General features: G+C 61.9%; 52 protein-coding genes (2 of these 52 running past the window's edge). 33 read left to right on the top strand and 19 right to left on the bottom strand.

What is annotated here, in order from left to right; all coding sequences use genetic code 11:
- Window positions 1-1,323, bottom strand: the 5' portion of a protein-coding gene (locus tag ACYVIA_RS01145) for a methyl-accepting chemotaxis protein (RefSeq protein ID WP_460837068.1). Its footprint begins 393 nt before the window's first position; 1,323 of the gene's 1,716 nt are visible here — the first part of the coding sequence; it begins with the start codon at window positions 1,321-1,323; the stop codon falls past the left edge of the window.
- 410 nt (window positions 1,324-1,733) lie between these two features.
- The gene (locus ACYVIA_RS01140; RefSeq protein WP_460837066.1) at window positions 1,734-2,966 is read right to left on the bottom strand and encodes a TetR/AcrR family transcriptional regulator; all 1,233 of its coding nucleotides are present in this window, start codon (window positions 2,964-2,966) and stop codon (window positions 1,734-1,736) included.
- Between the two features lie 217 nt (window positions 2,967-3,183).
- Between ACYVIA_RS01140 and ACYVIA_RS01135 the strand changes: the two genes are divergently transcribed.
- The 3 genes from ACYVIA_RS01135 (at window position 3,184) to ACYVIA_RS01125 (ending at window position 6,567) form a co-directional block, all read left to right on the top strand.
- Window positions 3,184-3,606 (top strand): universal stress protein, encoded by a 423-nt coding sequence (locus ACYVIA_RS01135; RefSeq protein ID WP_460837063.1) that lies wholly within the window; start codon window positions 3,184-3,186, stop codon window positions 3,604-3,606.
- A gap of 257 nt (window positions 3,607-3,863) precedes the next feature.
- The gene (locus ACYVIA_RS01130) at window positions 3,864-5,327 is read left to right on the top strand and encodes a GntP family permease (RefSeq protein ID WP_460837061.1); all 1,464 of its coding nucleotides are present in this window, start codon (window positions 3,864-3,866) and stop codon (window positions 5,325-5,327) included.
- Between the two features lie 148 nt (window positions 5,328-5,475).
- The gene (locus ACYVIA_RS01125; RefSeq protein WP_460837059.1) at window positions 5,476-6,567 is read left to right on the top strand and encodes a patatin-like phospholipase family protein; all 1,092 of its coding nucleotides are present in this window, start codon (window positions 5,476-5,478) and stop codon (window positions 6,565-6,567) included.
- Window positions 6,568-6,586: 19 nt separating this feature from the next.
- Here ACYVIA_RS01125 and ACYVIA_RS01120 read toward each other — a convergent pair whose 3' ends face one another.
- The gene (locus ACYVIA_RS01120; RefSeq protein WP_460837058.1) at window positions 6,587-7,411 is read right to left on the bottom strand and encodes a GGDEF domain-containing protein; all 825 of its coding nucleotides are present in this window, start codon (window positions 7,409-7,411) and stop codon (window positions 6,587-6,589) included.
- Between the two features lie 67 nt (window positions 7,412-7,478).
- Window positions 7,479-8,063 carry a DUF2062 domain-containing protein gene (locus ACYVIA_RS01115; protein WP_460837056.1) on the bottom strand — a complete coding sequence of 195 codons (585 nt, stop codon included), beginning with the start codon at window positions 8,061-8,063 and terminating at the stop codon, window positions 7,479-7,481.
- 375 nt (window positions 8,064-8,438) lie between these two features.
- Here ACYVIA_RS01115 and ACYVIA_RS01110 point away from each other — a divergent pair, with 375 nt between their 5' ends.
- Window positions 8,439-9,128 carry a haloacid dehalogenase type II gene (locus tag ACYVIA_RS01110; RefSeq protein ID WP_460837623.1) on the top strand — a complete coding sequence of 230 codons (690 nt, stop codon included), beginning with the start codon at window positions 8,439-8,441 and terminating at the stop codon, window positions 9,126-9,128.
- A gap of 119 nt (window positions 9,129-9,247) precedes the next feature.
- Window positions 9,248-11,470, top strand: a complete 2,223-nt coding sequence (locus ACYVIA_RS01105) for a malate synthase G (RefSeq protein ID WP_460837053.1) — start codon at window positions 9,248-9,250, stop codon at window positions 11,468-11,470.
- 295 nt (window positions 11,471-11,765) lie between these two features.
- Here the strand turns inward: ACYVIA_RS01105 and ACYVIA_RS01100 are convergent, their stop codons facing one another.
- Window positions 11,766-12,626 carry a mechanosensitive ion channel domain-containing protein gene (locus ACYVIA_RS01100; RefSeq protein WP_460837052.1) on the bottom strand — a complete coding sequence of 287 codons (861 nt, stop codon included), beginning with the start codon at window positions 12,624-12,626 and terminating at the stop codon, window positions 11,766-11,768.
- A gap of 349 nt (window positions 12,627-12,975) precedes the next feature.
- Between ACYVIA_RS01100 and ACYVIA_RS01095 the strand changes: the two genes are divergently transcribed.
- Window positions 12,976-13,140, top strand: coding sequence for a hypothetical protein (locus ACYVIA_RS01095; protein WP_460837050.1), 165 nt, complete (start codon window positions 12,976-12,978; stop codon window positions 13,138-13,140).
- Between the two features lie 35 nt (window positions 13,141-13,175).
- Here the strand turns inward: ACYVIA_RS01095 and ACYVIA_RS01090 are convergent, their stop codons facing one another.
- Window positions 13,176-14,870 carry a SulP family inorganic anion transporter gene (locus tag ACYVIA_RS01090; RefSeq protein ID WP_460837049.1) on the bottom strand — a complete coding sequence of 565 codons (1,695 nt, stop codon included), beginning with the start codon at window positions 14,868-14,870 and terminating at the stop codon, window positions 13,176-13,178.
- Between the two features lie 248 nt (window positions 14,871-15,118).
- Between ACYVIA_RS01090 and ACYVIA_RS01085 the strand changes: the two genes are divergently transcribed.
- The 3 genes from ACYVIA_RS01085 (at window position 15,119) to pbpG (ending at window position 18,786) form a co-directional block, all read left to right on the top strand.
- Entirely contained in the window at window positions 15,119-15,778 is a 660-nt protein-coding gene (locus tag ACYVIA_RS01085) for a response regulator (protein ID WP_460837047.1), read from the top strand.
- Window positions 15,778-17,100, top strand: a complete 1,323-nt coding sequence (locus ACYVIA_RS01080; protein WP_460837044.1) for an ATP-binding protein — start codon at window positions 15,778-15,780, stop codon at window positions 17,098-17,100. Before ACYVIA_RS01085 ends, ACYVIA_RS01080 begins: the two co-directional genes overlap by 1 nt.
- A gap of 573 nt (window positions 17,101-17,673) precedes the next feature.
- Window positions 17,674-18,786 carry a D-alanyl-D-alanine endopeptidase gene (gene pbpG, locus ACYVIA_RS01075; RefSeq protein ID WP_460837041.1) on the top strand — a complete coding sequence of 371 codons (1,113 nt, stop codon included), beginning with the start codon at window positions 17,674-17,676 and terminating at the stop codon, window positions 18,784-18,786.
- Between the two features lie 92 nt (window positions 18,787-18,878).
- On the opposite strand, the gene ACYVIA_RS01070 is transcribed toward pbpG, so the two are convergent.
- The gene (locus ACYVIA_RS01070) at window positions 18,879-20,216 is read right to left on the bottom strand and encodes a sensor domain-containing protein (RefSeq protein WP_460837040.1); all 1,338 of its coding nucleotides are present in this window, start codon (window positions 20,214-20,216) and stop codon (window positions 18,879-18,881) included.
- 510 nt (window positions 20,217-20,726) lie between these two features.
- Between ACYVIA_RS01070 and dsrO the strand changes: the two genes are divergently transcribed.
- Genes dsrO through ACYVIA_RS01055 form a run of 3 tightly spaced genes read left to right on the top strand, consistent with a single transcriptional unit; the run spans window position 20,727 to window position 25,635 of the window.
- Window positions 20,727-21,455: a sulfate reduction electron transfer complex DsrMKJOP subunit DsrO gene (gene dsrO / locus ACYVIA_RS01065; RefSeq protein ID WP_460837038.1), complete on the top strand. Its 729-nt coding sequence runs from the start codon at window positions 20,727-20,729 to the stop codon at window positions 21,453-21,455.
- Window positions 21,456-21,457: 2 nt separating this feature from the next.
- Window positions 21,458-22,537 carry an NrfD/PsrC family molybdoenzyme membrane anchor subunit gene (gene nrfD / locus ACYVIA_RS01060; protein WP_460837036.1) on the top strand — a complete coding sequence of 360 codons (1,080 nt, stop codon included), beginning with the start codon at window positions 21,458-21,460 and terminating at the stop codon, window positions 22,535-22,537.
- Window positions 22,538-22,548: 11 nt separating this feature from the next.
- Window positions 22,549-25,635 (top strand): molybdopterin dinucleotide binding domain-containing protein, encoded by a 3,087-nt coding sequence (locus ACYVIA_RS01055; RefSeq protein WP_460837034.1) that lies wholly within the window; start codon window positions 22,549-22,551, stop codon window positions 25,633-25,635.
- Between the two features lie 132 nt (window positions 25,636-25,767).
- Here ACYVIA_RS01055 and ACYVIA_RS01050 read toward each other — a convergent pair whose 3' ends face one another.
- The 5 genes from ACYVIA_RS01050 to ACYVIA_RS01030 all read right to left on the bottom strand — a co-directional run bounded on the left by ACYVIA_RS01050 (window position 25,768) and on the right by ACYVIA_RS01030 (window position 29,886).
- The gene (locus ACYVIA_RS01050; RefSeq protein WP_460837032.1) at window positions 25,768-26,082 is read right to left on the bottom strand and encodes a hypothetical protein; all 315 of its coding nucleotides are present in this window, start codon (window positions 26,080-26,082) and stop codon (window positions 25,768-25,770) included.
- Window positions 26,079-26,453 carry a hypothetical protein gene (locus ACYVIA_RS01045; protein WP_460837030.1) on the bottom strand — a complete coding sequence of 125 codons (375 nt, stop codon included), beginning with the start codon at window positions 26,451-26,453 and terminating at the stop codon, window positions 26,079-26,081. Before ACYVIA_RS01045 ends, ACYVIA_RS01050 begins: the two co-directional genes overlap by 4 nt.
- Window positions 26,454-26,592: 139 nt before the next feature.
- Window positions 26,593-27,225, bottom strand: coding sequence for a response regulator transcription factor (locus tag ACYVIA_RS01040; protein WP_460837028.1), 633 nt, complete (start codon window positions 27,223-27,225; stop codon window positions 26,593-26,595).
- Entirely contained in the window at window positions 27,209-29,011 is a 1,803-nt protein-coding gene (locus ACYVIA_RS01035; RefSeq protein WP_460837026.1) for a sensor histidine kinase, read from the bottom strand. The genes ACYVIA_RS01040 and ACYVIA_RS01035 overlap by 17 nt, the downstream gene beginning before the upstream one ends.
- A 65-nt stretch (window positions 29,012-29,076) precedes the next feature.
- A complete protein-coding gene (locus tag ACYVIA_RS01030) occupies window positions 29,077-29,886 on the bottom strand; it encodes a prolipoprotein diacylglyceryl transferase family protein (protein WP_460837024.1) in 810 nt (269 codons plus the stop codon).
- A 143-nt stretch (window positions 29,887-30,029) separates the two neighbouring features.
- Here ACYVIA_RS01030 and ACYVIA_RS01025 point away from each other — a divergent pair, with 143 nt between their 5' ends.
- From ACYVIA_RS01025 to ACYVIA_RS00985, 9 genes are all read left to right on the top strand, one after another.
- Window positions 30,030-30,641, top strand: a complete 612-nt coding sequence (locus ACYVIA_RS01025) for a TetR/AcrR family transcriptional regulator (protein ID WP_460837022.1) — start codon at window positions 30,030-30,032, stop codon at window positions 30,639-30,641.
- Window positions 30,642-30,646: 5 nt separating this feature from the next.
- Window positions 30,647-31,831 carry an efflux RND transporter periplasmic adaptor subunit gene (locus tag ACYVIA_RS01020; RefSeq protein WP_460837621.1) on the top strand — a complete coding sequence of 395 codons (1,185 nt, stop codon included), beginning with the start codon at window positions 30,647-30,649 and terminating at the stop codon, window positions 31,829-31,831.
- Window positions 31,828-33,048, top strand: coding sequence for an ABC transporter permease (locus tag ACYVIA_RS01015; protein WP_460837020.1), 1,221 nt, complete (start codon window positions 31,828-31,830; stop codon window positions 33,046-33,048). The genes ACYVIA_RS01020 and ACYVIA_RS01015 overlap by 4 nt, the downstream gene beginning before the upstream one ends.
- Window positions 33,041-33,784, top strand: coding sequence for an ABC transporter ATP-binding protein (locus ACYVIA_RS01010; RefSeq protein ID WP_460837018.1), 744 nt, complete (start codon window positions 33,041-33,043; stop codon window positions 33,782-33,784). Before ACYVIA_RS01015 ends, ACYVIA_RS01010 begins: the two co-directional genes overlap by 8 nt.
- 110 nt (window positions 33,785-33,894) lie before the next feature.
- Window positions 33,895-34,356 carry a PaaI family thioesterase gene (locus tag ACYVIA_RS01005; RefSeq protein ID WP_460837016.1) on the top strand — a complete coding sequence of 154 codons (462 nt, stop codon included), beginning with the start codon at window positions 33,895-33,897 and terminating at the stop codon, window positions 34,354-34,356.
- A gap of 25 nt (window positions 34,357-34,381) precedes the next feature.
- Window positions 34,382-35,305 carry an alpha/beta hydrolase gene (locus ACYVIA_RS01000; protein WP_460837014.1) on the top strand — a complete coding sequence of 308 codons (924 nt, stop codon included), beginning with the start codon at window positions 34,382-34,384 and terminating at the stop codon, window positions 35,303-35,305.
- Between the two features lie 280 nt (window positions 35,306-35,585).
- Window positions 35,586-37,241 (top strand): tetrathionate reductase family octaheme c-type cytochrome, encoded by a 1,656-nt coding sequence (locus tag ACYVIA_RS00995; protein WP_460837012.1) that lies wholly within the window; start codon window positions 35,586-35,588, stop codon window positions 37,239-37,241.
- Window positions 37,238-37,849, top strand: coding sequence for a cytochrome b/b6 domain-containing protein (locus tag ACYVIA_RS00990; RefSeq protein ID WP_460837009.1), 612 nt, complete (start codon window positions 37,238-37,240; stop codon window positions 37,847-37,849). The genes ACYVIA_RS00995 and ACYVIA_RS00990 overlap by 4 nt, the downstream gene beginning before the upstream one ends.
- A gap of 602 nt (window positions 37,850-38,451) precedes the next feature.
- On the top strand, window positions 38,452-39,033 hold the full coding sequence (locus ACYVIA_RS00985) for a YqaA family protein (RefSeq protein ID WP_460837007.1): 582 nt from the start codon (window positions 38,452-38,454) through the stop codon (window positions 39,031-39,033).
- Window positions 39,034-39,389: 356 nt separating this feature from the next.
- Here ACYVIA_RS00985 and ACYVIA_RS00980 read toward each other — a convergent pair whose 3' ends face one another.
- On the bottom strand, window positions 39,390-41,318 hold the full coding sequence (locus ACYVIA_RS00980) for a diguanylate cyclase (RefSeq protein WP_460837006.1): 1,929 nt from the start codon (window positions 41,316-41,318) through the stop codon (window positions 39,390-39,392).
- A gap of 35 nt (window positions 41,319-41,353) precedes the next feature.
- Here ACYVIA_RS00980 and ACYVIA_RS00975 point away from each other — a divergent pair, with 35 nt between their 5' ends.
- Window positions 41,354-41,590 carry a hypothetical protein gene (locus ACYVIA_RS00975; protein WP_460837004.1) on the top strand — a complete coding sequence of 79 codons (237 nt, stop codon included), beginning with the start codon at window positions 41,354-41,356 and terminating at the stop codon, window positions 41,588-41,590.
- 101 nt (window positions 41,591-41,691) lie between these two features.
- Here ACYVIA_RS00975 and ACYVIA_RS00970 read toward each other — a convergent pair whose 3' ends face one another.
- The 5 genes from ACYVIA_RS00970 to ACYVIA_RS00950 all read right to left on the bottom strand — a co-directional run bounded on the left by ACYVIA_RS00970 (window position 41,692) and on the right by ACYVIA_RS00950 (window position 44,791).
- Window positions 41,692-42,681 carry an SLAC1 anion channel family protein gene (locus ACYVIA_RS00970; RefSeq protein WP_460837002.1) on the bottom strand — a complete coding sequence of 330 codons (990 nt, stop codon included), beginning with the start codon at window positions 42,679-42,681 and terminating at the stop codon, window positions 41,692-41,694.
- A 454-nt stretch (window positions 42,682-43,135) separates the two neighbouring features.
- Window positions 43,136-43,498 carry a carboxymuconolactone decarboxylase family protein gene (locus ACYVIA_RS00965; protein ID WP_460836998.1) on the bottom strand — a complete coding sequence of 121 codons (363 nt, stop codon included), beginning with the start codon at window positions 43,496-43,498 and terminating at the stop codon, window positions 43,136-43,138.
- Between the two features lie 29 nt (window positions 43,499-43,527).
- Complete coding sequence (locus ACYVIA_RS00960) at window positions 43,528-43,719, bottom strand: YgaP family membrane protein (protein WP_460836997.1); 192 nt, start codon at window positions 43,717-43,719, stop codon at window positions 43,528-43,530.
- Window positions 43,720-43,775: 56 nt separating this feature from the next.
- Window positions 43,776-44,432, bottom strand: coding sequence for a class I SAM-dependent methyltransferase (locus ACYVIA_RS00955; protein ID WP_460836996.1), 657 nt, complete (start codon window positions 44,430-44,432; stop codon window positions 43,776-43,778).
- Window positions 44,429-44,791, bottom strand: coding sequence for an ArsR/SmtB family transcription factor (locus ACYVIA_RS00950; RefSeq protein WP_460836994.1), 363 nt, complete (start codon window positions 44,789-44,791; stop codon window positions 44,429-44,431). Before ACYVIA_RS00950 ends, ACYVIA_RS00955 begins: the two co-directional genes overlap by 4 nt.
- A gap of 172 nt (window positions 44,792-44,963) precedes the next feature.
- Between ACYVIA_RS00950 and ACYVIA_RS00945 the strand changes: the two genes are divergently transcribed.
- From ACYVIA_RS00945 to ACYVIA_RS00905, 9 genes are all read left to right on the top strand, one after another.
- Complete coding sequence (locus ACYVIA_RS00945; RefSeq protein WP_460836992.1) at window positions 44,964-46,022, top strand: efflux RND transporter periplasmic adaptor subunit; 1,059 nt, start codon at window positions 44,964-44,966, stop codon at window positions 46,020-46,022.
- A gap of 16 nt (window positions 46,023-46,038) precedes the next feature.
- Window positions 46,039-49,260, top strand: a complete 3,222-nt coding sequence (locus ACYVIA_RS00940) for an efflux RND transporter permease subunit (RefSeq protein ID WP_460836991.1) — start codon at window positions 46,039-46,041, stop codon at window positions 49,258-49,260.
- Window positions 49,261-49,262: 2 nt separating this feature from the next.
- Entirely contained in the window at window positions 49,263-49,472 is a 210-nt protein-coding gene (locus ACYVIA_RS00935; protein ID WP_460836990.1) for a YgaP family membrane protein, read from the top strand.
- 9 nt (window positions 49,473-49,481) lie between these two features.
- Window positions 49,482-49,901: a thioredoxin TrxC gene (gene trxC / locus ACYVIA_RS00930; RefSeq protein ID WP_460836989.1), complete on the top strand. Its 420-nt coding sequence runs from the start codon at window positions 49,482-49,484 to the stop codon at window positions 49,899-49,901.
- 23 nt (window positions 49,902-49,924) lie between these two features.
- Complete coding sequence (locus ACYVIA_RS00925) at window positions 49,925-51,304, top strand: TolC family outer membrane protein (protein WP_460836987.1); 1,380 nt, start codon at window positions 49,925-49,927, stop codon at window positions 51,302-51,304.
- Window positions 51,305-51,382: 78 nt separating this feature from the next.
- Window positions 51,383-51,709 carry a rhodanese-like domain-containing protein gene (locus tag ACYVIA_RS00920; protein WP_460836986.1) on the top strand — a complete coding sequence of 109 codons (327 nt, stop codon included), beginning with the start codon at window positions 51,383-51,385 and terminating at the stop codon, window positions 51,707-51,709.
- Between the two features lie 354 nt (window positions 51,710-52,063).
- A complete protein-coding gene (locus tag ACYVIA_RS00915) occupies window positions 52,064-52,540 on the top strand; it encodes a hypothetical protein (protein WP_460836984.1) in 477 nt (158 codons plus the stop codon).
- Window positions 52,541-52,550: 10 nt separating this feature from the next.
- Window positions 52,551-53,027 carry a hypothetical protein gene (locus tag ACYVIA_RS00910; protein ID WP_460836983.1) on the top strand — a complete coding sequence of 159 codons (477 nt, stop codon included), beginning with the start codon at window positions 52,551-52,553 and terminating at the stop codon, window positions 53,025-53,027.
- 335 nt (window positions 53,028-53,362) lie between these two features.
- A complete protein-coding gene (locus ACYVIA_RS00905; protein WP_460836981.1) occupies window positions 53,363-53,755 on the top strand; it encodes a DUF302 domain-containing protein in 393 nt (130 codons plus the stop codon).
- 45 nt (window positions 53,756-53,800) lie between these two features.
- Here ACYVIA_RS00905 and ACYVIA_RS00900 read toward each other — a convergent pair whose 3' ends face one another.
- Window positions 53,801-54,871 carry a hypothetical protein gene (locus tag ACYVIA_RS00900; RefSeq protein ID WP_460836980.1) on the bottom strand — a complete coding sequence of 357 codons (1,071 nt, stop codon included), beginning with the start codon at window positions 54,869-54,871 and terminating at the stop codon, window positions 53,801-53,803.
- On the opposite strand from ACYVIA_RS00900, the gene ACYVIA_RS00895 reads away from it, so the two are divergent.
- Both ACYVIA_RS00895 and ACYVIA_RS00890 read left to right on the top strand, forming a co-directional pair.
- Complete coding sequence (locus ACYVIA_RS00895; protein WP_460836979.1) at window positions 54,858-55,355, top strand: hypothetical protein; 498 nt, start codon at window positions 54,858-54,860, stop codon at window positions 55,353-55,355. The genes ACYVIA_RS00900 and ACYVIA_RS00895 overlap by 14 nt on opposite strands.
- 126 nt (window positions 55,356-55,481) lie before the next feature.
- Window positions 55,482-57,190: the 5' portion of a bifunctional diguanylate cyclase/phosphodiesterase gene (locus tag ACYVIA_RS00890; protein ID WP_460836978.1), read on the top strand. 1,063 nt of this gene lie beyond the right edge of the window; 1,709 of the gene's 2,772 nt are visible here — the first part of the coding sequence; its start codon is at window positions 55,482-55,484; the stop codon falls past the right edge of the window.

The raw sequence follows: 57,190 nt of genomic DNA, 5'->3' as shown, positions 1-57,190 counted from the left end.
GATCTCGCGCATCGTCGCGCCGGCTTCGGCCACGAGCTTGCCGCCGGCATCGACCTTGACGGTGGAGTCCTCGATCAGCGCCTTGATTTCCTTTGCTGCGGCTGCCGAACGCTGGGCAAGATTGCGCACCTCGGATGCCACTACGGCAAAGCCGCGCCCCTGCTCGCCGGCACGGGCTGCTTCGACCGCGGCGTTCAGCGCCAGGATGTTGGTCTGGAAGGCAATGCCGTCGATCACGCCGATGATGTCGGTGATCTTGCTGGATGACTGGTTGATCTCCGCCATCGTGCCGACCACCCTTTCAATGACTTCCCCGCCCTTGGCCGCAACGCTCGAGGCGGTTTCCGCCATCGTGTTGGCTTGCCGCGCATTGTCCGCATTCTGCTTGACTGTCGATGTCAGCTCCTCCATCGAGGATGCAGTCTGCTGCAGGGAACTGGCCTGCTCTTCGGTGCGCGACGACAGGTCGAGGCTGCCGGCGGCCACCTGCGACGAGGCGGACGCAATCGTCTCCGTGCCGGAGCGCACCATGGCAACCGTACGGACCAGGCTTTCATTCATTGCCTTCAGGGCCTGCAGCAGTTGCCCCATTTCGTCGCGGCTGCGGATGTCGATGCGGCTGGTCAGGTCGCCGGAGGCCACGGTATTGGCGACACTCAGTGCCTGCGCGATCGGCCGCGTGATCGACACGGTAATGCGATAGCCGATGACGGCGGCAATGGACAGGATGGCCATGCCCAGCCCGATCATCATGTTGCGCGTATCGACATAGGTTTCAGCGGCAGACGCCGCAAATTCCTGCGCAAACTGTTTTTGCGTTTCGATCTGCTCATCGATCTGACTTTTGTATTCCGCCAGCACCGGGCGAAGCTGGTTAGTGAGGTATTCCCGCGCTTCTTCCGGTGTGCCGCTCTGGATCCGCTGCAGCAGCTCTTCTTGCCCCTTCAGGTACTTGGCGTCCGATTCGATCATCTTCTGCACCAGTGCCTGGGCCTTCGGAAAGCGAAGCGTGCGTTGAAGCAGGTCGAGATGTTCCTTGACCATGCGGCGGGACGAGATGATGTTGGCCATCTGCTTCTCGCGGTCAGCGCTGCTGTCATTGAGCATCATGTTGCGCAGTGCGATTGCGATGTCATTGATGCCGGTCTGTACGCCATGGACCGCTTCGATCTTCGGCATCCGGTCATTGACGATGAGCTCGGTCCCCTCATTGACGCGACTGAGGGTGCCGATACTGAAACCCAGCATCAGCACCAGAAACACGCAAATCACGCCAAACCCAAGCGCAAGCCGCGTACTGATTTTCAAGTTTGCGATAGTCATTCCTGCCTCCGTGGAATCTGTTCTTCATGAACACGATGGGCTCTTTTCTTTGGCCCTCTTTGCTTCGCCAGCAATGACATTACGATCCGACATTGCCTGATAGCAATTAGACGCAAGTTAGCATGTTTTGCCACCTTTAGAAGACGACCGGAGGAAGATGTCGGCAAGTTGTTGGGACTTGGAGACAGGAAGATGACACTTAGGCGAAATTGGTGTTGCACCGATTGCAACAAAACGGCCGCAGAGAAGCGAAATCGAAAGACATACTCCCAGCAGCCGACGACAAGTCCAGTTCGTGACGTGCTTCACTTCCGCATGAATGGTGAGCCAATGGAAATGCGTGAACCTGAAGACTGATTCGGGCTTTCAATCACTCAGGCTTGGAATGATGCGCATGCGATCTGCGACTGTCAGGCAGACAGGATGCCGCGGAACAGCGGACGGACAAACAGCTCGACGGCGTTATCGGCCGTGATATCGGGTACCCAGCGATCGAGAATGACCGACGCGTTGATCATGCTGCTGACCAGGAATGCCGCCACTGCCTGGTCCAGCGGACGAATGGACCCGTCCTGCATGCCGTCGACGAGAAAGCTGACGAAGCGCAGGCCGAGCTGGTTGATTGTCCTGAGCTTGTCCTCGCGGATATCGTCCGGCAGTTCGCTCCACGCCGACATGCGCAGCAAGGGGCCGCGCTCGGAGAACTGGTAGCGCACCAGTGCACGCGACACGGCGCACAGCTTGTCCCAGCCAGAGCCTTCACCGCTGCGCGCGATCATCTGCATGTGGCGCGTGACAGCGAAGGTGCGCTCGAAGCATTCCGAGATCAGGTCTTCCTTGTTCGGGTTATGGTGATAGAAGGAGCCCTTCGTCACATTCAGCCGCGCGGAGATGCGGTCGACCGACGCACCGCGATAGCCCTGCTCGTTGATGAGTGCCGTGGCCGCGCGCAGGAAGGCAGCCTGCGTACTGTCGCCAATCTCCGGCGCCTGCGCCAGCGCGTCGTCGAGCGGCGTGGACTGCCATAGTGAATCGCGCGCCGCAAATCCGCCGATGAGGATATCGCTCATGCGCGCCGCGACCAGTTCGCAATCGGCAGGATCGTAGCGGGAGCTCCATGTCATGGCGCTTACCGTCAGGGTCAGCAGCAGGTGACTGCGGGCATTCAGCGGCACGCGGTTTTCCGGCGTCACGTTCTCCCTCACCAGCAGGCGGCGTACGCGTCGGAACATATCCGTGTAAGCGGCGTAAATCACTTCCGCATGCGGACTGCCCAGAACCTGCACGTCGCGGAAAGTCATCATTGCCTGCGCCTCGTTCATCTGCGTCTTCGCCATGCGGACGAAGAACAGGCGGATGAACTCGCGGATGCGCTCTTCCGCAGACGGCGACTGCCCGGCGACAGAAATGATGTCGTTGATGATGTCGATGGAGCGAAGAAGGCAGGCGACCACCAGGTCTTCCTTCTTCTTGTAGTAGTAGGTGATGCTGTTGGTGCTCAGGCCGACACGCCCGGCCACGTCCGACAGTGTTGCGCCCTTGATGCCGTGCCGGTTGAACAGCTGCGCCGCCGCGTGAAGGATGGATTCGCGCTTCTTCACGTATCGCTGCGTCATGCGGCTGGACTGAACTGGCTGCTCCATGATGGCACTGGTGTGGGCGGTTGGAAGATGGGCGGGATTATACCGCCGCCGGAAAGTGCTTCTGTAGCGTGCCGCGTACCCGGCACGCCGCGGCGTTGCCCGGGAAGTTTGACGAGGGTTAAACAAGCACCGGGCCGGGATAGGTAGGCTCTGCATATTGGCCATTCAGGCAGCGCAAGCCACCCCGGCATGTCCGCCTGCATACTCACAGAACATCATGCAAAAAGTACTGATTCCTTATGACGGCTCCGACAGCGCACGGCGCGCCGTCCGCTATGCCGCCTCGCTCGCGAAGGACATTCCTTCGATGCAACTGGAACTGCTTTGCGTGCTCGATCCGGTCATGCACAAGACGCATCCGGATGTATCAATTGCCGATATCGAGCGCATTTATGCGGACGAGTCGGCGCGCATGCTGAAGCCTGCGAGGGACGTGCTGGAACAGGCGGGCCTGAACGGTGAGTATCATTGGCGCAGAGGGTCACCCGCCAATGAGATCGCGAAATATGTCCATGAAGCAGGCTGCAACGCGATCATCATGGGCACGCGCGGCCTCGGGCCTGTCGCTTCACTGATGATTGGCTCCGTCGCGCTCAAGGTGATCCACCTCGTCGATGTGCCGGTAACGCTCATCAAGTAATCCCCAGTCGTCCGCGGACCTTGCAGCCGGCAACTGCGATGCCCATCCACATGATGTTGTATCCTGCCGCGCAGCGTGACTGCCGATGCCGCACGTGCGTGCCGCAGATGAGACGGAAGCATCGGGGACTTGCGGGTGCATGAGGTACATGACGGGCGCGTGGCGGGCGTATCCCTGCCCCATTTCCGTTTTGCCACGTGGCGCGCGCCCGCGCCAATTTTTCCGTTTCACCTTCGTTCTACCCAAAGAGGAATTCCATGTCTGGCATTGTCGGCATCCTGCTCGCCTTGCTGCTGTTGATGTACCTCGCCTACCGCGGCTTCAGCGTGTTGTTGCTCGCACCGCTGCTGGCGATGCTTGCCGTACTGTTCGCCGGTGATGCGCCCCTTCTCGCGAGCTACACACAGGTCTTCATGAAGGCACTCGGCAGTTTTGTCGTGCTGTACTTTCCGCTGTTCCTGCTCGGCGCAATCTTTGGCAAGCTGGTGGAAGCGTCAGGCGGCGCCAATACGATTGCGCACTGGATCGTCGGGCGCCTCGGCAGCCAGCGGGCCATTCTGGCGATCGTGCTGGCCTGCGCGGTGCTCACCTATGGTGGCGTTTCCCTGTTTGTCGTGGCGTTCGCGGTCTATCCGGTCGCCGCGGCGCTGTTTCGCCAGGCCGCCATTCCGAAGCGGCTCATCCCGGCGACGATTGCGCTCGGTGCGTTCACCTTCACGATGACCGCATTGCCCGGCACGCCTGCGATCCAGAACGCAATTCCCATGCCGTACTTCAAGACGACGCCGTTTGCCGCCCCCGGGCTGGGCATCCTTGCCGGCCTCATCATGCTCGGATTTGGCATGGCGTGGCTTGCGCGTCGCGCGCGGCTGGCCGCGCATGCGGGAGAAGGCTACGGCCTCACAGAGGTCGCTCCGGAAAGCGATCCCGACATCCAGTTGCAGAAGTCGCTGCGCCCGCTGGCACAGGGAGAAGGCTATGACCTGATGGAAGTCGGTACTGACCACAGCAAGACGAAACCCGGCGCCATCGTTGCGCTGCTGCCGATTATCCTGGTTGTGGCGCTCAACTATGTATTTTCCGCGATCGTTTTCCCGTCCCTCAACACCAGCTATCTCGCGCTCCCACAATACGGCCCCACGTCGATCGACCAGGTGCTGGGCGTGTGGTCGATCATCGCAGCGCTGTTCCTGTCCATCCTCGTGCTGCTCGCACTGAACCTGCGCCGCCTTGCGGATGCGCGACGCACGCTGGACGACGGGGCAAGCGCGGCAGTCCTGCCGATCTTCAATACCGCATCTCTGGTCGGCTTCGGGGCGGTGATTTCCTCACTGACGGCATTCGGACTGATCCGCGACAGCGTGCTCGGTATTGCACCGGGCAATCCGCTCGTGTCCCTGGCGATTGCCGTCAATATACTGGCGGGCATCACCGGCTCGGCGTCCGGCGGCATGAGCATCGCCTTGCAGACCCTGGGCGCCACCTACGTCGATCTGGCGCGCAACGCCGGCATGTCCGCCGACCTGCTGCACCGGGTGACGACCATTGCCACCGGCGGCCTTGATTCACTCCCGCATAATGGCGCGGTTATTACCCTTCTCTCGATCTGCAAGCTTGATCACCGCCGGTCCTACCTCGACATTTTCATGGTGGCGGTGGCGGGCCCGATCGCCGCACTCGTGGCCGTGGTCATGCTGGGCACGATGTGGGGATCATTTTGAGTTGAAGCAATGGAACCAAAGGCTGCAAACGGCATTCCCACGGAATGACGTGCTCAGGCGGCGGCAGGCTCCGTTTTCTCTGTTTGCTTTGTTTGACACGAGGTCGCAACCAACGCAAACAATCGCAAAAGCATCCGGGGAGATTGCCGTGCCGAAGAGCGACATCATCAAGATCGACATCGCCCTGCAGGGAGGCGGCGCGCATGGCGCATTCACCTGGGGCGTGCTCGATCGCATCCTCGAAGACCCGCGCCTGCGCATCGACGGCATCAGCGGCACCAGCGCAGGGGCGATGAATGCGGTAGTACTGGCCGACGGCTTCTCGTGCGGCGGCGGCCCAGCAGGTGCGCAAAGGGCGCTGCACGACTTCTGGAAGGCGGTAAGCGATTCCACCCGCTTCAGCCCCCTGCAGCGCACCCTGCTCGACCGCCTGATGGGCCGCTGGTCGATGGACAACTCTCCCGGCTATCAGCTGTTCCAGGTCGCCGGCAACCTCATCTCCCCCTACGAATTCAATCCGCTCAACATCAACCCGCTGCGCGTACTGCTGGCGCGGCTGGTGGATTTCGACCGCGTCCGTGCGTGCAGCGAACTGAGCGTCTTCATCTCCGCCACGAACGTGCGCACCGGCAAGGCGCGCATCTTCCGCCGCCATGAACTGGATATAGACAAGGTGATGGCGTCCGCATGCCTGCCGCAACTGTTCCAGGCGGTGGAGATAGACGGCGAGGCCTACTGGGACGGCGGCTACATGGGCAATCCAGCCCTCTTTCCGCTGATCGACGAAACGGCCACGCACGACCTGATCATCATCCAGATCAATCCGATCGTGCGTGAAGAGTTGCCGCGCACTGCCGCGGAGATCATCAACCGGCTCAACGAAATCACGTTCAATGCCAGCCTGATGCGCGAGATCAGCTCCATTCTGCTTCTGAAGAAGCTCATCGACGAAGAAAACTTGGACCGCGTGTGCTACACCGACATGCGCCTGCACCATATCAGCGGGGACGAGGAGTTGCTGCGCCTGAGCGTATCGAGCAAGTTCAATGCGGAGTGGGCTTTTCTGAAGCACTTGCACGACATCGGCTACCGTGCCGCAGACAATTGGCTGGAAAAGAACTTCAGGTATCTCGGGCGCAAGTCCACGCTCGATATTTCGTCGATTTATTTCTCCGAGTCCGGCGAACACCTGCAGACGGAAGTGGCATCCGCGCTGGACAAGAAGTCGCAAGACAGGTAGCTCCCGGCCGGCTTGCGATTCAGTATTGCTGCATGCGGATGGCGTCCTTGCCGCACCTCTTCACTTCGTACATCAGGGCGTCGGCCAGCTCGAGTGCCTTCGCCGCGTTCTCCGGCGGCATACGGAAACTTGCGATTCCGATGCTGAAACCCACCGGCCAGGCGTGTCGGCACATTTCGGCATCCAGCGCGTCTTTCATGTATTCCGCGGCACGCAGCGCCGCATCGTCATCGGTCTCCCGCAGCAACACAGCAAATTCGTCACCACCGAGGCGGCCTACGGCGTCCACCGCCCGCAACTGTGCCCCGGCCACACGCCCTATCGCTGCCAGCAATTGATCGCCCACGTGGTGTCCCAACGTATCGTTGACCGTCTTGAAGTTGTCGCAGTCGAGGTAAACGATGGCAAACGCATGCTGGTAGCGTCGGCTGCGTTCGATTTCGGCATCGAGCTGTTCGACGAATCCGCGCTTGTTCAGGCATCCCGTCAGTGCATCGGAGCGGGCCTGATGCGTAATGAACTCATAGGAACTGCGCAGCTGCGACTGCATGTATATCAGCAGCAGCGTCGCGGTGAAATCACTGCCGAGGTCGAGATAGCGATACAGCGGATTGGCAACCGGCGGTGCAAGATAAGTCATTGCCAGTCCGGTAAACGCTGTTATCAGTACGGCGAAGAACACGCCCCAGCGGTAGCTGGCAAACCAGGTAACAAAGAGCACCGGGATGATGTGCAGGACGAAAAGGCTGACCTCGAAGCCGACCAGCGAATCCATTGCGCCAACGAGTGCGACCCCGAGGAAGCCAAGGAAGATTGCGCGTTGTTTAGTGATCGAAATGAACATGTCACCGTTGCTGTCTTGGTATGAGTGCGGCGCTGTCGAGCGTTCTCGCGAGAGTGGCTCTGCCGGCTCAAGCATCTCCGTCCGTATTGCGGCGCGTATGCTGACGGCGGCGCCAGCGGCTTCGGCTGTGCATCTTCCACAATGTATCAACGGTGAAGTATCCGACGACCGCGGCGGTCACGGCCAGCAATATCAGCCCGGTCGCCAGCGGGAAACCAACGGTCTGCACCCAGTCCACCAGCTTCGGAAACCAGCCGGTGATCTCGCCCTGCTGCACCAATACCGCCTGCTGGATATCGGCGTCGACCTCCGCCTCCGGCAGGACCGGCTCCCTGCCGGTGACGATATCCCCCAAACGGTAGGCCAGATAGTAGAGCGGTGGAAAGGTCAGCGGATTGGACACCAAGGTGGAAAATGCAGCGACCGGCAGGTTCACCCGCAATATGATCGCCGCAAAGGCGGCAAGCAGGATCTGCGCGAACGGCACGAGGATGCCGAAAAACAAGCCAATAGCAACGCCGCCCGCCACGCCACGCCGGTTGAACTGCCAGAGGAAGTGATGGTGCAGGTAGTGCGCAAATGGCCTGAGGAAACGCTGATCCTTCAGCGCCTGCGGCGTCGGAAAGCGTTGTAAAAACCGTCTGCCTCGCATGGAAGAGCCCTTGAAGCGCTGAACTTGACGTTCCTGCCGGACGTGAAGCTGCCAAGCATTTCTTTTTTGCAACATATCGGTGCAGTAAACGGCCCACCATGCCGGTTGCCTCCTGCATCCCGCTTATCAAATGACAGATATCTCAGCCCTAAGGTTCTCGCGACCGGTTCAAGCCATGGCGTTTCCTGCCTCACCGCTGAGTGGCGATCGTGTTTCCTGCGATTTTGGCGCGACGGGGCCTCTCGAAAACACCGGTATCGTTGCTCGCCCAAAGGGGATTTGTGACAAAAACGCACAAATAAAGTGACTATATGCGCGACTCAGCGACTTTTTGATCGCATATACTTCAGTCAATTTTTCATCTTTGATGGGGTCATTGTGGCAGTCCAGGCAATCGTGTTCGACGCATACGGGACACTGTTCGACGTGTACTCCATTGCCCGCCTGGCAGAAAAGCTTTTCCCCGGCAAAGGTGAGGCGCTGGCGGCGCTGTGGCGGGACAAGCAGATCGAATACACGCATCTGCGCACGCTGTGCTCGATGTACAAGCCGTTCTGGGAAGTGACGCAGGATGCACTGGTCTTCAGTTGCCGCAAGCTCGGCCTGGACCTCGACCTCGACGCGCAGCAGGCGCTGATGTCGCAGTATGCAAAACTCCAGCCGTTCCCGGAATCGCTGGAAGTGCTGCAACAGCTGCAGGAAAAAGGATTCCGCCTGGCGCTTCTGTCGAACGGCAATCCGCAGATGCTGGAAGCTGTCGTGAAGGCTGCCGGCATGCAGCCGCTGCTGAGCCACCTGCTGTCCGTGGACAGCGTGAAGAAATTCAAGACCGCGCCGGAGGCCTACCAGATGGCCACCGACCTGTTCGGCGTCGCGGCGAAGAACATCCTGTTCGTGTCCAGCAATTGCTGGGACGTGTGCGGTGCAAGCTGGTTCGGCTACCGGACCTTCTGGGTCAACCGTAACGACGCGCCGCTGGAGGAGCTCGGCGTGACGCCGAACGGGCAAGGCAGTTCGCTCGCCGACCTGCTCGCGTTTGCGGAGAAGGAACGCGACGCTGCATGAGCATCAACAATGAGCGCCACGCAACACGGGATTCAGGCGCACCGGATCTGAAGTTTGTTTTACCTGTTTTTGGTTGATTTTCATTTTTTGTCTTAACTTTCCAAGGGGGGATCCATTCCATGACTGAACGCACTGCCTGCCATCGACTTCAAGTCGCCACCAACCTTTACCGCTTCATCGAAGACAAGGTACTGCCCGGCACCGGCATCGACAGCGCCAGCTTCTGGAAAGGCTTCGACGCCGTCGCTCACGACCTCGCTCCCAAGAACGCCGCCCTGCTGGCCGAGCGCGACCGCCTGCAGGCGGAGCTGGACAAATGGCATCGCACCCATCCGGGCCCGATCCGCGACATGGCGGCCTACAAGCAGTTCCTGCAATCGATCGGCTACCTGCTGCCGGCTCCGGGCGACGTCAAGGCGACCACTGCCAACGTCGACGCAGAACTCGCACTGCAGGCCGGCCCGCAGCTCGTGGTGCCGATCCTCAACGCACGCTATGCACTGAACGCCGCCAATGCACGCTGGGGCTCGCTGTATGACGCGCTGTACGGCACCGACGTGCTGCCGGAAACCAACGGCGCGACCAAGGTCGGCCCGAACGGCGAAAGCTACAACCCGAAGCGCGGCGCCAAGGTCATTGAATACGCACGCTACGTGCTCGACCGCACCGCACCGCTGGCCAAGGGCTCGCATATCGACTCCACCGCCTACCAGGTCGTTGACGGCAAACTGGTCGTCACCCTGAAGGACGGCACCAAGAGCGGCCTCGAAGATGAAAAGAAATTCATCGGTTACCAGGGCCAGGCCGACGCTCCGTCGTCCGTGCTGCTGAAGAATCACGGCCTTCACCTCGACATCCAGATCGACCGCAGCACCAAGATCGGCAGCGCCGATCCGGCCGGCGTGTCCGACCTCGTCGTCGAAGCCGCCCTGTCGACGATTCTCGACCTCGAAGATTCCGTCGCCGCAGTGGACGCGGAAGACAAGGTCCTCGCCTACAGCAACTGGCTGGGCATCCTGCAAGGCACGCTGGTGGAAACAGTGTCCAAGGGCGGCAAGACCTTCGACCGCACGCTGAATGCGGACCGCAAATACAACGCCGGTGTCGGCGCGACCGATGCCAAGGATGGCACTGTCACGATGCACGGCCGCTCGCTGCTGTTCGTGCGTAACGTCGGCCACCTGATGACCAACCCAGCCATCCTGCTCGAAGGCGGCAAGGAAATCCCGGAAGGCATCATGGATGCGATGATCACCGTCGCGATCTCGATGCATGACATCAAGCGCAAGCCGGGCCAAACCATTGGCAACTCGCGTACCGGTTCCGTCTACATCGTGAAGCCGAAGATGCACGGTCCGACGGAAGTTGCGTTCGCCTGCGAACTGTTCACCCGCGTCGAAGCAGTGCTCGGCCTGCCGGCCAACACCGTCAAGCTCGGCATCATGGACGAAGAGCGCCGCACCAGCGTCAATCTCAAGGCCTGCATCAAGGAAGCTGCGGCACGCGTCGCCTTCATCAACACCGGCTTCCTCGACCGCACCGGCGACGAGATGCACACGGCTATGCAAGCCGGCCCGATGATGCGCAAGGGTGACATGAAGACCAGCGCCTGGCTCCAAGCCTACGAGCGTAGCAACGTGCTGACCGGCCTGTCCTGCGGCCTGCGCGGCCGTGCGCAGATCGGCAAGGGCATGTGGGCCATGCCGGACCTGATGGCTGCGATGATGGAACAGAAGATCGTCCATCCACGCGCCGGCGCCAACACCGCATGGGTGCCGTCGCCGACTGCCGCAACGCTGCATGCCATGCACTACCACCAGGTCGACGTGTTCGAAGTACAGAAGGAACTGGAAAAGATCGACGCCAATGCAGAGATTCCGCGCCTGCTCGACGAGCTGCTGCAGATTCCGGTAGTTGCCGAGCGCAAGTGGTCCAAGGCCGACATCCAGCAAGAGCTGGACAACAACTGCCAAGGCATCCTCGGCTACGTGGTGCGCTGGGTCGACCAGGGCGTCGGCTGCTCCAAGGTACCGGACATCCACAACGTTGGCCTGATGGAAGACCGCGCCACGCTGCGCATCTCCAGCCAGCACATCGCCAACTGGCTGCTGCACGGTGTCGCCACCGAAGCGCAAGTCACCGAAACGCTGCAGCGCATGGCCAAGGTGGTTGACCAGCAGAATGCCGGCGACCCGCTGTACAAACCGATGGCGCCGAACTTTGAAGCGTCCTATGCGTACCGCGCTGCACGCGACCTGATCTTCAAGGGTGTCGAGCAGCCCAGCGGCTACACCGAGCCGTTGCTGCACGCATGGCGCCTGAAGGTCAAGGCACAGGCCTGAATGACGTGATCGGCCTAGGCCGTGTTTGACGAGCTACTGCGCGGCCCGGATTGATGTCTGCGGTGCTCGGCGTACCAGTCGTACGCGTGCGCTCCTCGACACCACTCCGAACCGCTCGCGACACTTGTCAAACACAGCCTGGCGCCGGACTCCTTTCCGGAACACGTCAGGCTCGCCTCGCCAGCCAGGAAGCGCTGATAAAAAAATCCCCTGCAAACCTTCCGGTTGCAGGGGATTTTTGTTTGTGCAGCGTTATCGCCGCATGCTTACGAGCGTTGCGAACGTTGCGAGCGCCTTACGCAGCTTCAGCTGCCGACAGCGTGTTCTGCTGCTGCCCTGCGCGCTTGGTGATGTAACGACGCAGGATAGCCTGCTCCACCTTCACGCGGTCGTTCGGACGGCAGGTGTAACGCAGCGACAAAATCGCCTCCTTTGGACTATTGAGCTGCAGGATGACGCGCGGCGTCGCCGAGGGCAAGTCCATCAGCTCGCGTGTCTCGATCAATTTCAGGTGCGTGTCCGCCTCCGCCAGCCAGGGTTTGCAGACTTCATTCGCGGCACAGAGCAAGATCTCCTCCAGTGCAATCAAGTCGTCGTTCGCATCCGCGCTGACCTTCAGCAGGTTCACCACAAAGGCACCGGTTGCGGTCAGGTTGCGCACCGGCTTGACCAGTAGCAGCGCGTGCGGCATTGCGACCGTGCGGCTGGTCATCTGGCTGCCGTCCTGCGCTTCGGACAAGGTGGTCGCCAGCAGGTCGGTGTCGATCACCCGGCCGGAAATTCCGTCGATTTCGATGAAGTCGCCCACACGGTAGAGCCGCGACACCGTGAGGAATGCGGTGCCGAGCAGGTTCGACAGGAATTCCTTGCTGACGATGAGCATTGCACCCGCAACCGCGGCCAGCGACAGTGCCGCACCAGCGATCTTCGACGCCCAGATCGTGCCGATGACGATCAGTGAAGCAAGCAGGACCAGATTCTTCAGCAGCACGAAGTTGCCGCGCCGGTGAGAGAGCTCAGCCCCGGGCATCGGTGTCACTGCAGCGCGGCGCTGAATGATTTTCAGCAGCAGCATCGTGACAATGATGGCAATGATGGTGGCGAAGATGCGCCCCATCTCCGAATGCGTAAATGCATTGAGTTCGTTGATCAGCATGTGGTGTTTTTATCTTCCTTCAGTGGCAAAGAGCCGGCTTGGATGGCTCGAATGATAATTGCGTGTTGACTAAACAGACAAGGGATCTGCCGCGCATGTCAGGTTTCGGCGTGCTCGATCTATACAGCGGCTGAATGCTTTGCACTACTGGCATCACGCGTTGCCCGACGTTTCACGGCAATTTTTCCGCCCCGGCAATCCATGTATGAACAGCTGAAAGCCATTAAGTTTCATCTAAGCATCGTGTGAGAGACTGCCTCGGCTGAATTTCCATGCGTCTACTGTGCCTCTTGACACGATGGCCACATCTGATCGACGCATTCATGTTGACTTCGCACGGAGGATTGCCATGCAAAACAAAGCAGTCACGCCCTTTACCCTGAAGGGGGTTTCGAACAACGAGCGCCAATCGCCTCATGCGGCGCAAACCATTACGAAAGCCATACGCCCCATTCACCTTCAGCGGGCAGAACTGGAAAGGCGCGACCGCTACGGCCGATTCGGCGGTCGCTGATCCGCTGCCGTTCCAAGTGTGAGAACTCTGTCCGGCTATGTCCGGGCAGGATCCTTCGACAAGGCTGAGATCGCCGCAGCATCCGTCGAAAAGAAATACTCCCTCCCAAGCGCATCAATGAAGTGCGCCTTTTCCAACATATCCCACACCTGTTTCTTCACAGCGGACAAGTAAAGCTGGATACCGTTGCCGAGCAGATTCCCCCTCAGCAGCACCAATGTATCGATCCCGGTGACGTCGATATCGTTTATTCCGCTACAACAAAGCAGCACGCGCCGTATCTGCGGGTTGGCCCGGCAATATTCGTTGATGAAGCGGTCGAGCGCGGCCGAAGTCAGGAAGTTGAGCTCGGCATCGAGCCGCACCGCAAGCACGTCATGCGCGAGCGGTTCCAGGTCAAATCGGCTTCTGTGGCGCAGCGTGCCGTCGTCATGCAGGCCAACATCGACAATGCGCGGCTGCGTGCGACGGTACAGAAAGGCTGCCATCGTCAACCCGACGCCGGCGACGACACCCCAATGCAGGCGCGGCACCGAAAACAGCGTCACGGTAAAGGTGACGATTGCAATCACGCCATCCATCCGTGAAATGGCCAGCACGCGGCGCATTGATGAAAAATCGAGCAGTGAAAACACGGGCACCATCACCATGGCTGCCAGCACCGGCTTCGGCAGGTAGTAGATCAGGTCGGTCAGGAACAGCAAACTGAACAGCACGCACAGGGATGTAAACAATGTGGCCCACCCACTAGTTGCTCCGGCATACAGGTTCAGCGCCGACCGCGAGAAGGATCCGCTCACCGGGAAGGCGCCGCTGGCGCCGCTCATGACTTTCGCCAGACCCTGCCCGATCAGCTCCTGGTTCTCGTCCCATTGCTCGCTCCGCTTGCGAGCAAGGACGCGGCAACTCGACATCGCCTCGGTAAAACTGATGAGAGCCAGCACCAGCGCCGCCGGCCATAGTTCCTGGTGACTGCCAAGCGGAATGGCGGGCGGAAGCACCAGCCCGGGCACGCCTGCTTCGATTGTTCCCACGACTTCGCCGCCGTGCCCGGCATAGTCGAACAGCATGCTTGCAACAATGCCAAGCACCGTCACCACCAGCACTCCCGGAATGGAAGGGAAATAGCGCTTGGCGCCAATCAGCAGCAGTAACGACATGCCGCCGAATACCGCCGGCAAGGAAGTCTGCAGCGGTGCCTCCTGCCAGCCCCGGAATGCTTCAGAGATGCTCTCGGACGACAGGACCGCAATCCCGAGCAAGGCGGGCAATTGCGAAACAATGATGATGATCGCGGCGGCATTGATGAAGCCGACCATGACGGGTTGCGATACCAGATTGGCAATACGGCCGAACCGGAACGCGCCGAGGAGGAACTGGATGATTCCGGCATAGAGCGAAAGCCAGATCGCGAGTCCCACCCAGGTGTCGGTGCCAGGGTTGGCCAACGGCGCGAGCGAGCCGAAAGTGAGCAGACTGGTCAGCGCGACTGGGCCGACGGCGAGCAGTGCGGAAGAGCCCCACAGGATGCCGACAATGCTGGGCAACAGCGCCGCATACAGCCCAGTTTCCGCAGGCATGCCTGCCAGTTGTGCGTAAGCAACCGCTTGCGGGATCAATACCAGCCCGACGCTGATGCCGGCCCAGGCATCCTTGCGCAGCGAAGTCAATGTGGGACGCGGCCAGCGCAGGAATGGCATTGCCCTGGCCAGGCTGATTGGAATTCTCATCGGATGCGGGTTTATGAATCTTTCTGGCGGATTGCACATTATGCACGGGAATACGCCACCATCGCGGCGACGTGCTTTCCGTTTGCGCGGGCGCGAATGCGATCAACGGCCTGTTCATGCCGCTATTCCGCCTGCCGGAGATCGTATCGCAGGCGTACAATCCAGTGTCCGCAATGCCCGGCACCAGAGCCCCGCTGCCTCGGCTGCAATGCAGTCCGAGGGCCAAGCCACTGACACAGTCACCGAGAATGAAGATACTGCTGGTTGAAGACGATGCCATGATCGGCGAAAGTATCCAGGTTGCCCTGGAAGGCGAAGGCATAGGCATCGACTGGGTAAAGGATGGCGCCGCGGCGGAGACTGCCGTCAGCACACAGGCATATGATGCCCTGCTGCTCGACCTTGGCCTGCCGGAAAAGGACGGCATCGACGTACTGCGCAGCCTGCGCGCCCGCGGCAACAGCATGCCGGTGCTCGTCATTACCGCACGCGACACTGTCGCCCAGCGCGTACTCGGCCTCAAGAGCGGCGCCGATGATTACCTGGTCAAGCCTTTCGATCTCGAAGAACTCCTCGCCCGACTGCATGCACTTATCCGCCGCGCGCGGGGCGGAACCGATCATGCCTATCGCAACGGCGAGGTGACGGTCAACACGATGACGAAACAGGTACTGGTCGGCGAACGGCAGGTGATCCTGTCCGCGCGTGAATGGAGCATCCTCGATGCCCTGGTGGCCCGCCCCGGCGCCATCCTGTCGCGCGCGCAGCTGGAGGAACGCCTGTACGGCTGGAGCGGCGATGTCGAGAGCAATGCCGTCGAGGTCTACATCCACGGCCTGCGCAAGAAGCTCGGCGCGCAATTCATCGTGAATGTGCGCGGCGTCGGCTACATGGTCGAAAAGACCTGATGCGCTCGCTTCGCCTTCGCCTTCTCCTGCTGCTCGGTGCGGCGATCATTGCTGCCACGGTGTTGCAATTTGCAACGGCTGTCCGTGCCGCCACCCAGCAGGCGAACAAGCTGTTTGACTATCACATGCAGCAGATGGCACTGGCCCTGCAGGACAGTGCATTCCAGGACACCAACTGGTACGCGCAGCCCAACGCGGACGACGACAACTTCGATTTCGTCGTGCAGATCTGGACCGACGACGGCGTGCGCGTCTACCAGTCGCGCGCCTATCGCTCCTTGCCGGAGCGGGGCGAACTGGGTTACTCGACTGTCACGCTCGACAATGGCGACTGGCGCAACTACGTGACGATGACCGAGCATCGCGTGATCCAGGTCTCGCAAAAGACGGACACGCGCCGCGAGCGCGCGATCTCCCTCGCATTGCGTTCCGTATGGCCCATCATCCCGGTGGCCCTGCTGTTGTTTGCGGCTGCATGGTGGGTGGTCACGACCGCGCTCCAGCCGCTCACACGCATCGGCCATGAACTCTCCCATCGCAGCGCGGATTCCCTTGAGCCGGTGTCCGACGACGGCGTGCCGCAGGAAGTCTCCGTCCTTGTCGGCGAACTGAATTCGCTGTTGATCCGCATGGCGCAAGCCCTGCGCTCGCAACAGCATTTCGTCGCCGATGCCGCCCATGAACTGCGCACGCCGCTGACGGCGTTGAAATTGCAGGTGCAGACGCTGGCACGGACCAAGGATGAATCCTCGCGCCAGCAGGCTGTCGCCCGCCTGCAGGGCGGCGTCGACCGTGCCTCCCACCTCCTGGAACAACTGCTTGCCCTGGCGCGGCAGGATCCGTTGGCAGAACCGGCCGAGCAGTCGATCGTGGCATTGGCGGATTGCGCGGACCATGCCATTGCCGATGTAGCTCCGCTTGCCTCTTCCCGGCATGTCGCACTGCAGTTCGGGACGCGCGCGGATGCAAGTGTCGCCGGCAGTCCGGAAAACCTGCGCATCATGATCCGCAACTTGCTCGACAATGCAGTTCGCTACACACCGGACGGTGGCAAGGTGCGCATCGATATTTCATCGTCGGATGATGCCTGCACCCTTAGCATCCAGGATTCCGGCCCGGGAATTCCTGCGCCAAACCGTGCACGCGTCTTTGATCGCTTCTATCGTCTTCCGGGCACAAGCCAGAACGGCAGCGGGTTGGGACTGGCCATCGTCAAGACCATCGCCGAACACCACAAAGCCACGATCGAGTTGCACGACGCTTCACTTGGGGGGCTCGAAGTCCGCATCACCTTCCCGCTGGCACCGTCCGCAAAAGCCTGATCCGGCATTTCGGGATTCGCCATTGCGGCGCAGTGCTTGAACGTTCCGCCACGCGACATTTCTTCAGAAAATTCCTGGGCTTAAGTTCCACCTAAGCATAGTAGTGCACCATGGCAACATCTTTCGCACCCGCGCACATGGAGCAAAACGCAGTCGTCTGCATTGACATGTCGCTTCCGTGCCTGAGACGGTAAATCCCCATTCAGCCCGTGCAGTTCTGTGATTGACAGAACGGGCTTTTTTTTGCGGAGCGTCTCAGTCTCACGATGCGCGAGTGTGGATCATCCATTTTCATGTGCCGGCTGAATGCAGCCTTGCAGAGCCGGCACCGAGTCAAGAACGATGAGGTCATTACCGGGCCTTTTTCAGCCCCCGTTTTTACGGGGGCTTTTTTTTGGGCGACTGATCCGGAAGCTGTGGCGAATTGCGAGAGTTCACTTTAACTTTTTTCAATAAAGCCTTATTTTGCCTTCTTTTTCCTTGCTCCGATGCATGATTTTTTCTAGACTGCAATCTAGTAACAATCAGAATCATTAGGAGTGGCAACACATGGGGAGGTTTTTGATTGCAGTAATGCTGCTATTACTGCAGGTCATACAATTTCCGTCCGCGTCGTGGGCGAAGGACAGTGGCAAGAAAACTGCTTCTGCGCGCAAACACATCGTCAAGAAGTACGCGCCGGCAAAGCGCAAGGTCACTGCCGCCAAGTCAAAACGCGCAGTCACTGCTGCCAAGTCAAAGCAGAAGCTGCGCGCCTATTCAACCCAGCGCAAGAAGGTCAGCGCAGCCAAGCGTGGACGACTGGTCAAGAAAACCATCATCGTGCGCGGCAAGCGCAAGACCATCTACGTACATGCAGCGCCGCCGAAATACGTGCGTCGTGCGCCGCCTGTTCGCACCGTCGGCGACCTCGCAGGCTTGAACCGGACGAATGATCCGCTTGATCTCAATTCCAATGCAGCGCTCGTGCTGGATCCCACCAGCTCGGAAGTGCTGTTTGAAAAGAATTCCGGTGCCGTACTGCCGATCGCATCGATTACGAAGCTGATGACCGCACTCGTCGTGGTCGAGTCGGGCCAGGACATGGATGAAGTCCTGACCGTCACCTCCGATGACATCGACCGGCTCAAGCACACCTCGTCACGCCTTCGCGTCGGCTCGCGCCTCACGCGCGCCAACATGCTGCATATCGCGTTGATGAGCTCCGAAAACCGCGCCGCATCCGCGCTCGGGCGTCACTATCCCGGCGGACTGGATGCTTTCGTCGCCGCGATGAATACGAAAGCCAGAACGCTCGGCATGACGGATACGCGCTATGTGGAACCGACGGGGCTTTCCAGGAGCAATGTGTCCAGCGCACGCGACCTTGCGAAACTGGTTCTCGCCGCGCAGCAGCATCCGATCATTCGCGAGTACTCGACCAACAAGGAATACGAAGTCGAACCTGGCGGCCGCTCGCTGCAGTACCACAATTCCAACAGGCTGGTGGCCAATCCACAATGGGATATCGTGCTGCAGAAGACCGGCTATATCTCGGAGGCCGGCCGTTGCCTCGTGATGCAGACCATGATCGACGACCGCGCCATCGTGATGGTGTTCCTGGATGCGAAAGGAAAGTTCTCGCGCGCTGCAGATGCGGGGCGCATGCGCAAATGGCTGGAAAACACCAAGCTGCCTTCAATGTGAGGCACGCCTGCCGCTGTTCCATGCGCGCTCCCCGCTGCAGGGTAAGGCCGGTGCTGAAGAAGCTGTAACGGCAAAGCCGGCTCGCTCCGGTGCTACTGCCGGCTATGCCGACCTTCCTTTTTCGACTGGTACATGAGCCTGTCGGCATGCTCCAGGAGCTGGTGGATCGTGGTGCCGTGATCGGGATAGAGCGCGATGCCGATACTCAGGCGCGTGCGCTGCTCCTGGCCCTCCAGACTTATCGGTAGCGCAACGGCAGACCGGATCTTTTCCACAACGGACGCGACGGCATCCGGCTCGCGGACCTCCTCCAGGAGCACGGCAAATTCATCCCCGCCAAGACGAGCGACGGTGTCTTCTTCGCGCACACACTGCAGGATCCTCTTGGCGATCTCCTGCAACAGGCGATCACCGGCAGTGTGTCCGTACGTGTCGTTGACCGTCTTGAAGTCATCGACATCGATGTAGAGCACCGCCGCGCGGCTGTGATGCCGCCTTGTTCTCGCCAATGCCGACGCCAGCCGGTCATAGAACAGCCGACGGTTAGGCAGGCCGGTGAGTTCGTCATGCCGCGCAGCGCGCAGCAGCTCCGCGTTCAGCCTGCGCCGGTCCAGCGCGGCTGCAAGCTGTGTTGCGACGAATTGCATCAGCTCCTTGTCCTTCTGCCGGTACGCGGTGCCCGGATAGCTCCGGAGGATGACGGCGCCCAAGGTTTCGCTTTGCGAAATCATCGGCACGACCAGCCAGGAATCGCTGGCTTCATGCATCGCCGCATTTGGCGGCAGCGAAGAGCCATGCTCACCGTTCACGAGGATCGGCAGCCCAGTCTGCATGACTTCCGCGCAGATCTTCCTTGCAAATCCGTCCTGCATGGCTGGCGCGTTTCCGAGCAGGTCGATCTGGTAGGGGAAAACAAGCGTTCCTTTTGCCGCGTCGCGAATGGCAAAAGCACAACCAGCCACGGAGACGAGCCTGGCAATGATCTGGTGAATCTCGCGGAACAGGCGGACAAGGTCGGTTGCGCCATGCGCCGCTTCGGAGATCGCATAGGTCGCTGCCTGCATCTCTTCTGCCCGCTTCCGGTCCGTGATGTCGCGTGCCACGCCGATCCGCAACTGATCCTGCTCGGACCAGCGGGCAGACCACATGACATGGACCAGGTACCCGTCTTTGTGAACATAGCGGTTTTCGAAGCCGATCCGCGGTTTGCCTGCCATGACCTGCATCGCCTCTTCCCAGGTCTTTGCGCGGTCCTCGGGGACGACGAGGTCAATCATGGTGCGGCCGATCATTTCGTCCGGCGTGTAGCCGAAGATATGCTCGCATGCCGCGCTGATGAAGACGATGCAGCCGCGAACATCGACCATGACCACTGCGTCGAGCAGCAGGTCGACAATATTCGGCGTCGGAGGATTCTTTTTTCCGTCCATGCTTCCTGACAGTCAGACTCAATGCGATCGGAATCCCGGTAACCGAAACAGCCGGGCCGGCTGATTTTGCGGGAACATCGCCTGCGGGCACATCGTGTGCCGAACCATCTTCGGGTGATCGCCAAACAGGCAAATGGCCATTTCATTATCTCTCTTCAGGTTCTGCTGCGCGAACTCGATCAACGGCTTCCTCTGCCCGGGATCAGTTCTCGGAATTCGCGGAGTTCGCCGAGCTCGCTAACGCTGGGCCCTTGTCGCCCACCGGCGAGTCTGAAATATTCTCCTGACAGGCGCATGACGTTTCCTTTCCAGCGAAAGATATCAATTTTTCATTGTAGTCCTGCTGCTTCCCGGCCGGCACACACTTTTGCAGTACACCCGGCGACCGCGTCCAAGTAATGACCACGAACGCAATATAGGTATTTTTCCCTATAGCAATGCACGTTTCTTCCAATTTCCCGCCATTGCCCAGAGGCATATGCTGAGCCCGTAATGACCAAGGAGCTTCGCATGAGCACGAAACCCAACCCTTCCCGGCGCGCCTTTCTGGCAGCGTTGCCGGCCGTGACCGCGGGCCTGGCGGCACCTGCCGTGGCGGCGACCGAGGAAAAGACCCCGCACTGGGGCATGCTGATCGACACGCGGCGCTGCATCGGCTGCCAGGCCTGCACCATCGCCTGCTCGATGGAGAACGCACTGCCCGAAGGGCAGTTCCGCACCACTGTTGCCACCTACGCGGTCACCAACGAGCGGGGCCTGTCCGGCGTGGCGATGGTTCCCCGCCTGTGCAACCACTGCGACGAGCCGCCCTGCATCCCGGTCTGCCCGGTCGGCGCGACCTTCAAGCGCAAGGACGGCGTGGTGCTGGTTGACGGCGACAAGTGCGTCGGCTGCGCCTACTGCGTGCAGGCCTGCCCGTACGATGCGCGCTTCATCAACCACCACACCGGCAAGGCCGACAAGTGCACCTTCTGCAGCCACCGCGTTGAGGCAGGCTTGCTGCCTGCCTGCGTGGAGACCTGCGTCGGCGGCGCACGCATCTTCGGCGACCTTAACGACCCCGGCAGCGAAATCAGCCGTCGCATCGCAGCATCCGAAGGCAAGACCAGCGTGTTGAAGCCCGAGGCCAACACCAAGCCGCATGTCTTCTATATCGGCCTCGACAAGGAACTTGACGGCCGCGTCGATACCGCTTCCGCCGCCGAGATGATGTGGCGCCCGAACCAGCACGGAGGATGAACATGAACAACGTCGTCGAAGTAATGGGCTTTGCCCGCGAACCCGGATGGCTGCCGTGGGCCGTACAGTATTTCTTCCTGATCGGGATTTCCACCGCCGCCTTCTTCCTGTCCCTGCCCGGTCTGTTGCTCAGTCGCGCCAACTGGCGCGGCGTGTCGCGCCGGGCGCTGCTGGCTTCGCTGGTCTGCGGACTGGTGGCGCCGGTCGCGCTGCTGGCCGACCTGCACCAGCCGGGACGCTTCCTGAACTTCTACTTGCACCCCAACCTCAACTCCTGGATGGCATGGGGATCGTTCTTCATCCCGCTCTACCTGTTCGGCGTGATGCTGTATGCATGGCTGTGCCTGCGCCCGCTCTTGGCCGACATGGCCGCCCGTCCCGATACCGGCAGGCGCCTCTCCGCCCTGTACCGGGCACTGGCCTACGGTGGTCACCACAACGCTGGCGCGATTCGTGCCGCAGCCGTGGTCGCGACGTTGGGCGCCGTGCTGGTGCTGCTCTATACCGGCATGGAAGTGATGGTGGTGCAGGCCCGCCCCTTGTGGCACACGCCGTTGCTGCCGGTACTGTTTGCAGTGACCGCGCTCGCCGGCGGCATCGGCATGACCGGCCTGCTGGAAGCGATGTCTCGCAAGACCGCATCGGCGCCACTGATCAACCGCTGGATCGAGGTCAGCCAGTGGGCGACACTGGCACTGATCGCCGCCTGGCTGCTCTCCGGTATCACAGGCATCTCCGCTGCAGCAAGCGATGCGCTATCTGCCATGCGCGGCTCGCTCGGCTGGGTGATCACGCTCGGTTGGCTGGTCGGCACGACATTGTTGACCATCTGGCTGGCACGCACACGCCGCGACGCACTGGTCCTGCCGGCACTGCTGGTGCTGCACGGCACCTGGGCGGTGCGCTGGGTCGTCTTCATGGGCGGCCAGGGCATTCCCAAGCTTGGCGCCGCTTTCCAGCCCTACTTCCTGAGCATGACGCCATCCAGCGTGCTGGGCATCATCGGCACCGCCGGCCTCGCACTCACCCTTTACATCATCCTGACCAGCTTCATCCCGTGGGATGACCCGGCCGAAGCCTGAGGAGCACCATCATGAAAATCAGCAAACGTCGTCAAGTACTCGCCGTCGGTGGCCTCGCCGCCTTCGCTGCAGGATTCTCCGAAACCGCCGGCCGCATGGTGGGCAAAGCGCTCGGCCATGACGAGCCGAAGCACAAGACCGCAGGCGACGCCCCCGCGCCGGAATTCCGCGTCGATGCGCAGGGCAACGTCTCCATCAATCCGGCACAGCAGGTCAGCTACACCACCTGCCTCGGCTGCACCACGATGTGCGGCGTGCGGGTGCGCATCGACCGCGCATCGGGCAAGGTGATCCGCGTGGCCGGCAATCCGTACAGCCCGCTGTCGACGGACCCGCACCTGCCGATGAAGGCCAGCGTGCGCGAGAGCTTCAAGGCGATCTCGAATTTCGAAGGGAAAGGACTGGAAGGCCGCTCCACCGTCTGCGGCCGCGGCAACGCCGTCGCGCAGCAGATCAACTCGTCCTACCGCGTGCTGACGCCGTTGAAGCGCGTCGGCCCGCGCAACAGCGGCCAGTGGGAGCCGATCTCATTCGAGCAGCTGATCACGGAAGTCGTCCACGGCGGCAACCTGTTCGGTGAAGGCGTCATCGAAGGCCTCGCTTCGCTGCGCGACCTGAAGACCCCGATTGACAGCAGCAAGCCGGAGCTCGGCCCGCGTGCCAACCAGGTCGCGGTGCTCTCCAGCGTGAACGACGGGCGTGAAAGCTTTGCCCGCCGCTTCTTCAACAAGTCCTTCGGCACGATCAACTTCTTCGGCCATGGCTCCTATTGCGGCGGCGCCTATCGTTCCGGCTCGGGCGCCCTCTTCGGCGACCTCAAGCAAATGCCGCATGGGAAGCCGGATTTTGCGAATGCGGAATTCGTGCTGTTCGTCGGCACTGCACCCGGACAGGCCGGCAATCCGTTCAAACGGCAGGGCAAGCTGATCGCCAAGGCCCGCACACAGGGCAAGCTGTCCTACATCGTCGTCGACCCTGTGCTGACCCACGCAAGCAATCAGGCCGTGGGCGACCGCGGACGCTGGCTGCCGATCCGTCCCGGCACCGACGGTGCGATGGCGATGGCGATCATTCGCTGGCTGTTCGACAACGAGCGTATCGACAGCCACTTCCTAAGCTTCCCGAATGCGGCGCTCGCCAAGCAGAACGGCGAGCCCTCGTTCAGCAATGCAACTCACCTGGTTGTCGTCGAGCCGAAGCATCCGCGCGAAGGCCGCATGCTGCGCGCTTCTGACCTCGGCGTCGAACTGCCGGAAGACCAGCGCTACAAGGACGGCGACGCCTTCGTCTGCCTCGACCAGGACGGCAAGCCCGTGTTCCATGACAAGGCAACCGGCCCGGCGCAACTGTTCGTCGACACCGCGCTCAACGTCGGCGACAAGGAGGTGCGCGTCAAGTCGTCACTGCAGCTGCTGCGCGAAGAAGCAATGCGCCTCGACATGAAAGCCTATGCCGATGCCTGTGGCATCGACGCCGACACGCTCGCTGCATTGGCGAAGGAGCTGTCGTCGCATGGCAAGCGCGCCTCAGTCATCGCGCACGGCGGCATGATGAGTGGTAGCGGTTTTTATAACGCCTACGCGCTGATGAGCATCAACGCCCTGCTCGGCAACATCAACTGGAAAGGTGGCTTCGTCGCCAACGGCGGCGGCTTCAAGTTCGACGGCGAAGGCCCGCGCTACAACCTCGACACGTTTGCCGGCATGGTCAAGCCGAGCGGCACGCCGCTGGGACGCAATGTTCCCTACGAGAAGAGTTCCGAGTTTGCCGCACGCAAGGCGGAAGGCAAACCTTATCCGGCACAGGCGCCGTGGTTCCCGAATGCGCCGGGGCTCACCACTGAACTGCTGCCCGGAGGACTGCGCGGCTACCCGTACTCATTAAAGGCACTGGTGCTGTGGTCGTCCAATCCGCTGTACGGCATCCCCGGCCTGCGCAGCCGGATCGCGAAAGATCTGGCCGATCCGGCAAAACTGCCGCTGATCATCTCGGTCGACCCCTTCATCAACGAGAGCAACGCGTACGCCGATTACATCATCCCGGATTCGCTGATGTATGAAAGCTGGGGCTGGGTCGCCGCCTGGAACGGCGTGCCGACCAAGTCGATGGGTGCGCGCTGGCCGGTGATCGAACCGAAGGCGCAGAAAACGCCGGACGGCCACGCGATCGGCATGGAGACCTTCTTCATCGCACTGGCAAAGGAAATGAAACTGCCGGGCTTCGGCGATGCGGCACTTGCCGACACCGAAGGCCACAGCTATCCGCTGAACACGCCGGAAGACTGGTACCTGCGCGGCGGCGCTAACATCGCGTGGCAAGGCAAGGAGCCGGTGGCCGATGCGACTTCGGAAGACATCCTCCTGTCCGGCGTCGAACGCATCCGCCCGCTGCTGGAGAAAACGCTCAAACCCGAGGAAGTCGGCAAGGTGGCCTTCCTGCTCAGCCGCGGCGGCCGCTACCAGCCGGCCAAGGATGCCTTTGATGAGGAAAATGACGAGTGGATGCGCAATCCGATGAAACCAATGTCCCATCTGTGGAACGAGAACGTCGGCAGCTCGAAGAACAGCCTGAACGGCAAGCGCAACCGCGGCTGCGCCGGCTGGAGCGAACCCGCCTTTGCCGACGGCACGCCGGTGCGGAAGATCTACCCCGCCAGCGAGTGGCCGCTGCAACTGGTGAGCTACAAGTCCGCGCTGCAGAACCCCTACTCCATCGGTGCCACCCGCCTGCTCGCGGTGCATCCGGAAAACCCGGTGCTGATCCATCCGGATGATGCAAAACGACTGAAGCTGGAAATGGGCGACCTGACCGAGATCACCACGCCGGGCGGCAGCCTGAAGGCGCGCGTGATGATCCACGCAGGCATCACGCCCGGCGTGGCCGCATTCGAGCACGGCTTCGGGCACAAGGAGCTTGGTGCGCGCGCACACCGCATCGGTCGCAATCGGCAACCCGAGGACAAGCGTCTGGCCGCTGGCGTGAACATCAACGACATCGGCCTGATGGATCCGACCCGGCCCGACAAGGCGCCCTGGGTGGATGCCATCTCCGGCACCTCGGTGCGGAACGGTTTGCCGGCGAAGATCAGGAGGGCCTGAGCAGCGGACAGTTACCAACTGACAGATACCTCGTGTAAAGGACGAAGCCCAGCGAGACTCTTGAAGTCACGCTGGGCTTCGTTTCATTGCGAGAACCGGGTCAGCGCCCGTATCGCGGAACGGCCGCTACTGCTACTGCTTGCAGGCGCCTTCGCGATAGCCGCTGACCTTGCTGTCGCTGCAGGCATCGCATGCATTGCCATACGTCCGCCACTCGGTTGAAGGGCAAGGCGTTGTGACGCACCGGACACCTGTGTCCCGGCTCGCGCAAACCGGCTTGTATTCCCGTGTGCACATCTGCGGACGCGGATCGCGGCATTGCGTGAGATTTTCCGGCTCCTTCAGCGGTTCCTGCACCGTCTCCTGCAACGGACGGGCGCCGCATGCCGCGACAAGCGAAACGGCCAACAGCATCATCAGGGTACGTGTGGTGACCATCTTCATCATGCGTCCAGCGTTGTCGGCAAGGTTTTGATGACGATATCCGTGCCGTCGATGAACTCGACCGCGCAGAAATCCGGATGCGGATTGATCACCCGCACCTGCTCCAGGTTGAGCAGCGCATCCTCGTCCATGATCCGGCCCATGCCGGTGCTGTAGAGCTTCACCGGCACCAGCGAGGGAAACAGCCGCAACAGCTCTTCGCTGCTCGCGGTCACAGCCAGCGTCGGCCTGCCTTCATCAAAGGCGCAATGCACAAGCGTCTTGCCGTTCTGCTCGGGATGCGACTTGGTCGTGTAATTGACGGAACTGCCGTTGAGCAGCTTGTCGTGCAGGGAATTGTCGTGCCGGACGACCTGCACCTTGCGGATATTCATCGCGTACCTCGTGTTGTTAAGTGACTAAAGCCATCTTAGCAATCAATGCACGGTGCCGCCAATCCGGTAGCAATTCGGACAGCAATTCGGGCAGCGAGCGCCGCAACTTCTTGCAGCAGGCATAAGGCAGGTGATGGATTCAATCCAGCGCCGCCGGATCGGCCCTCAGCATCAGCCGCGCCAGCTCCGCCGCAGAGGAAAGCCCGGCCTTCTCCATCACATGCTGGCGATGAATGTGCACCGTTTTCTCGCTGATCCCCAGTGCCGTTGCGATCAGCTTGTTGGGCTGGCCGAGGGCGACCAATCGCGCGACTTCCTTTTCCCTCGGCGACAGCGATGCGAGTACCGCGCGTGCCTTTGTCTTGACCTGCTCTTCCTGCACCGCCTCGGCGCTGCGGCGTATCGCTGCGGCAACAGCGTCGAGCACGACCTGGTCCTTGAAGGGCTTCTCGATGAAATCGGCGGCGCCGGACTTCATCGCCTGCACCGCCATCGATACATCGGCGTGGCCGGTCATGAAGATGATTTGCATCGGGATGCCGCGCTCGCGCAGCACCTGCTGCAGTTCCAGCCCGCTCATGGCAGGCATGCGGATGTCGAGCAGGATGCAGCTCGGCTGCAATGGCGGCGCCGCAAGCGAAAGGAATTCTTCGGCGGACGCATGCAGCTGCACTTTCCAGCCGACGGATTCAAGCAGGAAGCGCAGCGAGCGGCGCAGGCCGGCATCATCGTCGACAACGTGGACCAGGCATTGTTCAGGTGCTGTGTTCATGACAAGGGAGCGAGAAGGAAAAACGCATGCCGACGCCGTCCGGATTGGGCGCGGCCCACAGGCGGCCGCCGTGGGCTTCGATGATCGTCTTGCAGATCGGCAGTCCCAACCCGAGACCGTCCGGCTTGGTGGTGAAGAACGGCTCGAACAGGTGCGACCGCTGTTCCGCGGTAAGGCCGACGCCCTGGTCCACCACATGCACCTGCACGCGCTTGTCAGCGGGCTCGATGGTGACGTAGACCACCTGCCGCTCGGGAGGCAGTTCGCGGCCGGCGTCGACGGCATTCTTGATCAGGTTCAGCAGCACCTGCTGGATCTGCGGCCCGTCGGCGAGCGCGCGGCACGACCCGTCGGTGCGATCGACGATCATGATGTCCGGTGCGCTTGCGAGCATGCCGACGAGCAAGCGGCGCGCTTCCTCGGCGATTGCCAGCAGATCCACCGGCTCGCGGGTGGCTTCGCGCTTCCTGGCGAAATGGCGGATGCGCTGCACGATGCCGCCGGCGCGTTCGGCTTCGTTGGCGATCTCCGTGCAGGCTTCGTTCACCGCCTCCGGTGTCAGCGTGCCGCTGGACTGGCGGCGCAGGACACTGCGCGCATAGGTGCCGATGGTGGTGAGCGGCTGGTTGATCTCGTGCGCAAGGTTGCCTGAGAGTTCGCCGAGCACCGACAGGCGCGACAGGTGTTCCATCTGCTCCTGGTTTTCACGCATGCGCGTTTCCGCCAGCTTGCGCGCCTGCAGGGATTCGCGCAGCTCGGCGGTGCGGCGATGCACGAGTTGCTCGGCACGCACGGTATGGATGATCCACGCGATCATCACGGCCATGATTCCGGCCAGCCATGGCCAGAAGCGCCGGGCAAGTCCTTGCGGGGTGATCTCGTTCAAATAGGAATACGGGCCGATGCGCAGCTCGCGGTAGAGCTCGTGGATAGGCTGGTAGTCGGCGGGCACCGACCAGCTTGGTCCGGTGTCGGCTTCCGGCATCGACAGGAGTGCGCGTGCAACGGTCTTTGCCAGCGCAGGGTCGGTCTGGCGCGTGACGGCGATCGGCCAGTCGGGATACAAGGCCGTCGACACCATGCATGGGAAGCCCTCTTCCCGGTGTGGCGAGAGGACGCGAAAATCCTCGAGCCGGATGCGCCCCTGCCGCGCCATCTGCTCGAGGAAACAGGTGCGGACGATGCCGGCATCTACCGAGCCGTTCTGCACGGCTTCGAACACGCGGCTCATTGGCAGGCCGACGAAACGCACTTCCGCCACGTCGGACTCCACGTCGACGCCGTGCTGGCGCATCTCGCGGGCAGCGATGAGGTAACCGCCGAATGCCTCGGGTGCCACAGCGGCCAGCCGCTTGTCATGCAGGTCGTCCAGCTCGTTCAGTCCGCTACCGCCGGCGCGCGTGAAGACAACGGATCCGATTGCACGGTCGGGACGGCGGATATCGGGCGAGACCAGCGTTGCGATGCGGCTGAGGCCGAACTCGGCTTCCATCTGCACGTAATAGCCCGGGTTGGTAATGACAAGGTCGACTCGCTGCTCCGCAATTGCCTTGCGCAGTCCTTCCGCATCGTAGTTATCCAGGCGGAACCGGTATTCGGGCAGCGTGTCCCTGAGGTAATCGAGTGCGGGCGACCAGTCGGAGATCGCCTCGCTTTCGCCCTGGTAGGCGAAGACGCCGATGGTGACGTCGCGTACGGCTGCATTGGCGATGCCGAGCCAGCATACGAGGGAGAGGCTCAGAACCAGATTCAGCCGAAGGAGGCGATGACGAAGGTGAAGTCGCATGGATGTCGTGAGTATACCGCGCTGCTACTGTGCTACAGCAGCAGAAAAGCCGGCCTCGGCGCCTCTTACTTTGCCCCAAGGCGCTCCAGGCGCTGCGCGAGCGAGGCGGCGGACAGTCCGCCGACGCGCCGGTCAACCAGCTTTCCCTGGGCGTCAAAGAACAAGGTAGTCGGCAGCCCCTGCGAGCCCGTCTGGTAGGCAAGCTGGCGGCCCGGGTCGAGCAGTACGTTGTCGAGCTGGAGCTGTTCCGCATCGAGATAGGCCCTCACCGTCTCCGCCGACTCGCCCTGGTCGGCAAAAATGAAGACGATCTCCGGATGCTTGCGTTGTGCATCGCGCAGTGCCGGCATCTCGCGCCGGCATGGCGGGCACCACGTCGCCCACATGTTCAGCACGATCGGCTTGCCCGCGAAGGCCGACAGCCGTGCCGTGCTGCCGTCGAGCCGCGTCAGCGCAAGGTCCGGCACTTCCTTTTTGCCGGTATGCACGAGCAATGTCACTGCCGTACCGACCGTCCAGACCAGCATGCCGGTCATCACGGCGTACGCGAGCGGCTTGCGGCCGTCCTTCGTACGCCATGCGCACCACACGGCCATGGCAACGGCGGCGAGGATGCCGGCCGACGCCAGGAAACCGCCGTCGCGAATATCAATGATGCTGAAGGGCGCAGCCCGGTACGCATCCCAATACATGACCACAAAGGCAAGCCGCGCGCCGAATACGCCGGCAAACAGCACTTTCCATAGTTGCGGCTCGACATCCGCGCGCGGCTTGCGCCCGGCGATTTTTGCCACGGCCAGGCTGACGGCCCCGGCCGCAAACAGGATCACGAGCCCCAACGGGAAGGCAAACGTACCGATATTCAGCGAAGCCATTGCTTTTCCATCCACTTCAAGGCGATGTTCTCCGCCGATTCTTGACCTGCCTTATGCATTCCCGATTCTCCAGCCGAATTTCTTGACATGAACAGTTTATCCAATAATATAGTAATAGATCTATTACTTTACCCGATCACTACGTGAATACGACGCCAGCCAAACACCTGCCCGCGGAAGAACGCCGCGCTGTCACCATCGAAGCCGTGGTCGAGCTGGCCGCGACGCAAAATCCGAGCGAGATCAGCACCGGGGCCATCGCCAAGCGCATGAACCTGACGCAAGGCGCGCTGTTCCGCCATTTCCCCTCAAAAGACGCGATCTGGCAAGCGGTCATGGAATGGGTTGCAGACGGCCTGCTCTCCCGCATGGAGCGCGCGGCGGCCGGAATCGACTCCCCGCTTGCGGCAATGCAAGCAATGTTCATGAGCCATGTCGAATTCGTCGTCGAATATCCCGGCGTGCCGCGCATGATGTTCGGCGAGCTGCAGCGGTCGGAGCCCACACCGGCCAAGCGCATGGCGCAAACGCTGATGGCGAAGTACGCAGAACGTATCCGCGAACGCATCGAACAAGGCAAGCAAGCCGGCGAAATTGCGGAGGACGTGGACACGCAGGCAGCAGCCGTCCTCTTCCTCGGCACGATCCAGGGTCTGGTCATGCAATCGATGCTGTCCGGCGATATTGAGCGCATCCGCAGCCATGCGCCGGGCGTCTTTGCCATCTACCTGCGCGGCATCAGGAGCCAATCATGAAACGCATGCTGTCGGATCATTCGAGGAAGATCGTCCTCGTCGCAGTGCTGGTCCCGATGCTGGGCCTGTTCGGCTTCACCGCGCTGCGCTCGGGACCGCTCGCTCCCGTGCCGGTCACGGTCGCCGCCGTCGAGCAGCACGAAATCACGCCGGCGCTGTTTGGCATCGGCACCGTGGAGGCGCGCTACACGCACAAGATCGGGCCGACCTTCGCAGGACGCCTGAAGCGCGTGGACGTGCAGCCGGGGGATGCGGTCAAGGCCGGACAACTGCTCGGCGAGATGGACCCGGTCGACCTCGATGACCGCATCGGCGCGCAGGAAGCGGCGCTCAAGCGCGCGCAGGCCGGCGTGCTGGCGGTCGATGCGCAGATCCGGGAAGTCGCCGTGCGCAAATCCTTCGCCGAAACACAGGCCAAGCGCTACGACATGCTGCTGGAAAACCGCGCCATCAGCACGGAAGCCGCCGAAGCCAAGCGGCAGGAAGCACAGGTTGCGCAGGCCGCGCTGTCGGCGGCACAGGCAAACCTCGATGCATCGCGCCAGGATCTTGCCCGCCTGCGTGCGGAGCGCGACGGCCTGATGCGCCAGCGTGCCAACCTGCGCCTTGTCTCTCCGGTGGACGGCATCGTCACCAGGCGTGACGCCGATCCGGGCAGTACGGTGGTTGCCGGACAGGCCGTGGTCGAAGTGGTCGAGCCGGGCAGCATCTGGATCAATGCGCGCTTTGACCAGCAACGCGCGATGGGCTTGCGCCCCGCCCTGCCCGCGCAGATCACGCTGCGCTCGCTGGGCGGCGAGCCGCTGGCGGGACGCATTGCGCGCGTCGAGCCGCACGCCGACGCCATCACTGAAGAGGCGCTGGCAAAAGTCGAGTTCCAGCCGCTGCCGCAGGCGCTGCCCCCGATCGGCGAATTGGCGGAAGTCACGGTCGCACTGGCGGCGCAGAAGAAGATGCCCGTCGTCCCCAATGCGAGCGTGCAGCGCATCGGCGGACGCCTCGGCGTCTGGCTGGTCGATGACGGCAGCCTGCGCTTTGTCCCGGTGCGAACCGGTGCCGCCGACCTCGACGGCCGCGTGCAAATTCTCGATGGACTGAAAGGTGGCGAGCAGGTAGTCGTGTACAGCCAGAAGCCGCTCACCGCTGACAGCCGCATCACGATTGTCGACAGCATTAAAGTCAAATCATGATCAGCCTGGCCGGACGCGACATCCTGCATGCCTGGGGCAAGTTCGTCTTCACCGGCATCGGCCTGGGCTTGCTGATCGGCGTGACGCTCACGATGGCCGGCGTCTACCGCGGCATGCTCGACGATGCCAAGGTATTGCTCGACAACAGCGGCGCCGACCTGTGGGTGGTACAGCAGGACACGCTCGGCCCTTATGCGGAGTCGTCGAGCCTCTATGACGATACCTATCGCGGCATTCTCGGCATGACCGGCGTGGCGCGCGCGGCCAATGTGACCTACCTCACCATGCAGGTGGGCGAGGCCGGCACCATGGCACGCAACGCGCGCGACGTGCGCGCCATGGTGGTCGGCGTCACGCCCGACGGACCGGGCCACCCGGGACAGCCGCGCCACCTGCTCGCCGGCCGGCACCTGACGCGTGGCCACTATGAAGCGGTCGCCGATGTCGCCGCCGGCTTCGCGCTGGGCGAACGTATACGCATCCGGCGCAACGACTATACGGTGGTCGGGCTGACGCGGCGCATGGTGTCTTCCGGCGGCGACCCGATGATCTTCATCCCGCTGAAAGATGCGCAGGAAGCGCAGTTCCTCAAGGACAACGACGCCATCGTGCGCCAGCGTGCGCGCACCGCGCAGAATCCGGCGCTGAACCGCCCGGGCGTGCCCGGCATGCTGGATGCCGTGATCGCGTCGCAAAGCGTCAATCCATTCGTCAATGCGGTGCTGGTGCAGCTTGCGCCCGGTGCCGACCCGGAGTCGGTCGCGGAACCGATACGGCGCTGGAAGCGCCTGACCGTCTACACCCGCGCGCAGATGGAAGAGATCCTGGTCGCCAAGCTGGTGGCGACCTCCGCGCGGCAGATCGGCATGTTCCTCGTGATCCTCGCCATCGTCAGCGCCGCCATCGTTGCCTTCATCATTTACACGCTCACGCTGGGCAAGATCCGCGAGATCGCCGTGCTCAAGCTGATCGGCACGAAAAACCGCACGATCGCCGCGATGATCCTGCAGCAGGCGGTCGGGCTGGGCGTAATCGGTTTCATCGTCGGCAAGATCGCCGCCACCTTCTGGGCGCCGATCTTCCCGAAGTATGTGTTGCTTGAACCCGGCGATGCGCTGCGCGGATTTATCGCCGTCGTCGTTATCTGCGTGCTGTCCAGCGTGCTGGCGATCCATGCCGCACTGAAGGTTGATCCTGCGGAGGCCATCGGTGGATAAGCAAATTGACAATAAGAAAATTGACAATGCACGGCGCGGCATCCGCATCGAGGGCCTGCGCAAACGCTATGGCGAAGGCGATACCGCCGTGGATGCGCTCAAGGGCGTGGACATGGCAGTCGCCCCCGGTGAAGTGGTTGGCCTGATCGGGCCGTCAGGTTCCGGTAAGAGCACACTGCTCAAATGCCTGGGCGCAGTCATCGAGCCGACCGCGGGTCGCATGATGCTTAACGAGGAGACGATCTTTGACGACGGCTGGAAGATCAGGGATCTGCGTGCGCTGCGCCGTGACAAGATCGGCTTCGTGTTCCAGGCGCCGTACCTGATCCCTTTCCTTGACGTCACCGACAATGTCGCCCTGCTGCCGATGCTGGCGGGACGGCCCAACGCCGAGGCGCGCCAGCGCGCGCTGGAACTGCTCGATGCACTCGATGTAGCGCACCGCGCCAGGGCGATGCCGACGCAACTGTCGGGCGGCGAGCAGCAGCGGGTGGCGATTGCAAGGGCGCTGATCAACCGTCCGCCGGTGATCCTGGCCGACGAGCCGACCGCGCCGCTCGACAGCGAGCGCGCGCTCGGCGTGATCCGCATCCTCAACCGGATGGCGCGGCAGTTCGACACCGCGATCATCGTGGTCACGCATGACGAAAAGATCATCCCGACCTTCCGGCGGATCTACCATATCCGCGACGGCAGGACGGAGGAAGAAGCCGGCGAAGGCAAGCCGCTCGACTGACATCGCGCGGAACGATAGAACTGGGGCAGCGCCATTCCGCTGCACACGAGGCGAGCCTGTTTTACATCGACATGACACAAGGCCAGCCGTCATTGGAGGAAAGACACGGTATGAAAGCGTTTCAGGATTACTATCCGGAGAATGTGGCGCAATGCTATGGCTGCGGCGCACATAACGAGCACGGCCACCGCATCAAAACCTACTGGGAAGGCGACGAGTCGGTCACGCGCTACACGCCCGAGCCCTACCACACCGCCATTCCCGGCTACGTCTACGGCGGCCTGATCGCGTCGCTGATCGACTGCCACAGCACCGGCACCGCCGCCGCCGCGATGTACCGCGCGGAAGGCCGCGAGATGGACACGCTGCCGCCCTTCCGCTTCGTCACCGGCTCGCTGCATGTGGCCTACCTGAAGCCGACACCGCTGAACGGCCCGCTGGAAATCCGCGGCCGCGTCAAGGAAATCAAGGGGCGCAAGGTCGTCATCGAATCCACCGTCTATGCCAACGGCGTCGCTACGGCGAACGGCGAGGTGGTGGCGGTACAGATGCCGGAGAATTTCGGCGCCTGAGCGCAGGCATGACACGCGCCGCCCGATGGTGCTGACCTCTGCCCCGCTGTGGCTCTCGCTCGGTGCGGGCGGTGCGCTGCTGCTCGGCGTGCGTGCACTGCTCCATCGCGGCCTTGCCCCGCGGGCAACGCTGGACGGCCTACAACCGGCTGACTTCGGCTTGCCGGCACAGGCGGTGCGCATTCCCGCGGCGCGCGGCCTGGCATTGTTTGCCTGGTACGTCCCGGCAAACAATGAACAAGCTGCCCATGCGACACCTGCACCCGCGGTCGTACTCCTGCACGGATGGGGCGGCAACGCGAGCTCCCTGCTCCCCGCCGCGCGGATGCTGCACGATGCCGGTTATGCGGTGCTGCTGCCGGAGTCCCGCAACCACGGCCGCAGCGACCGCGACGGCCACAGTTCCCTGCCCCGCTTTGCCGAAGACCTTGACAGCGCGCTCGACTGGCTCAAGGCGCAGCCGGGCGTGGATCCGGCGCGCATTGCCGCACTCGGCCATTCCGTCGGCGGGGCGGCAGTGCTGCTGAGCGCTTCACGCAGGAACGACCTGCGGGCTGCCATCAGCGTTTCTGCCTTCTCCCATCCAGAAGAAATGATGCGCAGCTGGCTGGCCAGCCGACGCGTACCCTACCGGCCGATCGGCTGGCTCATCAACCGGTATGTGGAACATGTGATCGGCCACCGCTTCGACCATATCGCGCCGGTCACCACCTTGCGCCGCGTTTCCTGCCCGGTGCTACTCGTCCACGGCCGGCAGGACTCGACCGTGCCAGTCGCGCATGCGTCCCGAATCCTGCAATGCAGTGGGTCGGCCGAAGCCAGGCTCATTGAGCTCGACGGCACGCACGAAGCCTTCACGGACATGGAACTGGCGATGCAACACCTTCGCGGTTTCCTCGACGAGACTTGCGGCCAGCCGGCGGGCACCGCCAGCGATTCCCTTCGCTAAGACAGTGCCAGCCTGACTGGCTCGACGCCGGCGCTGGCCGCCTTTCACCTCCCTGCACGCATGCCGTTGCAGCTCAACTTCTACACTGGCAGCAAATCTTTCTGCCACTGCCTGCCACCGCCAGTGATTGGCAGCAAAAGCATCGCCCGGTCGAGCGCTCTTGAAAATATAAGTCTTTGATTACACGGGATAAAGATCAGATTTTCCGATTGGCATGCCTCTTGCGCTATTCCTCCTAAAAAAATAAAGAGCACAAACAATGGGGGAGCAAATGGCAATAATGAAGCGAAGGTTCTTCGCCGCGGGACTGCTGCTGTCAGGTCTGATGTTTTTGCACCTGACCAGCGCCCAGGCATCCACCGCAGCTGTGGCGTCGGAAGCCAAGACGGTCACTGTGGCCACTGCGGCCAAACCAGCAGCCAAGTCGGCGTCGAAATCGACGACCGACCATACGCTGCTGGACGAACTGAAAGGACCGTTCAAGACCGGCCCCGATGTGACCAAGGCCTGCCTGAAGTGCCACAACACCGCCGGCCATCAGGTCATGGACAGCATCCACTGGAAGTGGGAAGCGACCAGCCCGACCACCGGCAAGAAGCTCGGCAAGCAGTTCGCGGCCAACAACTTCTGCGGCTCCGTCCTCTCCAATGAAACGCGTTGCACCAGCTGTCACGCAGGCTACGGCTGGACCGACAAGGGCTTCGATTTCACCAAGCAGGAAAACGTCGATTGCCTTGCCTGCCATGACAAGTCAGGCACATACAAAAAGGTCCCGACCGACGGCGGCCATCCGCTGTACGAAGCACGCGAGATGCTCAAGGGCAGCGGCAAGATCGTGCAGCCGCCGGACCTGGCAAAGATCGCGCAGAGCGTCGGCAAGCCCGGCCGCGACAACTGCGGCGCCTGCCACTTCAACGGCGGGGGTGGCGATGCGGTCAAGCACGGCGACCTCGACACCTCGCTGAAGAAGCCGAGCCGCGACCTCGATGTGCACATGTCGCCCGACGGTGCCAACATGGTGTGCGCCGACTGCCACACCTTCAACGCGCACCAGCCCTCCGGCAGCCGTTATGCGGCGACGGCGAAGGACAAGCACGGGCTCGACTTGCCGAAGGACGACCACAACCGTGCCACCTGCGAGTCCTGCCACAGCGACAAGCCGCACAAAAAGCCGCAGATCGACATGCACACGGCCAAGGTTGCGTGCCAGACCTGCCACATCCCGGAATTCGCGCGCGGCGGCATCGCGACCAAGACCTGGTGGGACTGGTCGACCGCCGGCAAGAAGGACGCGAACGGCAAGCCGATCTTCATCAAGGATGATCACGGCCATCTGACCTACTCGGCAGAGAAAGGCGATTTCAAATACGGCGAGAACGTGCGCCCCACCTACAAGTGGTACAACGGGGTCGTCAATCAGATCACCATCACCGACAAGATCGACGACAGCAAGATCCTGGAGCTGAATGCCGTCGAAGGTTCCGCCAAGGACCCGAACGCCCGCATCTGGCCGTTCAAGGTCATGCGCGGCAAGCAGCCGTACGACAAGGTCAACAAGACGCTGGTGGTCAACCATGTGTACGGCAAGGACGATACCTCGTTCTGGGAAAACTTCGACTACGACAAGTCGATCAAGGCCGGCATGGACTACGCAGGCTTCCCGTACAGCGGCCAGTACGGATTCATCGAAACGCGCATGAACTGGTTCACCACGCACATGGTGGCGCCAAAGGAAAAAGCGGTGCCCTGCGCGGAGTGCCATACACGCGCGTCCGACGGACGGCTGGCGGAGATCACTGACCTCTACCTGCCCGGACGAGACCGCAATGCGCTCGTCGACCTGCTCGGCAGCATCGCCATCTTCGGCGCCATCGGCGGCAGCCTGGCGCATGGCCTGTTCCGCATCGTAGCCCGCCGTCGCAAGGAGAATGCATGATGAGCACCGAACGTATCTATATCTACAAACGCTACGAGCGCTTCTGGCACTGGTCGCAGGCCGCGCTGATCATCACGATGATGCTGACCGGCTTTGAAGTGCACGGCAGCTATACGCTGTTCGGCTTCAAGCTGGCGGTGCGCGTGCATACGTTCTCCGCATGGGCCTTGCTCGTGCTGTGGGCCTTCACGATCTTCTGGCAGTTCACCACGGGCGAATGGCGCCAGTACCTGCCGACCCTGAAAAACGTCTCGGCGATGGTCAACTACTACACCTTCGGCATTTTCAGGAATGCGCCGCATCCGTTCCGCAAGACGGTTGTGCAAAAGCACAATCCGCTGCAGCGGCTGGCCTACCTGGCGCTGCTTGCGTTCATCTCGCCGCTGATCTGGGTTTCCGGCCTGCTGTATCTGTTCTACGCCGACTGGGCAACGCTTGGCATCGCCAGTTACCTGTCGCTTGAGTTCGTCGCCGTGGCGCATACGGCAGCGGCCTTCCTGATGACCGCATTCGTCTTCGGCCACGTATACCTGACCACGACGGGCCATACGCTCTTCGCCCATATCAAGGCCATGATCACCGGCTGGGAGGAAGTCGAGAAGCACTGATCAACCGTTTTACATCGCAGCGCGGCAGCTCAACGCGCGCGATACCGTTTGTGCCGTTCCTGAGCTTTGCGGCAGCGCGCTGTCCGGTCTCACAACGCCGGACAGCGCTTTTTTTTGCGGCCGGGTGTCCCACCTTCATGTGCCGGCCAGTTCGTAGACGGCGAGTTCACGCCTGCAACCGAGCCTGCCATGCCGGCATCTTTCAAAGAAGGCTGGATACAGGCAGAGAATTCATCGCTGCATGCTGCATCTCACATTCGGATGGCGATGCGTGGCAGCTGATTCCGGCTCACAAGCAAGGCACGCAATCGCTTTGTGACGAGCTGCTCCCTTATACCTGCCAGCCACCGCGTCCGCGCGGCATATTGCGCTCCAACACCTCCGCTCGCCCTCCGCCTGTCCCATGAGAGAGGTATCGGCCCATGCACAGCGTCGCGTTAATGTCACGCACGTTTGTGGCGCCACAATGCCACGGAAAATTCCGTTCCGCCAATTGCAAAAGCTCGCTACACTTCGGCAGGCGTGCCGCTGCCCAGTAAGCGGCACGCCTGATTCTGCCCGGGTGGCGCCAGCCCGCCCGACTTATCCAGTTCGAGGTTTATTTGAAGCTCTTTTCATCGCTCTATTCCCGCGCCATGACGTGGTCCCGGCATCCCCATGCGCCGTGGTATCTCGGCGGCATAAGCTTTGCCGAATCGTCGTTCTTCCCGGTTCCGCCGGATGTCATGCTTGCCCCCATGTGCCTCGCCAACCCGCGGCGCGCCTGGTTTTTTGCTTTCCTCACGACGCTGACCTCGGTCCTCGGCGGACTGTTCGGGTACATCATCGGTTATTTCGCGCTGGACGCTATATTGCCGTGGCTGCAAGAAAGCCGTTACTGGCCGGCCTACCAGACTGCCGTTGCCTGGTTCGAGCGCTGGGGGTTCTGGGCCGTGTTCGTGGCCGGCTTCTCGCCTATTCCGTACAAGGTGTTCACCATTGCTGCCGGCGCGATGTCGATGGCCTTGCTGCCCTTTACCATTGCCTCGGTCATCGGCCGGGGATTGCGCTTTTTCCTCGTGGCAGGATTGATGGCATGGGGCGGCTCGCGCATGGAGGCGCTGCTGCACCGCTATGTTGACCGCCTCGGCTGGGCGACGGTCGCCATCGTTACAGTGTTCGCCGTTGTCTATAGCAGCAGGTGATGCGCAGGGATGCGATGGTGCGGGTGTCTTTCCTTAGGGCTGCATCTTGCTTCGCAATTCCTCCGCGCTGCAGGCAAAACCTGCAGCGCCCAGTCGCCCTTCATTGACGGGAATCACTGTCACGCAACCCTTCTGGTGCGGGAACATTGCCAGGTCAGCCTCTTCCCGTCCGGGCACAATCGGACAAGGCTTGTTGCATAACCGCGGCAGCGCAACGCGCGCAATACCGCTTGTGCCCTTCCTGAGCTTTGCGGCAGTGCGCTGTCCGGTCTCATCACGCCGGACAGCGTTTTATTTTTGCCGAATTTTGCTGGCTTTTCCGACCGCCGTTGACATAACCACCGAGAGCGCCCTTATCAGGCATGCACAACCACACGATCACGTCCGGCGTGTTTTGCTTCGTACAGCGCCATATCGGCACGGTGCATCGTAATCTCTACCGACGAATCGTCGCGCTTCAGCTGGGTCAGTCCGATGCTCGACGTGACAGGAATCGTCTTCCCTTCGAATTCCAGCGTCGATTCGCGGATGGTCTTGCATAGCGTCTCTGCATATTGCCGTGCCTTGTCCATGCCGGTTTCCGTCAGCAGAACGGCAAACTCTTCGCCGCCGATCCGTCCGGTGAAATCCGATCGTCGTGCTGCACCGCGCAGCAGGCCGGCGACATGTTTGAGCATTGCATCGCCAGTCGCGTGCCCGTAGGTGTCATTGATTTTCTTGAAGTGGTCCAGGTCGACCATCAGCAGGCATGCCTGCACGCCGGGATAACGCTGCACGCGCGCCATTTCGGTTTCCAGCGCTTCCAGAAAGCTGCGGCGGTTGCCGAGACCGGTCAGCGCATCGGTGGTGGCAAGGTTCTTGAGCGTGTGCTCCATTTCCTTACGGGCGGAAATGTCGGTATGGGTGCCGACCATGCGCAGTGGCACGCCGGCCTTGTCGCGCAATATCACCATGCCGCGGTCGAGTATCCATTTCCAGTTGCCGTTCTTGCAGAGCACGCGGTGTTCATTGATGTAGCTGTCGGACCTGCCCTCGAAGTGTTCCGTGACGTCGTGCATGACGTGTTCCATGTCATCTGGGTGGACGCGCATCTTCCATTCATCCAGGCTATTGCCGATTTCTTCCGGCGCGTAGCCGAGCATCGCCTTCCAGCCGCGCGAGAAGACCACGGTGCCGGCCGCCACGTCCCAGTCCCAGACACCGTCACCGGCGGCCTCCAGCGCGAGGCGCCAGCGCTCCTCATTGGCCATCAGTTTGGCAGCGACCTTCCGGCGTTGCCCGATCGCGCGCACGTTCAGGTAACCGATCAACAGGAGCAGAAGGGAGACGCCGCTGCCGACCACAATCAGCAAGCGCCTTTGCGCGTAATAAGGCTTGAGGATCACGTCAATGGCATGACCGATCACAATGACGAGCGAATAACGGTCGAGCTTTTTCCATGCGTACAGCCGTGCAACACCGTCGATTTGCGAAACGCTGCTGAAAAAACCGACGTCGGGCGTCAGGTCATCGAGAAAAGGCAGATGCGTCACTTTTTTCCCGATCGCCTCTTTCGGATCGGGATACCTGGAAAGAAACTCCCCGCTGCTGCGTACCAGGTTGAATGCGGCACGTTCCGGAAGCGTGCTGGACTTGACGAACGCGTAGAAGTATTCGGGTGATACCGACAGGACCAGCACGCCGGCAAATTGCGCATTCCTGTCGTAGATCGGCCGGGTGAACTGCACGGTCCATCGCTTGGATACGCGACCAAGCAAGGGCTCGCTGATATACAGCTCATCGATGTTCCTGGAGCGATGGACGCGGAAATGCTCGCGGTCGCTCAGGTCCAGCGGTTTGTCCGGCTGCTCGAGGTTAGTGAATGCCATGATCCCGTTGGCATCAATGACGGCGACCTGCACCGCCCTGTCACGCTCGAGGTAAGCCTGCCGGTTGCGCACGACGGCCGGAAAGCGCGCCGGGTCGTCCAGCCAGCGATCGCGCAGGTCAAGCAGCGTGACGTCGATTTCCTTGACCGAGGCTTCGACATCCTGCGCAGCAGCCTGAGTGAGGTTGAGGAGATCGTCGCGGCTCTTGGCGAACGACGCTTCATGGATGCGTTGCAGGTCGAAAAAAATAACCGCCCACAACGTCATGATGAGCGCAAAAACGGCGACGAACACCCGAAAGTAGGCGGCTCTTCCCGGGGCATCCCCTGTATTGCCGATCATTGCGTCGTCCATGGAACCGTCCTTGCCGTTGTCGATTCGTGACAGGTTTGGCCGCCCTGTGTTTGCCTCGCCCATGGCTGATCCAGGCATTTTCCGCTTTGGGAAAACAAATGGAACGCGAAGGCGCTACACAGGCAAGTCGGAGACAGTTCGTGTTTTCTGTTGTCCAGTGCGGCCTGCTTTTTCTGTTTCTTGCGACTCTCCTATTTATTACTTTCTATGATTGCCACGGGCATGGCAATCGTTTTATCGCAACAACGGGCATCAAGGAAAATCAAGGAAACGCCGGCACAACGGTAGCGAGAACGATCGGTGTTCCAAAGGGCTGCAGGCAATTTCTCGCATGAAACTCACAGAAACTAACGCGTCCCAGTCAGCTGCAACAATCGCCTGAAATGAAACGGCGCACCGAGTGGCGCGCCTGGAGGGAAGGCTTGCCGGTCTGCGCTTATTCCGGCACGCAAATCTGACCGCACCGTGCCGCGATGACTGTGCGAAGCGCCAGCAGCATGAGGACCATGGAAAGCACCGCGAGCAGCAGGAAAGCAATGATCGCGAACATTGTGGCAGTCGTCTCCTGGTACATCGTGATCGTCGCGGTGGTGAGCGCAGCCAGCGGGAAGGAATACGCCCATGACGATACGAAGAATGGCAAGCGCACGAACTGCGTCACGCTGCCGGCCAGCACCAGCGCCAGGAACAAAGCCGTGTAGTACAGCACCCGGCCGAAAGCATCGACATGGCCGGTCAGTGCCATCCATGCGAGGAATCCGACCGACGGCGGCGCCAGCAGGATGAACAGCGTCGGCATCAGGCGCGGCGGCAGCGCTTCATGGAAGAACAGGCGATACATCACGATGGTCAGCAACACCAGCCAGAACACGATGCCGATGCTGAAGAAGAACCACGACAACTCCGTCGCACCGATCTTCGCGCCGGCAATCGGTACGATGATGTTGCCGACGACGGGGATGAACCACGCCGGGTTGGCATGCTTGATGTCGTAATGGCTGTGGTGGATCCAGCTGCCGATGACGCGCAGCGTCAGCCCTAGCTGCACGACGGCGCCTGCCGCCCACAATGCCGTGGCGGCATGCGGCACAGTGTCCAGCCAGGAAATCGCCAGCAGCAGCATCCCGATCGGGATCGTGGAGAGGAAGTTGATACGGATCGGATGCCGCGCCTCGGCAATTGCAGCAGACGAGTGCCGGACCCACTTCATGGCGTAAGCAGCCATCAGTAACAGGAACAGCGCCGTGGCAAACAGGCGGACAGCATCGCCGATCACTGCGGGCGCGCCGAGCACGGCATGCGCCTTCTGCCAGGCGATGGCGAGCCCGGCCACGCCCATCACGGACGAAAACAGCCCGACCGGAAAGTGCTCCAGTCTGCTCCCGTGCTTCGCCATGGTCGGCGTCCCTTGAACGGTGGTACTCATCAAAACATCTCCCTGATAGAGGTTGGATAGCGGAGCGAATGGCAGCCTCAGCGGTCGCTCACCGACGGAGCAGAAACAGCACCGCCTGACAGCGTGCGTCTCGTATTCGTCCACTTCACTAGAGCGGTTTCGCCCTGACCTGCTCGCCGATGCCGGACGCCTTGCCTCTGTCACCAATACTCAAGATACGTGCCAACAGGAACATTTCCGGTTTAATCCTTTATATTCAAGCATTTACCCACACTTCCCTTAACAAGCAGACGGAAAGCGAGCGGATATCAAACTGCCACGCCGCCACGATCGGCAGAATGGCAGACAGATATGCCAGCCTTGTGTCTGGAAATGACGCCTGTCAGCGCTGCCTGGACGCTGCGAACAGGTAAAAAAATCGCCCCGCAGATACGGGGCGAACGTCGGTCGCCTGCTTGTGGCTTGTCTGTCGCTTGTGCTTCGCTTACCTTGCAGCTGCAGCCGCAAATTCGTCATACGCCGCAATGGCGTTGGCGGAGTACATCAGCGAAGGTCCCCCGCCCATGTACACCGCCATGCCGAGCGCCTCTTCCACTTCGGCCTTGGTCGCGCCGAGCTTGACCAGTGCCTGCATGTGGAAACCGATGCAGGCGTCGCAGTGGGCGGCAATGCCCAGCGCAAGTGCGATCAGCTCCTTGGTCTTCTTGTCCAGCGCGCCGTCGCGTGTGGCCGCGCGCGCCATGTCGCTGAAGCCTTTCATCACATCGGGGATGTCGGCGCGCAGCGTGGCAAGGTTTTTGGAAACAGACTGTGTGACTTCAGTGTAGTTGGGCGGGAAAGTACTCATGCTTGTTTTCCTGATGGGTTGGTGACGGTTTACTTTTTCATGCGGCAGCTATTGATTCCGAACGGCAGGTACGCCGGGCAGAAGCGGAACAGGCCGGTTGCCAGTGGCAACAGGCCGATCCAGCCCCAGGGTCCGATAGCGCCGAGCGCGGCAGCGATGACGAGGATCGCGCCAATCGCGATGCGGAGGATACGGTCGATACTTCCTACGTTTGCTTTCACAGTGTTCTCCTTGGTTAAAGAATGTTTGATCACGCGTGCATCAGCGCATCAGCCCATCAGCGCTTGCGCGCGACCAGCCCGATCAATGCCGAGCGGCCGCGATGGTGGTTGCCCTCGGCGAGGTCGTCTTCATACGCGCGCAGCTCGAGGATATCCATCTGCGGGAAAGCCGCGCGCAGCATGTCCTCGGTGTACAGGTTCTCCACCGCCGACGGGCCGCCGGTCTTGTACACGAGCTGCTGCGGCGTGTATCCCTGCAGCAGCAGGATGCCGCCCGGCTTGAGGCTGGCGACCATGTTGGCGAACAGGCGAGCGCGAACCTCCGGATCAGCAAACTGCACGAAGATCGCGACGACGCCGTCATATGTCGCGGCCGGCCATGCATACCGCTCACAATCGGCAATCTCGTAGCGGACAGCCACGCCGGACTGCTCGGCCAGCTTCTTCGCCTTGGCCACCCCGACATCCGAAAGGTCGAACGCATCGACGGCCAGTCCCTGCTGCGCGAGAAAGACGCTGTTGCGTCCTTCGCCATCGGCCACGCACAGCACGCGCTGGCCCGGTTGCCACAGCCCGGCATGGCTGCGCAGGTAAGCATTCGGCTCGGTGCCGAAGATGTATTCCGATTCCTGATAGCGACCATTCCAGAGGGCAAGCGCCTCCTCGGGACTGAGGCGCGCCGGCGACGGCGTACGGTTTGCAGAGTTGCTCATCGCCCCTTCCCCTTCGTCCGGCCGGCGGTCTGGAAAAACGCCTCGCGCTCACGCGCCGTCTGCTCGAACTGGCGGGCGATGCTGCCGCACACCAGGTCGCACAGCGCGTACACCGATTCATCGGCGATGCGGTAATAGACGCTGGTGCCGCGACTCTCCTTCGCGACCAGCCCGTGCTTACCCAGGATGGCGAGGTGGCGCGAGATGTTGGCGGAGGTGTACTCGCACAGCTCTGCCAGCTCGCCGACATTCCGCTCGCCACCGCGCAGCAGGCTCAGGATGTGCAGCCGCGTCGGCTCGGCAAGCGCCTGGAAATAGGCAGCAATCTGCCCCAATGCCTCTTTCGGTAAATCTTTCATGTTTGGTCCTATTGAACACGCGAAGCCCATATTTGCCTCGTATCAACGCAAGTGTACATTCATTTGCTTAATCAACTATTTGCATATTTAAGCGTTTAGTTACATAATAAACGCGTTGACGCCGGAACGCAAACATTGATGAGTTCGGCAAAGCAGAACCGGGAGAATACAGATGCGAAACAAGAATCGAGTTGGCGCGATTGTCATGGCGGCTTTTATCGCCGCGCCGATTCCGGCAATGGTGCTGGCCGCTCCAGCGGACCTCACCACCGCCGTCGTGCAGTCCAACAGCGTGGCTGGCACATCCAGCTTTGACGGCATCGTCGAAGCCGTGCGCCAGACCGTGATCGCCGCCCAAGTGCAAGGCGCAGTCACGGAGCTCAATGTCAAGGCGGGCGACACCGTCAAGGCTGGCCAGGTGCTGCTGCGCATCGACGCGCGCACCGCCTCGCAGAACAGCGCCGCCAGCCGCGCACAGGTCCAGGCTGCACGCAGCGCATTGAATGTTGCGACGCGCGAATACGAACGCCAGAAGACGCTGCTGGCGAAGGAATACATCAGCCAGGCTGCCTTTGAACGCGCGGAAGCGCAATACCGCGCCACGACCGCAGAACTGAATGCGCAAATCGCGCAGGCCAGTGCCGCCGACATCCAGTCCGGCTTCTTCGTCGTCAAGGCGCCCTACTCCGGCGTGGTGTCGGAAGTGCCGGTCTCGCTGGGTGACATGGCGATGCCGGGCCGGCCGCTGCTGACGCTGTACGATCCGGCCGCACTGCGGGTGACCGCCTCGGTGCCGCAGACGGCACTCGCGCAGTTTGCCGATAACACACCGGCCAAAGTCGAACTTCCCGCATTGCCGGCTGACCGCCAGTGGCTTGACCGGCCGCAGGTGCAGGTCTTGCCGACCTTCGACGCCAATACGCATTCCGGACAGGTGCGCGTGAACCTGCCGGAAGGCATCAAAGGCGCCACGCCGGGCATGTTTGCGCGCGTCTGGGTCGAGAACACCACAGCCGCCGGCGCATCTGCCGGCCGCCTGTTCGTGCCGTCGTCGGCCATCGTGCGCCGTGCAGAGGTCACCGGCCTGTATGTGATCGATACAAAGGGCCGGCCGGTGCTGCGCCAGATCCGCCTTGGCCGCACGCAGGACAACATGGTTGAAGTGCTGTCCGGCGTCAATTCCGGGGAACGTGTCGCGCTTGACCCGCAAGCGGCGGCACGTGCACGCTAAGGACCAAGGGAAGACGATGAATACTCCGCTTGGCATTTCCGGCCGCATCGCCGCCTTCTTTCAGACGGCGCGCATCACGCCGCTGCTGGCGCTGGTGGCGCTGCTGCTTGGCGTCTTCGCCGTACTCGTTACACCGCGGGAAGAGGAGCCGCAGATCAATGTGACGATGGCCAATGTGCTGATTCCCTTCCCCGGCGCGTCCGTGGTCGATGTGGAACAGATGGTCGCCACACCTGCCGAACAGGTGCTGTCGCAGATCGAGGGCGTGGAGCACGTGATGTCGGTGTCCCGCCCCGGCATGGCCGTGATGACGGTGCAGTTCAAGGTCGGCGTGCCGCGCACGGAAGCGCTGGTGCGCCTGCACGACACCATCAACACCAATGCCGACTGGCTGCCGAAGGGCCTGGGCGTGCTCGATCCGCTGATCAAGCCGAAAGGCATCGACGATGTGCCGATCGTCACGCTCACGCTGTACAGCAAGAACGAGGCGGTCGGCGCCTACGACCTCGAGCGTGTCGCGCACAGCATCGAGGCCGACCTCAAGCGCGTGCCCGGCACCCGCGAAGTCGTCACCATCGGCGGTCCCGGCCGCGCGGTGCTGGTGGAACTCGACCCCGCGCGCATGAACGGCTTCGGCGTCACCGTGGCTGACATGCGCGCCGCGCTGCAGTCGGCCAACCTCGGTCTGCCGGTCGGCGAACTCCTGGTCGGCAACAAGGCCGTCGCGGTGGAGTCCGGCCCCTTCCTCAAGAACGCGCAGGAAGTCGGCGAACTGGTCGTTGCCGCACGCAACGGCAAGCCGGTGTTCCTGCAGGATGTGGCCGCCGTGCGCGACGGCCCGCTGCCCGCGTCGAAGTATGTGTGGCATGGCGTCGCCGGCAAGAATGCCAGTGAATATCCTGCCGTCACCATCGCCGTCACCAAGAAGCCGGGCGAAAACGCAATCGACGTCGCCAACGCCCTGATGCAGCGCGTCGACGTGCTGAAAAACACCGTGATCCCCGATGGCGTGGAAGTGGCGGAAACCCGCAACTACGGCGCCACCGCCAACGACAAGGCGCAGAAGCTGATCCAGAAACTGCTGTTCGCCACGATGTCGGTGGTGGCGCTGGTGTTCTTTGCACTCGGCCGCCGCGAAGCCGCCATCGTCGGCACCGCGGTGATCCTGACGCTCACCGTCACGCTGTTCGCCTCATGGGCATGGGGCTTCACGCTTAACCGCGTGTCGCTGTTTGCACTGATCTTCTCCATCGGTATCCTGGTCGACGATGCGATCGTGGTGGTCGAGAACATCCATCGCCACCAGCAGCTCACGCCCGGCAAGCCGCTCGTGGAAATCATTCCGCTCGCCGTTGACGAAGTCGGCGGCCCGACCATCCTTGCCACGCTGACAGTGATTGCCGCGCTGCTGCCGATGGCCTTCGTGTCCGGCCTGATGGGCCCGTACATGAGCCCGATCCCGATCAATGCCAGCATGGGCATGCTGCTGTCGCTCGCGATTGCATTTGCGGTCACGCCGTGGCTGGCGCGCATCTGGATGAAATCGTCGCACGGCACATCTGCCGATCACGGCCAGCACGGCCTTGCCGCAAAGCTGGAACCGCTGTTCAACCGCATCTTCCGCCCGCTGCTGGACGACAAGAAAGGCAAACGCAACCGCCGCCTGCTCGGCCTCGGCGTCGCCGGCCTGATCGCCATCTCGATGCTGCTGCCGGTGGCCGGACTGGTGTTGCTGAAAATGCTTCCCTTCGATAACAAGTCGGAGTTCCAGGTCGTCGTCGACATGCCGGCCGGTACGCCGGTCGAGCGCACCGCGGCCGTGTTGCACGAGCTTGGCGGCTACCTGTCCACCGTGCCGGAAGTGACCAACTACCAGGCGTATGCGGGCACTGCCGCGCCGATCAACTTCAACGGCCTGGTGCGCCAGTACTACCTGCGCGCCGGCGGCGACGTCGGCGACATCCAGGTCAACCTCGTCGACAAGGCGCACCGCGACGACCAGAGCCATGCGATCGCGACCCGCGTGCGCCCTGCGCTGCAGGAGATCGGCCGCCGCTTCGGCGCCAACGTGAAAGTGATTGAAGTGCCGCCCGGCCCGCCGGTATTGGCACCGATCGTTGCCGAAATCTACGGACCGGAAGCCGAAGGCCGCCGCCAGGTCGCGAAAGCCGTGCGCGCCGTGTTCGACAAGACCGAAGGCGTGGTCGATGTGGACGACAACAGCATCGTCGATGCACCGAAGACCATGCTCCTAGTGGACCGCCGCAAGGCCGCACTGCTCGGCGTGCCGCAGCAGGCGATCGTCAGCACACTGGCCGCCGGCCTCGGTGGTGAAGAAGCCGCGTATCTGCACGACCAGAGCAAATACCCCGCCGCTGCCACGCTGCAGCTGCCGGCGGACCGCCACGGCGACCTCGATGCGCTGCTGCAGCTGGCCGTGCGTTCCGCCACCGGCAAGCTGGTGCCGATCCGCGAGCTGGTGACGGTCAGCGACACGCTGCGCGAGCAGCCGGTCTATCACAAGGACCTGCTGCCGGTGAACTATGCGGTGGCCGACATGGCCGGCAAGGTGGACAGCCCGCTGTACGGCATGTTTGCGATGCGCGATGACCTGTCGAAGATCGCTGTGCCGGGCGGCGGCAAGCTGGATGAATATTTCATCAGCCAGCCGGAAGATCCGTATCGCAGCTATGCGATCAAGTGGGACGGCGAATGGCAGATCACGTACGAGACCTTCCGCGACATGGGCGCCGCCTATGCAGTCGGCCTGATCCTGATCTATCTCTTGGTGGTGGCGCAGTTCGGCTCCTACCTGACGCCGCTGATCATCATGGCGCCGATCCCGCTGACGATCATCGGCGTGATGCCCGGCCATGCCCTCCTCGGCGCGCAATACACCGCCACCAGCATGATCGGCATGATCGCACTGGCCGGCATCATCGTGCGCAACTCCATCCTGCTGGTGGACTTCATCAACCTGCAGGTGCGCTCCGGCATGCCATTCAAGGATGCCGTGGTGAACTCCGCCGTCACGCGAGCACAGCCGATCATGCTGACCGGCCTGGCCGCGATGCTGGGCGCGTTCTTCATCCTGGATGACCCGATCTTCAACGGCCTCGCGATCTCGCTGATCTTTGGCATCCTGGTCTCCACCATGCTGACGCTGGTGGTGATCCCGCTGCTGTACTACGTCGCTTACCGCAACCGTCTTTCTTTTATCACTCAACAAGGAGCATGACCATGACCTCTTGGCAAATCGTCCGTATCGTCGCCGGCACTTTCATCCTGCTGTCCCTGGCGCTGGGCATTCCCGGCAGCCCGATGTTCGTCAGCGAGTGGTGGCTGGCATTCACCGCCTTCGTCGGCGTCAACCTGCTGCAGAGCGGCTTCACCAAGTGGTGCCTGATGGAGAGCATGCTGCGCAAGTTCGGTATCCGTCCCGGTTGCTAAGGAACGGCCATGCATCTCGTCTGTCACTCGTGTGGCGCCGTCAATCGCGTGCCGGAAGCCCGGATGCAGGACGGCCCGGTGTGCGGCATATGTGGCACTGCGCTGACGGCTGCCGAACCCGTCAACCTGGACGACACACGGCTGCCGACCTTCCTCGCGAAGACCGAACAACCGGTGCTGGTCGACTTCTGGGCCGAGTGGTGCGGTCCCTGCAAGATGATGGCGCCGCAGTTTGCGGCAGCGGCAAGGCAATTGCCCGGCGTGCGATTCGTCAAGGTGGACACCGAAGCCAGCCCTGCCGCCAGCGCCCGCTACGCAATACGCAGCATCCCGACACAGATCCTGTTCATCGGCGGGCGTGAAGTTGCACGCATTTCCGGCGCGATGTCGGCGCAGGACATCGTCGCGTGGGTGCGGTCCCGTTTGTAGTCCACTACTGCATAAAGATGACCATGAAACACAAGCGCATATCGATAGCCTTGTCTGCCACCCTCCTCGCCTTGTCCGCGCAGATTGCCGGTGCCACAGACCTTCTGCAGGCATGGCAGGCCGCGCAGCAGCACGACCCTGAGTTCGCAGCAGCCCGCTCCGCCGCCGAGGCCGGCAGCACCCGGCGCGACCAGGCGCGCGCATTGTGGCTGCCGTTGGTGGCGCTGACTGCCGGCGCCGGGCGCATGACGAATGAAACCAGCATGAGCGGCGCACGCTTCTCCGCGCCCGGCTTCGGCCAGTCCAGCGGTGTGGCGTTCGATACCTCGGTCACCAACGGCAGCATGGAACGCTATACGCTTTCTGCCAAGCAGCCGCTGATCAGCCGCGAACGGCTCGCGCAGAGCCGCCAGCTGTCGCTCGCCGCCGATGTCGCCGAGGCTGAATGGCAGAACGCGCGGCAGGCATTGATGCTGCGCGTGGCCGAGCGCTATTTCGATGTCGTCCTCGCATCCGAAACGGTGCGCATGTTGCGGAAGCAGCAGGCAGCGGTCGAACGTGCACTGACGGAAGCGCGCGACCGTTTCAAGCTCGGCGACACCCCGGTCACCGACACGCACGAGGCCGCCGCCCGTGCCGAAACGGTACGCGCACAGGTATTGGCCGCCGAAACCGAATTGCAGCTCAAGCAGAACGCCTTTGCCGACCTCACCGGCATGCCGGCCGGGCAGCTGGCGGCGTTGCGCGCCGATGCCGATCCGACCAGGCCGTCGATCGACACGCTGGAGCGCTGGATCGCAGATGCATCGGAAAACAATCCGGGCCTGCTGATGCAGGCAAAAAACCAGTCGGCCGCGAAGGAAGAAGTGGCCAAACACAGCGCTCTCGGCGCGCCTTCGCTCGATCTCGTTGCGCAAGTCGGGCGCGACCGCCTGCATGGCAGCGGCGATTTCGGCAGCGCGGAGAACGAGTCGAACAACCGCATGATCGGCGTGCAGCTGACGATCCCGCTGTTTACCGGCGGCTATCGCAGCGCAAAGCATGCGGAGGCGCTGCACCTCGCCGACAAGGCGCGCTCCGACGGCGAACACCTGCGCAAGCAAGTCACGCAGCAGACGCGTGCCGCGTGGCTGGGCATTTCGGTCGGTGCCGGCCGCATCGCCGCGCTGGAACAGGCGTTGAAAGCAAGCCAGGCGAGGCTGGATGCGACGCGCCTTGGCCGTTCGGTAGGCGACCGCACCACGCTGGACCTACTCAATGCAGAGAACGATGCGACCAGTGCCGAGCTGGCGCTATTACAGGCGCGCATCGGCGTGGCGCTCGACCGGCTGCGGCTAGCCGCGCTGGCGGGCCGCCTCGACGAAAATGCGCTGCAGCCGATCAACGCGATGCTGCAGCAGTAGGCAGCATCTAATTCGCACCTGCCTTGCCGAACAAGATACGGGCCGGTGCATATCGAACTTCATATCAAAGGAAACACCATGGGCATTTTTGGAAAACTGCTGGATTCCCTGACCGGAGCGGACGAACCGCTGCCGGAGAACGCCGTCCTGATCGACGTCCGATCCCCGGAGGAGTTTTCGTCGGGCCATATCAAGGACGCGATTCCCCTGCCGCTCAATTGCCTCACGCGCGACATCGGCAGTGTCGTGGTCGACAAGGCAACGCCGATCATCGTGTACTGCCAGAGTGGCGGGCGCTCTGCGATGGCGCGACGTGCCTTGACGGACATGGGCTACCAGACCGTGGTCAACGGCGGCGGCGTGCGTTCGCTTGCTGCGCGCATGGGGCGTGAAATTTCCAGGTGAACGTGGCGCGCGGCTCCACGTCGTGCAATGCCGACAAGTCTTCACGAAGCTGAACGGCGTTGACGCAGCGGCGTGCGCCATCGGGCGAGCCTTGGCGTCGGGTCGTTTGCTGGCGGCTTGCGCAGCGCTCCCTCTCCCCCGGCCCCTCTCCCGCAAGCGGGAGAGGGGTGCAATAGGTTACAACTGCTGGGAACTGATCTCCATTGGTGGCAGCTGGCGTCCACTAATGTCTGCCGACAATCGTGTGCGCTTTCCGCCGGCTGGCGTACACCGTACCGCAGCACCACTTTCGCTTGAACCTCGCCAGCGAGGGCATGTCAAAAAGGCACATTCACCTTTACGAAGGAGAACAATGTGCCATCTGCAACCATAGAGCGTGTAGAAATCAATACCTCCCCTGCCATCAATCGCCAAATGGAAGACCGGCTCAGGGAAAATGTTTCCCGCTATCTCGATGCCGACCGGGAAACCATCGACCGGCGCCTGGAAGAGCTCGACAAGGAATGGAATGTCGAGCGTTTCATTGAAACCGAAGCGCCGCTGATGATCGGCCTTGGTGTTGCGCTTGGCGCCATGCATGATCGCAGATGGTTCGCCGTGCCGGTGCTCGCCGCGGGCATGGTCATCCTGCACAACCTGCAGGGCTGGTATCCGCTGCTGCCGCTGTTCCGCCGCCTTGGCGTGCGCAGCCAGAACGAGATCGAACAGGAGCGCAGCGCACTGCGCATCCTGCGTGGCGACCATGAAGCGTATCGTTCGCAGGCGCAGTCACCGCAGGCTCAGCAATCTCAGCAGTCGCAAAACCAGCCGCAGCAAGGCACGCTCCATTGAGGAGGCCATCATGATTCCAGATACAGCAATGCGCGTGGCACACCACACGGCGCCGCATGTCAACGAACGCATCCAGCAGAAAGCACAGGAAAGGATCTCGGCGTACGGCAGCGGCGACCGCGCCGCAGTGATCTCTTATCGTCTGGGAGAGCTCGGCCGCGAGTGGGACGTGGAGCGCACACTGCAGACCAACTTTGCGGTGTTCTCCATGATCGGCCTCGCGCTCGCCACCTCGGTCAACAAGCGCTGGTATGCGATGGCAGGCGGCGTGCCGGCATTCATGGTCCAGCACGCGCTGCAGGGCTGGTGCCCTCCGCTGGCGGCGCTGCGCCGTTTCGGATTTCGCACGTCAAAAGAGATCAACGAGGAACGCTTTGCACTGAAGGCGATGCGCGGCGACTTTGACGAAGCAGCGCGCTCGCGCGATGTCGATGCCATCCTGCGCGCGGTGCGGAGCCAGGATCCGCCTGACCGCACTGGTTACTGATCTGGTTGGTAGAACCCTCGTTGCTCCTTCCCCTTAAAGCGCAGCCGCAATGGCGCCCAGTGCATTTCGTGCTAAGCGCATGCATTTGCAGCCCCTTCCCCTTCAAGGGGAAGGCAGGGATGGGGATGGGGATGGGTTTTAGAGCCTGTTTGCAAACTGTAGCGAGCGGTCCGATTTTGGTTGGGGGCGCCCAGCCGGAGAAGCGCAGTCGTACGCGAGGTACGACGAGCATCGCAGGACTCGGCGCCCCCAACCAAAATCGGGCGGCGCAGTAAGTTTTCAAACAGGCTCTTAGGACGCATCTTCAACTTCATCGTCTTATTCCGGAGGCTTCAATGGAAAATGCCTATGGCTTCGGCAAGGCCGTCAACGCAGCCTTTCCCGACGCAATCGAGCGAGTGACACAGGCCTTGAAGGCGGAAGGCTTCGGCATCCTGAGCGACATTGACGTCGCATCGGCGATGAAGGAAAAACTCGGTGTGGACATCCCGCCCTATCGGATCCTCGGCGCATGCAATCCGCCGCTTGCCCACCGTGCCATCACGGCAGAGCCGTCGATCGGGCTTCTTCTTCCCTGCAACGTCGTCGTCCGGCAGGGCGACGACGGCAAGGTCCATGTGGAATTCATGAATCCCGACTCGGTACTGCAACTCGTCAACAAGCCGGAGATCGCAGCGCTGGCCGGGGAGGTGCGCCAGCGCCTCGACCGCGTCAACGCGGCAATCTGATCTGCACGCCGACCGGCAAGCACGCGCCATCGTTACGCCGCAAGATCAGGGCAACCCTTCGTAACCGAAGAAATAAGGAACAAGCCGGCTGTCCAGCACCAGCCCGCCCTGCTCCGGTGTCCTGCCGAGCCGCTCGAAATCCTCCGCACGCAGCGGTTGCACCTTGTGCGCATCGCGCGTCCTGCTGAAGACGCCGTGACGCCACTGGTACACCTCGTGGAGCTTTTCCTCATAGGTGTAGCTGTGGTCATGATCGTTGTAATAATCGCTGAAGCGGTTGCGGCCAAGGTAGATGGCATTCGCTCCTTCATACCCGGTCTTCTCGTAGGTGATGGCATCCGTATTCAAGAAATAGGTCCAGTCGCCGGGTACGAAATTCTTCGGCGCGATCCCTTGCTGGAGTTTCAGGATCTTTCCGGGGCGGGCCAGTTCGTCGGCACAGGTCCCCTTCTCAAACGCCCAGATCTGTCCCGGCTCCACGCCAACCAATGGTTCGCCATCTGCCAGCAGCCGTTCCTGCACGATCTGTTGCTTTGCAGGATCCTTCACGCTGCGTGCGTAATAATCGACCACGCCCTGCATGACGACCAGCCGTGCCGCGGCATAACAGCCGATGGAGTACTTGTCCTGATTCAAGAACACATCGTTGAGCGCGTCCTGCAAAGGGCTTCCGGCAACCGGCGTGCCCCAGTCCCAGTAGGCGGGGTTCCACTCCGCGCTCCCGCCATCGGGCCAGCCGAATTCCAGGATCTCCGCCCACGCGACAATGTTCTGCCGCAACCCGACATGCTCCTTGAGCGCGCTGATATCACAATCTTTGCTGGCAAACTCCGTGAGCCGTCCGTTCTGCATCAGCGCAAGCAGGATTTCCTTTTTCGACACCGTGTCGACGGACCGTTTCTTCCCGACGCGTGACGGCAGCGACACGGCCTCCGTCGCGATGCCGTATTCCGGCCTGTCCTTCAAGTCCAGCGTGTTGGAATCGTGCTTCGGCGTATTTAACGTATAGACGGCGGAACCGGCGGCATGGTCTACCCGTTTGACGACCAGGGATGGGGATATGCCGAGCTGCGCAAGATAGGCATCGAAGTCGGTGTCCAGCTTGCCGATCTGCATTGGCGTGCAGGAAAAGCGGACGCCGCTTTCCGTTGCGGGTGCATCGGCGGCAATGGCTGTTGATGCCAAAAAAACGGCAGCAAGGCCGGCAAAAAGAAACCCGTTGAAAAGTCGCCGCAAGGTGCTCCGCGCACGGCCCCCATTGCAGTGCCTGCTGCGGCAGCCGCTGCCTTCGACTCGCAGCAAACGCGTCTTCCTGAATAGCATGGAAATCATCCTCATTGCACCTGTCGATATGCTGGCGCGCTTCGGACATTGCCCAATGCAATCAATTACTGCGCTGCCCGCATACGACATTGGCGATTGGAAAGACCCGGAGTGTGCTCTCGGCCTCCATCCTCGTCAATTGAGCGAAGTCAATTCCTTCTTGGCTCGCCTTAATAAAGGAACGATCGGAGGGAAAGCACACGCAAGCGCCCGTCCAGAAACGCAGGCATACCGTTCCCCGCCAGAATCGGGAAAGCTATCGCCGGGCAATTTGTGAGCGCTTCCTCACCCCGGAACTTTTGCGCGCCGGAGCCTTTCTGAATAAAGCCAGCGCGACACGGCAGCCACGCTGCCGCGCCTCTCTCGCATCAATCTGCCGTATCGCAGGAGTTGGCCAACACCCATGACAAAGCCGGAGACCGGACCACCGCACGCCGGTGAAAAAACGGCAGCCCAGCAGCACGCATCCCCTGCGGCGACTTCACCCAATGCGGCGCTTCGGCGCACTTTCCTGCGCCGCCACCTGCCTGCAATTGCTGCATGGCCGGTGATCGCGTTGCTGCTCGTCGCCCTGCTCTGGGGCTTTACGCTGTCGGCAATCGAGCGTGAACGGGAGAATATCCGGCAGGAGACCACAAAGCAGGCATCGTCGCTGGCGCGCAGCTACGCCCAGCAGCTCACGCGCACGGTCGAGAACATGGACCAGATCACGCGCAGCCTGAAGTACGAATGGGAAGAAAGCGACGTGCGCATCAGCCTAGAGCGTCAGCGCGAAAAAGGCTTATACCCGCCGAGCAACAAGATCTACGCCAGCATCCTGGGGCGAGACGGCACCTTGCTGACCAGCACCTTTCCTTTCGACCGCACCTACAACTTTGCGGACGAGCCGTATTACCAGATGCATCGCGCCAATAGCGGCGGCGACTTCATCATCACCGGGCCGAGCCTGAGCCGTCGCCTGGGGCAGCAGGTCATCCACTTCTCGCGCCGGCTGGAAACACCAACCGGGCAATTCGACGGCGCCGCAATGGTCGCAGTCGAGACGTCCTACCTCACCGCCTTCCATGACGAATCGCTGCTCGGCAAGAAGGACTTCGTCTCCGCACGCTATGTGGACGGCTCGGTGGTCGCGATCAAGATCGGACAACGTCCGGGCGACAAAACCATTTTCTACAAGCGCAACCCTTCGTTCTCCGGCATGAGCGGCGTCACCGCCGAGCCGGCAGAAAAGTTCAGGGACGGCAATGCACGCTTCGTCGCATGGCAAAAACTGGAACACTATCCGCTGGTGGCATTGGCCGCACTCTCGCTGGACGATGCACTCGCCCCGTACCACGCCACGGCGCGGGACTACAAGGCATTTGCAGCCACCGGCAGCGCGTTGCTGCTTCTGCTTGCCGTAGTGGGCGCCGTGTACTCCACCCGCCTCGGATGGCGGCGCCTGCACGAAGAGGAAATCAAGCAGACCTACCGGCTTGCCGTCGATGCGGCGCGCGAGGGCTTTTACATGCTGCGCCCGCTGTATGACAGGAACAGCCATCCCGGCGATTTCCAGGTAGAAGACTGCAATGAGCGCGCCGCTGAAATGATTGGCATGCGCAAAGACGAATTGATCGGAAAGAAGTTTTCCGAACTCTACAGTGGCGACTATCGCGAAGCGCAAATGAACAAGCTGCGGCACGCACTTGAACTTGGCTTTTACGAAGACGAAGTGCGCGTATCCCCGCACAGCAGGCTGAAGCTGACTTGGGCGCACCGCAAGCTGGTGCGCTCCGGCACTGCGCTGGCATTGACCATACGCGACATCTCCGAGAACAAGGCGCATGAACAGCAGCTGTCCAACATGGCCAACGCCGATGCGCTGACCGCCCTGCCCAACCGCAACTGGTTGATGAACTATCTGCCGATCGCCATCGACCGCGCGCAGCACAACGGCCACGGCCTTGCGGTACTGTTCATCGACCTCGACAACTTCAAGAACATCAACGACACCCTCGGCCATGTTGCCGGGGATGAATTGCTCAAGGCGGCTGCTACCCGCGTACGCACGCTGGTGCGTGCCAGCGACCATGTGGTGCGCCTGGGCGGCGACGAGTTCACCGTCATCCTCGA

This window comes from Noviherbaspirillum agri, assembly GCF_054780595.1.
This window is presented reverse-complemented; position numbering and strand designations above follow the sequence as displayed.

Bases quoted from the DNA above. Each gene is read 5' to 3' on its own strand.
- ACYVIA_RS01140 (WP_460837066.1), bottom strand. From the start codon at position 2,966: ATGGAGCAGCCAGTTCAGTCCAGCCGCATGACGCAGCGATACGTGAAG.
- ACYVIA_RS01135 (WP_460837063.1), top strand. From the start codon at position 3,184: ATGCAAAAAGTACTGATTCCTTATGACGGCTCCGACAGCGCACGGCGC.
- ACYVIA_RS01130 (WP_460837061.1), top strand. From the start codon at position 3,864: ATGTCTGGCATTGTCGGCATCCTGCTCGCCTTGCTGCTGTTGATGTAC.
- ACYVIA_RS01120 (WP_460837058.1), bottom strand. From the start codon at position 7,411: ATGTTCATTTCGATCACTAAACAACGCGCAATCTTCCTTGGCTTCCTC.
- ACYVIA_RS01115 (WP_460837056.1), bottom strand. From the start codon at position 8,063: ATGCGAGGCAGACGGTTTTTACAACGCTTTCCGACGCCGCAGGCGCTG.
- ACYVIA_RS01105 (WP_460837053.1), top strand. From the start codon at position 9,248: ATGACTGAACGCACTGCCTGCCATCGACTTCAAGTCGCCACCAACCTT.
- ACYVIA_RS01100 (WP_460837052.1), bottom strand. From the start codon at position 12,626: ATGCTGATCAACGAACTCAATGCATTTACGCATTCGGAGATGGGGCGC.
- ACYVIA_RS01095 (WP_460837050.1), top strand. From the start codon at position 12,976: ATGCAAAACAAAGCAGTCACGCCCTTTACCCTGAAGGGGGTTTCGAAC.
- ACYVIA_RS01090 (WP_460837049.1), bottom strand. From the start codon at position 14,870: ATGAGAATTCCAATCAGCCTGGCCAGGGCAATGCCATTCCTGCGCTGG.
- ACYVIA_RS01085 (WP_460837047.1), top strand. From the start codon at position 15,119: ATGAAGATACTGCTGGTTGAAGACGATGCCATGATCGGCGAAAGTATC.
- ACYVIA_RS01080 (WP_460837044.1), top strand. From the start codon at position 15,778: ATGCGCTCGCTTCGCCTTCGCCTTCTCCTGCTGCTCGGTGCGGCGATC.
- pbpG (WP_460837041.1), top strand. From the start codon at position 17,674: ATGCTGCTATTACTGCAGGTCATACAATTTCCGTCCGCGTCGTGGGCG.
- ACYVIA_RS01070 (WP_460837040.1), bottom strand. From the start codon at position 20,216: ATGGACGGAAAAAAGAATCCTCCGACGCCGAATATTGTCGACCTGCTG.
- dsrO (WP_460837038.1), top strand. From the start codon at position 20,727: ATGAGCACGAAACCCAACCCTTCCCGGCGCGCCTTTCTGGCAGCGTTG.
- nrfD (WP_460837036.1), top strand. From the start codon at position 21,458: ATGAACAACGTCGTCGAAGTAATGGGCTTTGCCCGCGAACCCGGATGG.
- ACYVIA_RS01055 (WP_460837034.1), top strand. From the start codon at position 22,549: ATGAAAATCAGCAAACGTCGTCAAGTACTCGCCGTCGGTGGCCTCGCC.
- ACYVIA_RS01050 (WP_460837032.1), bottom strand. From the start codon at position 26,082: ATGATGAAGATGGTCACCACACGTACCCTGATGATGCTGTTGGCCGTT.
- ACYVIA_RS01045 (WP_460837030.1), bottom strand. From the start codon at position 26,453: ATGAATATCCGCAAGGTGCAGGTCGTCCGGCACGACAATTCCCTGCAC.
- ACYVIA_RS01040 (WP_460837028.1), bottom strand. From the start codon at position 27,225: ATGAACACAGCACCTGAACAATGCCTGGTCCACGTTGTCGACGATGAT.
- ACYVIA_RS01035 (WP_460837026.1), bottom strand. From the start codon at position 29,011: ATGCGACTTCACCTTCGTCATCGCCTCCTTCGGCTGAATCTGGTTCTG.
- ACYVIA_RS01030 (WP_460837024.1), bottom strand. From the start codon at position 29,886: ATGGCTTCGCTGAATATCGGTACGTTTGCCTTCCCGTTGGGGCTCGTG.
- ACYVIA_RS01020 (WP_460837621.1), top strand. From the start codon at position 30,647: ATGCTGTCGGATCATTCGAGGAAGATCGTCCTCGTCGCAGTGCTGGTC.
- ACYVIA_RS01015 (WP_460837020.1), top strand. From the start codon at position 31,828: ATGATCAGCCTGGCCGGACGCGACATCCTGCATGCCTGGGGCAAGTTC.
- ACYVIA_RS01005 (WP_460837016.1), top strand. From the start codon at position 33,895: ATGAAAGCGTTTCAGGATTACTATCCGGAGAATGTGGCGCAATGCTAT.
- ACYVIA_RS01000 (WP_460837014.1), top strand. From the start codon at position 34,382: ATGGTGCTGACCTCTGCCCCGCTGTGGCTCTCGCTCGGTGCGGGCGGT.
- ACYVIA_RS00995 (WP_460837012.1), top strand. From the start codon at position 35,586: ATGAAGCGAAGGTTCTTCGCCGCGGGACTGCTGCTGTCAGGTCTGATG.
- ACYVIA_RS00990 (WP_460837009.1), top strand. From the start codon at position 37,238: ATGATGAGCACCGAACGTATCTATATCTACAAACGCTACGAGCGCTTC.
- ACYVIA_RS00980 (WP_460837006.1), bottom strand. From the start codon at position 41,318: ATGGGCGAGGCAAACACAGGGCGGCCAAACCTGTCACGAATCGACAAC.
- ACYVIA_RS00975 (WP_460837004.1), top strand. From the start codon at position 41,354: ATGGAACGCGAAGGCGCTACACAGGCAAGTCGGAGACAGTTCGTGTTT.
- ACYVIA_RS00970 (WP_460837002.1), bottom strand. From the start codon at position 42,681: ATGAGTACCACCGTTCAAGGGACGCCGACCATGGCGAAGCACGGGAGC.
- ACYVIA_RS00965 (WP_460836998.1), bottom strand. From the start codon at position 43,498: ATGAGTACTTTCCCGCCCAACTACACTGAAGTCACACAGTCTGTTTCC.
- ACYVIA_RS00955 (WP_460836996.1), bottom strand. From the start codon at position 44,432: ATGAGCAACTCTGCAAACCGTACGCCGTCGCCGGCGCGCCTCAGTCCC.
- ACYVIA_RS00950 (WP_460836994.1), bottom strand. From the start codon at position 44,791: ATGAAAGATTTACCGAAAGAGGCATTGGGGCAGATTGCTGCCTATTTC.
- ACYVIA_RS00945 (WP_460836992.1), top strand. From the start codon at position 44,964: ATGCGAAACAAGAATCGAGTTGGCGCGATTGTCATGGCGGCTTTTATC.
- ACYVIA_RS00940 (WP_460836991.1), top strand. From the start codon at position 46,039: ATGAATACTCCGCTTGGCATTTCCGGCCGCATCGCCGCCTTCTTTCAG.
- ACYVIA_RS00935 (WP_460836990.1), top strand. From the start codon at position 49,263: ATGACCTCTTGGCAAATCGTCCGTATCGTCGCCGGCACTTTCATCCTG.
- trxC (WP_460836989.1), top strand. From the start codon at position 49,482: ATGCATCTCGTCTGTCACTCGTGTGGCGCCGTCAATCGCGTGCCGGAA.
- ACYVIA_RS00925 (WP_460836987.1), top strand. From the start codon at position 49,925: ATGAAACACAAGCGCATATCGATAGCCTTGTCTGCCACCCTCCTCGCC.
- ACYVIA_RS00920 (WP_460836986.1), top strand. From the start codon at position 51,383: ATGGGCATTTTTGGAAAACTGCTGGATTCCCTGACCGGAGCGGACGAA.
- ACYVIA_RS00910 (WP_460836983.1), top strand. From the start codon at position 52,551: ATGATTCCAGATACAGCAATGCGCGTGGCACACCACACGGCGCCGCAT.
- ACYVIA_RS00905 (WP_460836981.1), top strand. From the start codon at position 53,363: ATGGAAAATGCCTATGGCTTCGGCAAGGCCGTCAACGCAGCCTTTCCC.
- ACYVIA_RS00900 (WP_460836980.1), bottom strand. From the start codon at position 54,871: ATGCAGATCGGCAAGCTGGACACCGACTTCGATGCCTATCTTGCGCAG.